This is a genomic window from Pseudomonas sp. Sample_10 (assembly GCF_004321495.1).
Taxonomy (GTDB): Bacteria; Pseudomonadota; Gammaproteobacteria; order Pseudomonadales; family Pseudomonadaceae; genus Aquipseudomonas.
This window is the reverse complement of record NZ_RCOE01000158.1, coordinates 57,672-98,928: the sequence shown is the minus strand read 5'-3', so window position 1 is coordinate 98,928 and position 41,257 is coordinate 57,672. Positions and strand designations below refer to the sequence as shown.

Here is a 41,257-nt window from a genome sequence, read left to right as displayed (position 1 = left end):
GTAACTGGCGCCGTTGAGGCTGCCCAGGTTCCAGAAGGTCAGGGTGCGCAGCGTGGCGTCGTCGGCCAGGTAAGTGAACAAACCGACACCTGCACCGGCCATGGCGGTCATCGCCACCCCCGCCAACAACATGGTGGCGACGTTGGTCTGGCCATTGCTGCGGCCGAAGCGATACACCACCGCCGTAACGATCAAGCCACCGGCGAAAGCGCATATCGACAGCAGATACGGTTCGATGGCCGGCGACAAACCACCCAGCATGCTGCCACCAACGATGGCGAAAGCCGCGCCGAGCGCCGCACCGCCAGACACTCCCACCAGGCCCGGGTCCGCCAATGGGTTGCGGAACAACCCCTGCATCGCCACGCCCGACAACGCCAGTACCGAACCGACCGCGATGCCGAGCAAGCTGCGTGGCAGGCGGATCTGACCGAGGATCAGCTGCGCCTGTTGCGTGTCATCGCCATTCACTGGCAGGCCAAGCAGACGCAGGCCGGCAAGCAAGGTATCGCCCAACGGCAGGCTGACCGGCCCGAGGGCCAGCGACAACCAGAACACCAGCAGCAATAACAGTCCCAGGGAAATCAGCATCGGCCTTGGCCGAACGATGGCCGTCATTGGGTGATTCCGGGCGGCTGGCACGGGCGCACATCGGCGCACGCCGGCATTGATTTGGAGTGCATCAGGACGCTTCCTCTGTCGATCTGACGGGGGATGATGCCATCAACGCTCCGTTTGCGTACACGCCGAAGCCCGGTCTCTGGGTCGATATCTTCAACTGTAGCGATAAACCTGCAGGAGCGAGCCTGCTCTCGATTGCCGTGTACCAGTCACCTTTAAAGTGACTGACACTCCGCAATCGCGAGCAGGCTCGCTCCTGCAGGGTCTGGGCTTTACCGGTCGAGTTCGGCCAATGCTCGGGAAACCCCGGCGCCATAAAACGGATCGGCCAGGGTGCAATGGGCGATATGCCGTTGCTGCACTTCCTGAGAGACGCCACTGAGCGAGCGCGCGGTGTTGTCGAACAGCGCTTGTTTCTCCGACTCGGACATCAGACGGAACAGGTTGCCGGGCTGTTCGAAGTGATCTTCGTCCACGCGATGATCCCAATGCCCGGCAGCGCCGGAAATCTTCAGCGGCGGTTCGCGCCAGTCCGGTTGATCGGCCCATTGACCATCGCTGTTGGGTACGTACGCCAATTGACCGCCGTAGTTACCGTCCACGCGCATGGCGCCGTCGCGATGAAAGCTGTGCACCGGGCAACGGGCGGCGTTGACCGGGATCTGGTGGTGATTGACCCCCAGGCGATAACGCGCGGCATCGCCGTAGGCAAACAACCGCGCTTGCAGCATCCGGTCGGGTGAGAAGCCGATGCCGGGTACGACGTTCGACGGCGAGAACGCGGCTTGTTCGACTTCGGCGAAGACGTTTTCCGGGTTGCGGTTGAGCTCGAAGTAACCCACCTCGATCAACGGGTAGTCTTTGTGCGGCCAGACCTTGGTCAGGTCGAACGGGTTGACGCCGTGATCATGGGCCTGGTCCTCGGTCATGACCTGGATGTAGAACGTCCAGCGTGGAAAGTCGCCCGCTTCGATGCTGTCGAACAGATCCCGGTGGTGGCTTTCGCGGTCGCGGCCGATCAGGTCCTGAGCCTGTTCGTCACTCAGATTGTCGATGCCTTGTTGGGATTTGAAGGTGAACTTGACCCAATGCCGTTCGTTGTTGGCGTTGATCAGGCTGAACGTATGGCTGCCGAAACCATGCATGTGCCGGTAGCTGCGCGGAATGCCACGCTGGCTCATGACGATGGTCACCTGATGCAAGGCTTCGGGCAATGACGTCCAGAAATCCCAGTTGCTTTGCGCATTGCGCATGCCGGTGCGCGGGTCGCGCTTGACCGCGTGGTTGAGGTCCGGGAAGCGCAATGGGTCGCGAAAGAAAAACACCGGGGTGTTGTTGCCGACCAAATCCCAGTTGCCTTGGTCGGTGTAGAACTTCAGGGCAAAACCACGAATGTCGCGTTCGGCATCCGCCGCGCCGCGCTCACCGGCAACCGTCGAGAAGCGGGTAAAGATCGGCGTTTGTTTGCCCACCTGCGAAAACAGGCGGGCCTTGGTGTAGCGCGTGATGTCGTGGGTTACGGTGAAGGTGCCGTAGGCGCCGGAACCTTTGGCGTGCATACGTCGCTCGGGAATGACTTCGCGGTCGAAGTGGGCGAGTTTTTCCAACAGCCAGACGTCCTGCAGCAACGCTGGGCCGCGAGGGCCGGCGGTCTGGATATTGAAGTTGTCGACGACGGGAGCGCCGTTGATCGAGGTCAGTTTGTTTTTTGGCATGTCACGGTTCTTCACGTTGAGGTTTTAGTTGGGCAGGAAGAATCAAAGTTTTAACTAAACAGAAACTGATAATGAAAATGTTATTTGTTTCGGTGTTGCAGCGCAGCTTTGCAAACGGCAAAAAAGTGCCTGCTTGAGTCTGAGTTTGTTATACCAAGGTGTTAAGAATTATTGGCCAGGCGGTCAGCATCGAACCTGGCGCTTAAGCACCCTGTCGATACACGCCAGCAATGCATCGGTATTGAAAGGCTTGGCAAAATATCCTTCGGGTTTTCGCACGCTGGCGCTGAACTGCGGTGGCAGGCCAGGCTTTCCGGTAATGAAAAGCGTTGGGATATGGGTGTTTCGGGCCGCCAGCGTTTCGTACAGCTGTACCCCGCACATACCGGGCATCTGAATGTCGGAGATCAGGCAGTCGGTCTGCTCGGGGCCGCTGGATTCAAGAAACGCGTAGGCGCTGTTGTAGGTGTTTACCGTGTAACCGTAAGAACGCAATAAACTGTCCAGCGAGATAAGAATTAGTTCGTCATCATCAACAACTGAAATAATAGCTGAGTTGAACATGTGGAAACCTTGCGTCATTGCGAGTGGCGCTAAGTGGCGCCCGCCATACTTGCAAGATACGCGCTCAAAAAAAGCGGAATAGTATACTTGGGTATGTTTGTTGGTTGATTTTAGATAAATAAAGCAGCGTTCTCAGTACGGCTGTTCCCGGGCCAGGTTGTCCTCGAGCAGCGACAGGAAACGCGCGTTGTGCCGTGCGCACTCTTCAAAGAATCGTTTGCTGGCGGTGTCCTTGTTTTCGATAGCGCTGTCGCAGCAGTCGCGCAGCAAGGCATCAAAGGCTCGCAGGCGGCGCGTACCCTGACAAATCCCGGTCAGGCAGTCGGCAAAACACTGTGATTCACGACAGTCATTCAGGCTGTAGAGCGCCGCGGTTTCAACGTATCCGCCGAGGTCGGTGATGCCGTCGGCAAGGAATTCGGCGTAATCGGCGTTGACGCGTACCAAGCGATGGAACAGCTGTTGCACCGGCAGGAAGCTGACGTTTCGTACTGTCTGCTGACCCCGTTTGAGCTGCGCAAGAATGCCCAGCGTGGTGTTGAGGGTTTGCGTCAACGCGTCGATGATCTCCACACGCTCGCAAGTGGACAGCGACGTATGCGCACCATAGCGACTGATGCGCAGCGGATGACTGACGATGTACAGCTTTTGCAGTGCGTTCATGACAACCGTCCCCGGGTCAGCGCGTCGGCGCGATGAGTTGATTCATTCAAGGTGCCCAGCGTAAATCGATACACGCCTGACAACACTCCTACCTCAAGACAGTGGCGTAGCACATGGGGCTACAGTCGTCATACCTGGGTATGGGCGTCAGCATTGGAATTGCGATTGCAGCAATGCGCCCCAGTGCTCCTGATTGTCTGGTCGGCGGTAATACACCACCATGTGTCGGGCGACCTGCATCGCGACTTCGCGCCCCCCGTCAGCCTCCACGAGCGCCAAGGCCAGATCGATCCCGGCACTGATGCCGGCGGAGGTCCACACCGACTGTTGCTGCACGAAGATCGCTTCCTGATCCAGTTCGACCTGGGGGAACAGGCGCTCGAACCATTCGGCCATCACCCAATGGGTCGCGGCCCGCCGGCCATCGAGCAAACCGGCCTGGGCCAGCAAGAATGTGCCGCTGCACACCGACGCCGTGCGCGTGGCCGTGGCTGAAGCCTGGCGCAGCCAGTCCACCAGCGCCGTACTTTCGGCAAGGATCTGGCGAATGCTCGGGGAGCCGGGGACGATCAGGGTATCGACCGGGTTATCGTCAAACTCGCTCAGCTTCCGGCTTTGCACCACCAGGCCTTCGGCCGACTGGATTTCGCCACCGGTGAGGCTGGCGGTATGCAGCGCATAGCCGGGGAGCCCGCGTTCAGTCATGGCTTTGTTGGCCACCCAGAACACGGTCTGGGCACCAGTCAGGTCCAGCAGACCCATTTGCGGGTAGGCCACGAACACGATGGTGCGCGGTTGGGCATGATCAGGATGCGAGCTTGTTTCATTGATAGACACAGCGAGTTCTCCAAAGCGCCGCATGGCGGCATGTGTGGATGAAGGTTATTCATCGTGATTCGGGGACGTCAGCGGAATCGCAAACAGAAACTGCGTGCCCACTCCCACTTCGCTGGACACCCAGATGCGCCCACCATGAAATTCAATGATCGAGCGGCAAATCGAGAGGCCCATCCCCAGGCCGGTGGGTTTGGTGGTGAAGAACGGATCGAACAGCGATGGCAGAATGTCTTCGGCAATGCCGGTGCCGGAATCGGCGATTTCAAGCAGCGCTTCGTTATCCTGGACCGACGTTTGAATCCGCAGCGTTCGTGCCCGGTCATGCACATTGGCCATGGCCTGGCAGGCATTGATGATCAGATTGATGATCACTTGCTGCAGTTGTATCCGGTCACCGTGGATGTGCGCGCCGGGGGCACCCAGCTGTGCGAGTGGACGAACCTGATGATTGCAGATGTCATGTTGCATGAGCGTCAGTGAGTCACTGACGATTTCGTCGAACACTTCGGTCTGGCGCTGCACTTCACTCTGGCGCGACAGCGCCCGAATGCAGGTGATGACATCGGACACCCTGGCTGAATTCTGAATGATCCGGTCCAGTGAGCGGCGAGCTTCTTCGAGGTTCGGCTCGGGGCGGTTGATCCAGCGCTTGCAGGATTCACCGCTGGTGATCACCGCCGCCAGCGGTTGGTTGATTTCATGGGCAATGGACGCGGCCAATTCACCCATGGAGGTCACCCGCGTCACGTGAGCGAGTTTGGCCTGGGTGTGCAACAGCGCTTCTTCGGAGTGTCTTGACCCGGTCACATCCATCAAGGCACCGACGTACTCAATGCGCCTGCCATGCTTGAACAGTGGGTTGGCGATCATCTGCACATGCTTGATCCGGCCATCGGGCATGACCAGCCGGTGCTCCACTTCAATCAGGCTTTTCTGGCGGGCAGCCTGTTCCAGGACACTGTCGAAAATCGCCAGGTCATCAGGATGTGTGCGCTCGCGGGCCATCGCCAGCGTTGGCGTTTCGCCCAGTGGGTACTCGAAAATGCGCGAGGCTTCGTCCGACCACGACACGATCACCTCGTCATCGATGGCAAAACCGACACTGCCGGTGTGACTGAGTTTTTCTGCACCCAGAAAGAACGCTTCTTTGCGACGCAACGTCTCGGTCGCGCGCTTGCTGCGCAGCGCCAGCAAGGTGATGGTGGTCAGTGCGATCAGGCAGCGCACGAACCCGGCGATCATCCGGTGATCGCGGTAGCCTTCTTCGACGACGAAGGTGGCGCTCAGGATGGCTACGCAACCGAAAGCGACGGCGAGGAAAACCGGAACAGGAAAGAAGTTCGCCGACATGAACACCAGCGTGATGTAGAACAGTGTCGGCGCAACATCCAGCTCAAGGTAAGAGTTGGTAATAAAGATCATGCTGCCGACCGCAATGGCAGCCAGCCAGGCCAAGGCATCTGAAAAAAAAAGTTTCTTGCAACGTTTAATGATAGACATTTGTTCTTCCGGGTTTTTGCTATCGAACGGCAACTCGCAGGGCATCGGTGATGCCGGGCAAACTCTTAGTGAGGGGCGTTGGTGTTGTTGTGCAAAAGCACTACTGAAATGGGCTGTTCAGTTGTCCTTTGGAGCAAATGTTCATCGGGAATTGCGGTAGAGCTGACGTGATAAAAAACGCCCGCCAGAAAAACCAGTGGCGGGCGCTTGGGAAATGTCCCGGTCCAGCAAGGAGTGGGCTGGCCGGGATACGGGCGTTTAACTTCACTTCACCCGGTGAAACCCTGCAGCGTTGTCAGCGGGTTTTGTCGCAGCCGATTGAAAGACAGCAAGCGCATGACATAACCCAGCTTGATGGCTGTCGGACCGAGTATCGTCAAGGCATGGGCCATCACCAGGCCGGGCAGTGACAGATACGCGTCATAGCCGTAAGCCAGAACGGCGCCGATGAGCAGCGCGAACAACCCACCGATCAGCAGTACATGGGACAGCCTCAGTACCCGATACGGATCTTCGAAAAAAGCATACATATCGATCACCTGCGGCTTGGTGTCAGGCCACTGGAATCAATGGATCAGCCGCGGCCAGCGCGGTGGCACGATCTGCCGCTGGCGGGTAGATCCACACGGAGTTGATCTGGGTCTTGAGTTCCTTGGCTTCCTGTTTCACCAATTTCACCTGGCGATCCCAGCCCTCGGTGAACACCGCACCCCAGGTGCCCAGGTCCAGGCAAGTGACGTACTTGGGTTGGCTGTAGGCCATCGGTTCCACGCCCAGCAGTTCGGCGGCGACGTTGTTTCCGGCGTAGCGACCCAAAGCAATCGCGTGCTGGCAGGACATGGCGGCGAAATTGCCCTGATCATCGGTGGCGGCATAGGCCACGTCACCACTGGCGAAGACATCGGCGTGCCCGCGCACTTTCAGGTTCTGATCCACATGCAGACGACCCTGATGATCGCGGGTGCCTTGCACTTGCTCGGTCAGCGAGTGGGCGCGGAAACCCACGGTCCAGATCACTGTGTTGGACTCGATGCGACGGCCATCGGTGAGGGTCACACCGTTTGCATCGACCGAGGCCGTGGTGGCGCCGACCAGCCATTCGATGCCCAGATGTTCCGACGCCTCGACGATGGATGGGCGAATGCCGTCGCCAAGAGCGGCACCGATTTGCGGGGCGCGTTCGAGAACGACCACACGGATGTCGGCGTCATCACCCAGCGCGGCACGCAGGCGCGCCGGCATTTCAGTGGCGGTTTCGATACCGGTGAAACCACCGCCGATCACCACTACGGTATTGCGCGCAGCACTGGCCGGCTGGTTTTTCAGCGCCTTGATGTGCGCTTCCAGTTCGGTGGCGGATTCGATTTCATCGACATCGAACGCATGCTCCAGGCCTTCGAGCGGCGGACGCATCAGCTTGCTGCCGGCAGCCAGCACCAGGCGGTCGTAGCTCAACTTGCCCTGGACACCGGCGACGTTGGTGTAGCCAACCTGTTTGTTTTTCTCGTCGATCACCTCGGCCGAACCCTGAACGAATTTCACGCCCACGGCATCGAACAGATCGTTCAGCGGTGCTTTCATGGTGTGTACATCGGGCTCGTAGAAGCGCGGGCGGATCCGCAGTTCAGCTTGAGGAGCCAGCACGGTGATTTCGATGTCATTTCGATCGTGCTTGTCCAGCAGACGGGCAGCGCTCAATGCGCTCCATACACCACCGAAACCTGCACCGATAATCAAAATTTGCTGTTTCATTGTTTTGCTCCTGAAGAACAATCGAGGGAGAAAGTTGTTGCGATGTAAGCACTACCGCTGTGGCCAATCATTCGCGTAGTGGTAAAAAAAACGCGGCGCAGACGGTTCGGCTTGATCTGCAGCAGATGGTATTCGAGCGGTTTGAATCTGACACTGCTACATTGGGTCAGCGCGAGTATGAGTAAGTATGAGTGGGCTATACCAAGGTATTAACCGGCTGAAGTTAGTTGCGTCGGTTGAGGACTGTTTCGATACAGGCGAGCAACTTGTCGGTGGAAAAAGGCTTGGGGAAAAAGGCAATCGGTTTCTTCGCGCCGAGGCCGGGAGGCCGCTGTGCATAAGGGTTTCCCGTTATGAAAATCACCGGTATATGGATGCCTCGGGCCGCCAGTTGCTCATACATGCTGATGCCGTCCATTTCCGGCATTTGTATGTCGGAGATCAAACAGAACGTCACTAAAAGATCCTCGGAAAAAAGAAACTCCTTTGCTCCCCCGTACGTACGAACCCGATAACCACTGGATCGCAATAAACTGTCTAATGCCATTCGAACGGATTCATCGTTATCGACAACGGCAATCATTGCCTCATTACACATAGTGGTGTCCTGCCTGGTAACGCAGAACACTGAAAAGGCTCTGCGCCATCACTGCAAGATACGCTGTCCCGAAAGGACGCACAGCATACGTGGGTATAGTCACCTGATTGCGGGCTGGGCCGAGATCACCTCGGACATGCGCACCAGATCGGCAAAGGACCGCGCACCCATTTTGCGCATGGCCTGGCCGCGATGGATCTTCACGGTGATTTCGCTCAAGCCGATTTCCCCGGCAATCTGTTTGTTCATCAAGCCCGAGGCGGCCAGCGCCATAACCGTTTGTTCCCGGGCGGTGAGGGTTTGGTGGCGCGCCCGTAGTTCATCGGCATGGCGCTCGGACTCGCGACGTTGTTTATCCCGGCTGTGTGCGGCGCACACGGCGTCGATCAGATCCTGCTCGCGAAACGGCTTGGTCAGAAAATCCACCGCGCCGGCTTTCATCGCGCGCACCGTCATGGCGATATCGCCATGGCCGGTGATGAACACAATGGGCACGTTGATGCCGGCAGTGGCCAGTTCGTTTTGAAAGTCCAGGCCACTGCTGCCTTGTAACCTTACGTCCAGCACCAGGCAACTGACCGTGTCCGGTCGCTGGTACTTCATGAACTCGGCAACCGAACCGAACAACGCGACCCGCAGGCCGATCGATCGCAACAGACTGCCGAGGGATTCGCGCAGCGGCGCATCGTCGTCAACGATGAAAACCATGGACTCGTTTGGGGTAATTTTGTTGAGTGGATGTTGTTCGTTCATTGCTGATTCCCAAGGGGTGGACGCGCAACCGCCGGGGCTGTGTTCCTGGCGAGGGACGCTACATTAATTGTCAGTCCGACAGACGGCACTCATACCTGTGTATTAAATGGCCGCAGCGAAACCCTGATCGTTGGCGACGCGTATCGGCAGGGCAAACAGGAACGAACTGCCCTGGCCGGTTGCGCTGGTGGCCCAGATTCGCCCTTCGTGGAAATCGATGATCGAACGGCAAATGGCAAGGCCCATGCCCAGGCCGTTTGCCTTGGTGGTGAAGAAGGGCGTGAACAACTGCGGCAAGATGTCGGCAGGTATGCCCGGGCCTTGATCGGCTACTTCCAGCAACACTTCGTTGTGTTTGACCCAGGTGCGGATGCAAAGCACCCGTTCGCAAGGACTGACTGCCTCCATGGCCTGGCAGGCGTTGATGATCAGGTTGATGATGACTTGCTGCAGCTGCACGCGGTCGGCACTGACCTGGCCGCCGAATGCGTTCAGTTCGATTTTCGGATTGATCTTGTGATGCGCCAGTTCGCAGCGCACCAGGCTCAGGGTTTCGCTGACGATGTCGTTGAGTGATTCGTTCTGCCGCAACGGGTCGCACTTGCGCGACAGCGCCCTGACCCGACGGGTGATTTCACTCGCGCGGCTCGAACTGGCGATGATGCGTTCGAGTGACTGACGCGCTTCGAGTACATCGGGGTGCGGCCGGCTCAGCCAATTGCGGCAGGCCTCGGCACTGCTGGTGATCGCCGCCAACGGCTGATTGACTTCATGGGCAATGGACGCCGCCAATTCGCCCAGGGTGGTCACGCGGGTGACGTGCGCCAATTCGGTCTGGGCGCGGCACAGCGCCTCTTCGGCTTGTTTGCTGGCAGTCACGTCCATCAGCGCGCCCAGATACTCGAAACAGCCTTTTCGGGTGAAGAGCGGGGTGGCGAACAAATGCAGATGCTTGATTCGACCATCGGGCATCAGCAGGCGGTGTTTGACCTCGATCAGGGTTTCATGACGCGCAGCCTTGTCGAAACCGGCCAGTACCAGCGGCAGGTCATCGGGGTGGGTTCGCTCCAGGAACAACGCCACCGAGGGCGGTGTGCCCGTTGGGTATTCGAGGATCCGGGCCGCCTGTTCCGACCAGCCCATTCTGCCGAGGTCGGCGCGAAAGCCAAAGCAAGCGGTCTGGGTCAGGCGCTGGGCACCGACCATATAGACTTCCTTGTGACGCAGGTTGTCGGAGACCCGTTTGCTGCGAAGCGCCAGATAGACAATGGCCGCCAGTACAGCCAGGCTGTGCAGCAAATCAGTGACGGTTTCCCAGTGTTGGAACCCGCCCTGATACAAGCACATCGTCGTCAGCACCAACATGCAAAACAACGCAACAACGATCACTGCGCTGATCGACAGCAGGTTGATCGCCATCAACAACAGCGCGATATACAGCGTGGTGGTGGTCAGGTCGGTGCGGGTTTCGGTGTTGATCAATATGCAGGACGCCACGATCAACCCCATCAGCCACACCAGGGGTGCTTCCAGCGGCTTGAGACTGAGACCGAGCAAGAGACGAGAGGTCCTTTGGCCTGTGTTGAACAGCATCTTGCTGCAGGTTCCTTTTGCAAAGGGCGGCGTGCGCTCAGGGGCAGGCTTTTGTGTGGGCGTTTCGATCATGCGCGCCTCGGTTTCTTGTTCGGGCTGGGGCGGAGAATCGGTTCAGTATCCTAGAAGCACGGGCGTGCCACACGTTAGGACAAAAAACCCGTGAAACCTGCCACGGCGTCATGTGGCGCTTATATTGGGCATAGGCAAGTCATTCATTTAAATGCGCTTTTTACAGGGCGCTATACCGAAGTATCAGCACACTCACCTAATGCATGATCGTTTTGTCCCCATGTACGACAGACGTTCCGCCACCACACTCATAACCTGTACAGGCACCTTCCCGAACTCAATGGCCGTGTGCCGGGTAGCGAACCTCATGAACAGAAATGACCTGCGTCGTGCCGACATCAACCTGCTGGTGGTTTTCGAAACGATGATGCATGAGCGAAATGTCAGTCGCGTCGGCGAAAAGCTTTTCCTTGGGCAACCCACCATCAGCGGTGCCCTGGGCCGTTTGCGCGTGTTGTTCGATGACCCGCTGTTCATTCGTTGCGGGCGGGTGATGGAGCCGACTGCGCGGGCCGAGGAAATCTTTGCCAACCTGGCGCCGGCGCTGGACGGCATCGCCGCTGCGTTGAGCCGTTGCCAGTCGTTCGATCCACGCACCAGCGATACGACGTTTCACATCGGACTGTCCGACGATGTCGAATATGCGTTGCTGCCACGGCTGTTGCGCCAGCTGCGTATCGAGGCACCGAACATCAAATTGATCATGCTTCGGGTCGATCAACAGCAGATGTCGCAGAGGCTGGTGAACGGCGACATCTCCATGGGCATCAGCCATACCCTCGACCTGCCGGCCAGTGCGCGACGCAAGGGGCTGCGGCAGATTCGCCCGACGCTGCTGCGTTTTGACACTCGGCCTGGACCGTTGGCCCTGGACGAGTTCTGTCGGCGCCCGCATGTCGTGGTGTCGTCCATGGGCAATGCCACGGATGATACCGACCACGCCCTGAGCCTGCTGGGCCGACAGCGCAAGGTGGTGTTGACCGTTGCACAGTTCAGTGCGTTGCCGGGGTTGCTGGCGCAAAGCGACATGCTGGCCATCGTGCCGGATTACGTGGCCAAGGCGATGGCATCGGTGGCGGGCATGCGGGCTGAGCCGGCACCGCTGCACCTGCCGGTACATGAGTTGTCGATGGTCTGGCGCGCAGCAGCGCACGCGGATTCAGGCCAGCGCTGGTTACGTTCGCGCTGCAGTGCGTTTCTCTGTGAGCCGGTCGAGTTGCAGGTGGTGCCCAAGGCCCGACCGGCGTTGCGCAGCGATCAGGCCTTGCTGGCGGCCAGATAGGCACCGAGGCGTCGGCCCATTTCTTCACCCAGTGCCTGCAAGCCGCTGAGCGGACGAACCATCACTTCGAAATCGACGATTTTCCCCTGCTCGTTGAAGCGGATCATGTCGATGCCCTTGAGCTGTTTCTCGCCGACCCTGGCGCTGAACTCGAGGATGACATTCAAGCCGTCGGCGGTCGCCAGTTCACGGTGATAGGTAAAGTCTTCGAACACCTGGGACACCGTGTTGAGGATCATCGATACCACCGGCGCGCCCGGATACGGTGTGTGCGCCATCGGTGAACGGAACACCGCTTGCGGATCCAGCAACGTCGGCAAGGACTTCAAATCGCCAGTGCGGATCATCGCGTGCCACAGGCTCAAGGACTCCGCGGCTTTGGGGTGCAGTTGCAGTTCAGACATATTCAACTCCTGTTTTTTTGTTGTTGTTCAAAGCTTGCCTGATGCGGGTTTACCCAGTTGGCGGGCAATGACCTGCGCGGCGTCATCTGCCCAGAGGCTGTAGATGGCCGGCCCCGGATGAAAACCGTCCCGCGCCATCGAACCGGCCACGGGGGCCAGGTCGGTTGTCAGCATCGTACAGTGATCTTCGCGGCTTGCCAGTTGCGCCAGGCGTGTATTGAAACGCGCCGCCCGATTGCCCAGATACCAGCGCAGCGGTTGCGGCAGCGCAGGAAACAGATGCATGGGCGGGACAGGGGACATCACGATCTGCCTGGCTGCGAATCGGCCGCGCAGCACAGCCAATAACTGTTGTTGCCGGGCGATCCACTGATCAACCGTCAGTGTACTGGTGACATCGTTGACCCCAATCGACAGCAGCACTACATCAAAGACCTGCGGTGGCTGCTGCTCAAGCATTTCAAGTAACGCCTGCGAGTCCAGACCCGAACGTGCCCAGAGGCTCCATCTCACCTGGTAATCCCTGGCCAAGCGACTGACCAGTTGCCCGCTCAAGGCCTCGGCCTGGGTCGACGCCCCGACACCCGCGGCGGCACTGTCGCCCAGTATCAACAGGCGCAGGATCTCTCCACTGCCCGCCATACCCTGGCGCTCCCCCTCGGCTTCGGGCAGTTTCGGCGTAACCCGCCGCGTGTACGCACCCTGCATCAGCAACACGGGGCCGAGCATGATTTTGGCCAGCGCTTCGGTCTTGCTCATGGGAGAGATCCGCAGAAAGGAGGCATAGGTTCGCTTAAAAACCGCCCACGAAAAAGCCCCGAATCAATCGAGGCTTGGTGTTTTTTGCTGGTGTTCGGCGTTATTTGAACAGTTCGGAGTGACTGCCGAGGTCGACAAATGTGAGCAGGTCGGGGCGTGTGTGCTGATAGATCAGCAAGAAGTCACCACCCATATGGCATTCTCGAAAACCGCTCCAATCTCCCGAGAACGCGTGATCAAGGTAGTTTGCTGGTAACGGCTCTCCCAAGAAAAGCATGACCATTACCTGACGAACCTCATTCATATTGCGTCGGCCGGCACGCTTGTAGCGTTCCCACGACTTCTTGAACTCCGAGGTCTGTGCACACTGCTTTGGCAGTTCAGCGCGTTTTTGTTTTTTCTCCGGTTTCGCCATCAACATCCCTCAGCATTTCGTCTATCGAGTCGAACCGCTGACGAATTTCGCGTGCTTCCATCATGGCGCGAGCCGTTTTCTCGGAAGGGACGCGAACTTCAAACGGTAGTCCCTGAGTCGCGACAACCTGACGAAGAAAAAGACGCATGGCGTCACTGATGCTCAAGCCGCACGCACTCAAAACTTCGGTAGCTCGTGCTTTCAAATCCTCATCAATACGGCAACGCACGTCAGTCGTTTTCAGTAATGCACCCATGGCAGTGACCTCATTATTAATTTGTAGCTACATCAGCGCTACCTCCGGCATTCTGGTTGAGCAGGGGGTTCAGGGTCAACTGCAGCATGATGGGTGGTTGAAAGCGTGTCTCCCGGCTGAGTTCCCAAACCGATATTTCAACGGTTACCGCTCGTTTTGAATATCAGCCTGATCCTTGTTTTGTATGGGATGGGGCTCGATCTCGTGCAGGAGATTGCCATGGGCGAAAGTCCCTTTTTCAACGTGCACGAAAAAGCCCGGCTGATCAGGCCGGGCTTTTTTGGCTGTTGCGGTGTAGCTATTTATTTAGGCGACGGTGTTGCCATTCAGGCGGTCGGAACCATCTGCAGCGACGGTGTTGCCTTGCAGGCGGTCGGAGCCATCGGCGGCGACGGTGTTGCCTTGCAGGCGGTCGGAGCCATCGGCGGCGACGGTGTTGCCTTGCAGGCGGTCGGAGCCATCGGCAGCGACGGTGTTGCCTTGCAGGCGATCGGAACCATCGGCGGCGACGCGGTTTTCGATCAGGCGATCGGAACCGCCTTCTGCGACACGATTCTGGATCAGACGATCCGAACCCCCTTCAGCCACACGATTTTCAATCAGTCGATCCGAGCCGCCTTCAGCGACTACAGGTTGAACAGAGGTCGCGGCAAATGCGTTGATTGCGAAAACCGAGAAAGCGATGCTGAGGATGGTTTGGCGTTTCATGATCGTGTGCTCCGGGGTGTTGTTGGTTGGTATGGAGCCAATCTTACGCCGCGCAGTTTTCAAGAGAACTTCATTGAATCAATGGTGACTATCGACGCAGTCAATGGATGCGGTCATTGATCCGTCACGCACAATTCACCGGTTGCGCGGATCAATGCCTGGCCATGCAGGGCATCCTTGATCAGGCTGGCGCGATGTTCGGCCAGCCAGTTAGGGCATTCCGGGTCGACGCGATAGGGCATGAAATCGGCGTATTGCTGCAACAGGCGGACTTGCAGCATATCCAGTTTTGGCCGGATTTGACTCAGGTCGGGCCGTGGCACGTCGGGTGCCTTGCGGGCGGCTTGCCAGACAGCGAGCAGCCCATACTGCACCAGTTTGTTGGCTTCGATCTGCGCCGCAACCAATTCGGCCGCTTCGTCCGGGTCAAGTTTTTGCTGAACCGCCTGCTTGCGGGCGTTGGCAATGACTTGCGCTTCGCGGGCTGTATCCTGGATTGGCTTGCCACTGTCCCACTTGGTCAGCGCCACCTGATCGGCAATATTCAGGCGCTCATTGATGGTTGCCAGTAACGGTTGCAGGGCATCGGGGGCAGGGGAAGGGGCAGCGTGAGCAGCTGCGGCGACCAAGCCGAGCAGGGCGCCGCTCAGCAGTTGCGGCAAGCGTGGGCAGTGGAACATAAGCAAACCTCTTGGGCATGGGATGCGCATCAGGTCTTATGTATCACAGCACAGACGTTGGTACGAAGCTCAATGGTGTAATCAATCTGTTACAGCCGCAGCCAATAACTGCTCGATCTGCGCCAGTTCCCAGGTGCTGAGCAAGCTCACCGGATCGGTGCCGAAACGTTGCCCTCCATCGAAAATCCGCCCGTCCGCACTCTGGCAGCCGAGGCAGTGGCGCAGGCGACCAGCGTCGATATCAAGGCGCAAACGCCAGCCATCGATATCGACCTGCACCATGCCAGGCTCAGATTGTTCATCAAGACGCTGGAGCGAGCGCAGGCCCAGGGCGGCGTCGCGCAATTGCTGGTAAACCTCGCGGGCAGTCAAGGGGGGCACAGGTGTCTCCGGGCAGTGGATGGAGCGACAGGATAAAGTGCACCCCCGCGACTGTCATTCTACGGCCTGTGCCTGTCGAGCCCGCGGTGCCTCTTCGTCCCGCAGATGCAGGCTCATGTCGTCGCTACTTTGTGACCACTCCGTCAGCCACGAAGGCATTTGCATCGACTGTTCCGACAACCCCAGTTCGCGGGCAAATTCGCCGGGTGGCACCGTACCTTTCGCTGCACGGAACAGGCCGCGCATCACCACCCAGTTGCTGGAATCCACCCGCATGATCCTGGACAGCATCACCTACGCCGTGGGCTACGAAGATGGAAACTCGTTCCGCAGGCTCTTGCGCCAGCACGTGGGCTTGTTGCCGGCGGCGTACCGCAAGAAGTTCCCATCGGTCGCATGATGCCGCACACGAAAAAGCCCGGCTGATCAGGCCGGGCTTTTTGCTGGGTACCGCGATGTTGCGATTGATTATGCAACGGTATTGCCTTGCAGGCGGTCGGAGCCATCAGCGGCTACTTCGTTACCTTTCAGGCGGTCGGAGCCATCGGCGGCTACTTCGTTACTTTTCAAACGATCCGAACCATCGGCAGCGACGCGGTTTTCGATCAGGCGATCAGAGCCGCCTTCAGCGACACGATTCTGGATCAAACGATCCGAACCCCCTTCAGCCACACGGCTTTCGATCAGTCGATCCGAGCCGCCTTCAGCGACGACGGGTTGAACAGAAGTCGCGGCAAATGCGTTAACTGCGAAAACCGAGAAAGCGATGCTGAGGATGGTTTGGCGTTTCATGATCGTGTGCTCCGGGGTGTTGTTGGTTGGTATGGAGCTGATGTTACGCCGCGCAGTTTTTAAGAGAACTTCATTGAAGTGATGGTGGACATCGACGGCATTGATAGAGCGAACGAGCTACCTCCCGTGGGCGTGATGATGCGGCCTGACCTGTCGTCGGCTGCACTGCCTGGGCACAAGCGTGGGGGTATCCTGTTTCTTCGCGGGTTTCACGCTCTGATCGGGAGGGTAAACCGATGCATGACTACTACGATTTGGGCACCTACAGCCGCCCGGTGACAACGAGTTCGCCACAAGCCCAGCTCTGGTTCGACCGCGGCCTGATGTGGTGCTACGGCTACAACCACGACGAGGCCATCCGCTGCTTTCACAAAGCCCTCGAACATGACCGCGAATGTGCGATGGCTTACTGGGGGATCGCCTATGCCTGCGGCCCCAACTACAACAAGCGTTGGGATGCTTTCATCGAGCAGGAACTCAAGGAGGCCGTGGCCCAGGCCCGGTTGGCGACGCAAATTGCATTGGTGCACCTGGACGGCGCAACGGCGGTGGAACAGGCGCTGATTCGCGCACTGCAGCAACGCTATCAGTCCGAGCAGGCCACGACCCTCGACGAACTCCTCACCTGGAACGATGCTTACGCCGCCGCCATGCGTGAGGTCTACCAAGCCTTTCCCGACGATCCGGATGTCACGGCACTGTTCGCTGAAGCGTTGATCGACCGCACGCCCTGGCAACTCTGGGATCTGAAAACCGGCACTCCGGCCCCCGGCGCCGACACGCTGGAAACTGTGGCCGTGCTGGAGCAGGCGCTGCAGCGCATGACTCCGAAGGGTGAGACACCGCACCCCGGCGTGCTGCATATGTATGTGCATACCATGGAAATGTCGCCGTACCCGGAACGGGCACTGCGCGCCGGCGACATGCTGCGGGACCTGGTGCCGGACGCCGGTCATTTGCGCCACATGCCGTCGCACATCGACGTGCTGTGCGGCGATTACCGTGGCGCGATGATCACCAACAGCCGCGCGATCGAGGTCGACAGCCAATACCTGGCGCAAGAAGGCCCGCTCAATTTCTACACCCTGTACCGATGCCACAACTACCACTTCAAACTCTATGCAGCGATGTTTCTCGGCCAGTATCAACCGGCGCTGGACGCTGCCGAACAGATGAGCGCGACGATCAAGGAAGAACTGCTGCGCGTTGAGCAACCGCCCATGGCCGACTGGCTGGAAGGCTTCGTTTCGATGAAGCTGCACGTGCAGATCCGCTTCGGCAAATGGCAGGACATTCTCGCAACGCCGTTACCCCACGATCCGGCGTTGTACTGCGTGACCACCGCCATGCTGCATTACGCCAAAGGCGTGGCGCACGCGGCGTGCGGGCAGGTCGCTGCCGCTGAAGCCGAACAGCAGCACTTCCTCGAAGCCTGGGCACGGGTGCCGGACACCCGCTACCTGTTCAACAACACCTGCAACGACATCCTGGCCGTGGCCGGGGGCATGTTGCGCGGGGAAATCGAGTACCGCAAAGGTCATGTGGACGAGGCCTTCGCCCACCTGCGCGAGGCACAAGCGCTGGACGATCACTTGCCGTACGACGAGCCTTGGGGCTGGATGCAACCGGTACGCCACGCGCTTGGCGCCCTGTTGCTTGAGCAAGGCAGGGTAGAAGAAGCCTTGCAGGCCTATCGCGCCGATCTGGGACTGGATAACACACTCAGCCGGGCAACCTGGCATCTGGACAATGTCTGGAGCCTGCATGGTTACGTCGAGTGCCTGACGCGGCTGGGCCGCGAAGCAGAAGCGGCGGCTGCAAAAATTCGCCTGGACCTGGCCATGGCCCGTGCCGATGTGGAGATATCGGCATCCTGTTTTTGCCGGGTCGGTCAGCGCTGCTGTCACTGAATTGTCCGATCGACAGGCAAAAAAAAGCCGCCTCGAAAGGCAGCAGAAAAAAAGCACGCGGTGTATGGCCAGAGTATGACCTTCACAAGGTTACAGAACGGTGACAGTTGCATGTCCGCCCGGCTCAAGCCTCGCTGATCTGGCTGACGCTGGTGATCTGGCCGTTCCAGACCATCTCGTAATGGGCAGTCTGGATGATCGACGACACAGGTTTGGGCGTCATCAATGCCCAGCAAAAACTGCCCGGCAGACGCACAGAGTGGTAGCGCAGCCCGGGGCAGCGAGCCTTCTTGATGTCCCGGCCCAGCACCCGGGAATGGCTGTAATCGTCCGGTGCATAGATCGGATCGTTGGTCGGCAGGGCGGCAGCGTCCTTCATCCCCGCATCGACAAAGGTGCAGGTCAGCCCGCGAAACACAAAGCGCTCATAGTTCAGACTTGGCACCTTCGACCAGTACAGGCTCTGGTGATGCCGCACCTCGGCCAGTGCGGTTTCCATCGAGTCTGCCAGGTACAGCACCCCGAAACTGCCATCGCTAAACCGCGAACCGGCGGGGTTGACGTGGGTAAAAGGCGCCGTCGCGTAGGAACATCCAGGGATGCCGAACGGAATTTCCCGTCGTGGAATCAACTCCAGCTGGCCCACTTCATTCTTCAGCCGTGGATTGGTCAGCGCCTGAATCTCGAACAGCACGTCGAACTCGTCTGCGTCAGCCACGTCTTCGAACAAGGCAATCGGCGGAAACTTCGAGTTGACCAGCCGATACGCCTGCAACGGCTTGCCGGCAAACACCGGCAGCTCAGCCACCTTCACCACTGCGCGCCACGCAGCACATCAATGCGCCGGAAGGTTTCGTACAACGAAATCATGTCGCCCTGGGCCATGATCTCCAGCGGGCTGCGGCCATTGAAAAACTCGTTGTCATTGGCCATCGACGGGAAACCGTAGACGTTCTCGGGGTTATCGAACACCAGGCGCAGGGTGGCGTGAATGTTCAGCACAAAACTGATGCGCTGCATCTGGTCTGCATCCAGCGCCACTGACCAGTCAGGGTCACGCTGCCGTGCGCGGGTGTAGGTGCTGCGGGAAATGCGCAGAATGTGACACGCCTGCTCGCTGCCGGCGTGCCATTTTTCCAAAATGCTCACGGCGGCACGCAGCCCGGTGACGCACTGGTTTTTGCTGAACGATTGCGCTTGCGCGGCGACGGCCATGTTCGTTACCTGTTTGAATCCATAGACACAAAACTAGGCATTATGAATCTATAGATCAAGTGGCATGCGACCAGCGGCCTAAGGGCTGTCTGTCACTCCGGCATGCCCGCCAACCGCAGTCCGTCGGCGAACAGCGCGAGATCCACAGGCCGCTGGATCGGCAGCCAGTCCTGGAGGTTGCACAGGCGCAACGTTGGGTCCTGCTCACGCAGGCGTTGCATCGCCAGTGTCGCCTTATCCATCCGGTCGCCGAAGGCATGGCTGGCCGCCAGCAACGCCGCGGCGGGAAGCAGGCTGGGCAGGTTGCCCAGTGCCTTTTCCGCCCAGTGGGCGGCGGCATCGAATTGACCGGCGAAGAAATTCGCGAGCGCCATCCCGACTTGCATTCTGAACATTTCCGGATCCAGCGGACTCAAGCGCACGGCATGGCTCAAATCCTTGATGGCCATGTCTGTTTCACCGTGCAATGCGCGCAGGATGCCGCCCAGGTACCAGGCGGGTGCCAGATTGGGATTGAGCAGCCTGGCCCTGTCCAGCAGGGCGATGCCGCTGTCCACTTCACCCGCGAGATGGGCCAGTGCATGGCCGCCACGGGTCAATGCAACCGCATCATCGCGGCCCAAAGCCACCGCCAGGCGCGCCAGGCGTATGCCCTCGGCGATCTCGCCAGGTCGATCGGCCATCCAGCCATTGAGCTTGCGCCAGAAGTGGCACCAGGCGGCCATGCCATAGGCCGAGGAAAATTCCGGGTCGAGCTCGATCGCTGTGTAGAACATCGGCAACGCCTGCTCGATGGCTTCGCGGCTGCCGCTGTGCAGATTGGCCATGGCGCGCAAATAGTAATCGTAGGCGCCCAGGCTTTCCGTCGGCTTGCGTTTGGCGCGCTCGATTTCTGCCTGTTCCAGTTGCGGCGCGATGGCGCCGACCACGCTTTCGGTGATGCGATCCTGCAACTCGAAGATGTCGTCGAGCAAACCTTCGAAGCGCTCCGCCCAGATATGCGTCCCGCTTGTCGCGTCGATCAGCTGTCCGGTGATGCGCACCTTGTTTGCGCATTTGCGCACGCTGCCTTCAAGCACATAACGCACTCCCAATTCCTGGCCTACACCCTGAGCGTCCACTGACCGGCCCTTGTAGGTGAAGCTGGAGTTGCGCGCGATGACGAACAGCCAGCGGATACGCGACAGCGCGGCGATGATGTCTTCCACGACGCCGTCAGCGAAGTATTCCTGCTCCGGATCGCCGCTCAGGTTATGGAAAGGCAGGACCGTAATCGAGGGTTTGTCCGGCAGGGCGAGAACAGCAGGGGATGCTTGCCTGGGGGGCACGGGCTGTCGATCAAGGTCGGCTGGTGGCGCTTGTCCGCTGTCGTCGACCCTGACCTGTCCGACGAAACGGTAACCCTTGCGGGCAATCGTGCGCACCAGACGCTGTTCTTCGCCGGTATCGCCGATAGCCTTGCGCACCGCGTTGATGTGGCTGGTGATCGTCGACTCCGAAACGATCCGCCCGCTCCACACCCCTTCGAGCAACTCGTCCTTGCTGACCACGCGATCGGGGTTGCTGACCAACAGCAGCAACAGGTCGAAGACCTGCGGGCCGACAGCGACGGCCTGCCCGCGCAAAGTCAGTTCCCGGCGATCCTGATTGAGCACGAAATCATCAAATGCGAACTGCAACGTGAGCTTCCCCTGGCGCAGCGCCTTCGACTCCGTGTCCCAGGCGATTGTCGATTGAACGTTAATGATACGGCAGCTCAAAAGCCGCTGCACCGTCTGCGATCCGGGCGGTTGGACAGCCGCTTTGGACATAAATCCAAGGATTCGCCAAGACAAAGCCAAGGCCGGCGCAAGGACTCGGTCCGGATGCCCAGGCATTCTTGTTCCACACCGACGCAACGGTTGCAGTCGACAAATGGAGAAAACCCATGAAGATCGTCGTCATCGGAGGCTCCGGCCTCATCGGATCGAAACTTGTGAACATCCTTCAGGAACGCGGGCATGACGTGCTCGCCGCCAGCCCGAGCACAGGCGTGAACAGCATCACCCGCGAAGGTCTGGCCGAAGCGATGGATGGTGCTGATGTCGTGGTGGACGTGGCGAACGCGCCGTCGTGGGAAGACCAGGCCGTTCTCGATTTCTTCGAGACCTCGAGCCGCAACCTGCTGGCCGCCGAAGCGGCTGCCGGGGTTCGCCATCATGTCGCGTTGTCGATTGTCGGCACTGATCGGTTGCCCGATAACGGTTACTTCCGGGCCAAGGTCGCGCAAGAAAAACTGATCAAGGCGTCCGGCATTCCTTACACGCTGCTGCGGGCCACGCAGTTCTTCGAGTTCATCGGCGGCATTGCCCAATCGTTCGCCGTCGGTGACGCGATTTACGCTTCGCCGGCGCTGATTCAGCCAATGGCGTCTGATGACGTCGTGGCGGCGCTGGCCGATGTAGTGCTGGCGGCACCGGTCAATGGCACGGTCGAAGTCGCAGGTCCCGAAGCCTTGCCGATCGACGAACTGGTCAGGCGCTTCCTGCGGGCCACCCAGGACAACCGCAAGGTCGTTGCGGACGTGAACGCACGTTACTTCGGCTCCGTGCTCGACGACCAATCGCTGACCGCCGGCAAGAACGCACGCCTGGGCGCCATCCGCTTCGAAGACTGGCTCGCTCAGTCCTCGACCCGATAACCCTGCGCATCATCACTTTCGCATCCACGAAGGAGCAATCACCATGGTTACTCGTCTGCTGTTAGCCGCTGTCTTTGCAACGCTGTCGATCGGTGCAGCGTCGGTTTCGGCCGCTGAGCCACCCCCCGGCAAGGTGACCGTCGTGTTCGACCGTCCCATTCCCAACATCCCCGGCAAGAGCATGAAAGGTGTGATGGTCGAGTATGGGCCAGGCGCCGCATCGCCAGCCCACACCCATCCGAAAACCGCATTCATCTATGCCACGGTCCTCGAGGGCTCGTTCCGCATCAAGATCAAAGGCGAGCCTGAAAAGATCTACCGTGTCGGCGAAAATTTCGTAGAAGAGCCGGGTTCCGTGCACGAAGTCAGCGCCAACGCCAGCGACACCGAACCTGCGCGCCTGTTGGCGGTGTTCGTGGTCGACAGCGGTGATATGCCGCTGGTGACACCGATCAAAAAGTGAGCCGGACACTCGACAACCGGGTGGCAGGTTACTGCCGCCCTTATCCGCTGCAGCGCTGGGTACTGAACAGGAACGCAAAATGAAATCGCTCCAGGACAAAGCCGCCATTGCCACCGGTGCTGGCGCCACAGGCCCGGTCGTGGCAATGCGACGCAGCAAACGCAAAACCCTTGGCCTGGTGCTGTGCGCGAGCGCGGTGGCGGTTGTCGCGGCCTGGGGCGCAATGGCTTTTTCCAGCGGCGTGACCTCCACCGATAACGCCTATGTCCGCGGCGACGTCACTTCGCTTGCCGCCAAGGTCGCGGGTTATGTCACGGCGCTGGAGGTCGAAGACAACCAGGCCGTCCGGGCCGGCGATGTGTTGTTCCGCATCGATGATCGCGACTATCGGGCCAAACTTGCCCAAGCCGTGGCCAATCTCAACGCTGCGCAGGCGCGCCTGAACCATGTCGATGCACAGATTCAGCTGCAAAATGCGCTGATCAGGCAGGCGCAAGCGCAAAAACGCTCGGCCTCTGCTGAGATGAACCTGGCCAATAAAACCCATGATCGCAGCCGCAAACTGATCGTCAGCAACGCGGTCAGCCAGGCTTTGGTCGATGAAACAGGCACCGCGCAATCCAGAGCCGCAGCCTCAGTCTCGGCTGCTTCGGCAACGGTCGAGGCGCAACAGCAACGGATTGCGGTTTTCGTGGCGCAAAGAGAGGCAGCCGTGGCCGCTGTTTCGCAAGCGCAAGCCGCCCGTGATCTCGCGCAGATCGATCTAGACCACACCGTGGTGCATGCACCCGTGGATGGTGTCGTCGGTAACCGCCAGGTGCGTGTCGGGCGGTTCGCTACACCGGGGGTTTCCTTGCTAGATATCGTACCGGTCAACGATGTGTGGGTCGTGGCCAACTTCAAGGAAACCCAACTCGCACACATCCAGCCTGGCCAGCCCGTACGGATCACGGTCGATGGCTATCGCGATACGGCGCTGGACGGCGTGGTTGATAGTTTTGCACCGGGCAGTGGTGCAGCGTTCAGCTTGCTGCCGCCAGACAACGCGACCGGCAACTTTGTGCGCGTAGTACAGCGCGTTCCGGTGAAGATCCGCCTGGCCAAGAATCCATTGCCGGGACGCATCGTGCCCGGACTGTCGGCGCGGGTGGAGGTGACGCAAGGGGCTGGCTCATGAACACGCCTGCCCGGTACAGAACCCGGACCGGTGCGTTGCTCATGTTGGGCATTGTGCTGGCAACATTGACCGAAGCGATTGCCAGTACCGTTCTGGCGTTGGGGCGCAGCGACATCATTGGCGACACCTATGCCACGCCTGATGAGTTCGCCTGGCTGGATGTCGGCTATGTGGCGCTCAAGCTCATCGGATTCATGACCGCCCCTTGGATGATGCAGCGTTTCACGGCGCGAAATGTGCTCATCGGCGCCACCCTGGCCATGGGAGTGGCGTGCTGCGTGGCTGCCATCACCGCACGGCTGGACCTGCTGATCGCGCTGCGCATCATCCAGGGCTTCGCGGGAGGTGCACTGTTGGTGGCGGGGCAGGTGATCATTTTCCGCGCGTATTCGCGCTCGCTGCAACCGTTCCTGCAAGCCTTGTTTGCGATGGGCGCAGTGGTTGCGTCCGCCACCCTCGCGCCAGCTCTGCAAGGGTGGTTGATCGACAGCCAGGCATGGACCTGGATTTTCTTCAGCGTTGTGCCGCTGGCGCTGGCCGCGACCGGACTATTGCTCCTCGCCGACCATCCCGTGCCCGCCAATACCCGATCACGGCCCTTCGACTGGCCTGGTGTGTTATTGGTCTCTGCCTCGTTGTTCTGTTTTACCTACGTGCTCAGTCAGGGCAGTCGCTGGGACTGGTTCGAAGAACCGCGCATTCTGCTGCTGACCATGCTCGGCACCACCGCTCTGCTGGCTTTTCTAGGTCAACAGATCCTGGCCGGGGAGCGTGGGCTGTTCGACTTCACGGTGTTCAAATCCAGTGATTTCAGCTTTGCCTTTATAGTCAGTTTCGTCGCCGGCGCCGCATTGTTCGGCAGCGCTTTCCTGATTCCGGCGTTCGCTTTATCGGTACTCGCTTTCACCCCCACCGATGCCGGTCTGCTGTTGCTGCCCAGCGGTGGTTTTTTCATCGGCTCGCTGTTGATTGCAGCCTGGCTCTTCACATTCCGCGACGTTCCACCCGTTGCGACCGTGCCCTTAGGCATCCTGCTGATCATGGCAAGCATGTGGATGCTTTCCGGTTCCACCAGCGAGAGCGGTGCCGACGACATGATGACGGCCATTCTGTTGCGTGGCCTGGGGTTGGGCTTTCTGTTCCTGTCGATCACGTTGATCGCCTTCAGCGACCTCAACAGTCGCAACCTTGCCTGTGGCATCGGCCTATTCAATACCGGGCGGCAATTGGGCGGCCTGATGGGCGTCGCCGGGCTGCAAACCTTGATCGAGCACCACGTCGCCAGTAACGGCGTCGTCCTTGGCGCCAACGTCACCCCGGGTGGGCACGCGCTCATTGAGCGGCTGACCAACACCACGGCGATGCTGGCCGGCAAGGGCATGGATCCAGCGGCCGCCGGGCGTGCGGCAACCAGCCTGCTGGAGAAGGTGGTGTCAAGGCAAGCCGCGGTGATTGCCTTTGATACGGCATTTTCCTACGTGGCACTGCTGTTTGTCGTGGCTGCGCCGATGCTGGTGGGTATCAAGATCATACTGGCGCGCTATGCCAAAGCGCACAGTCATTGATGCACGTGTTTCAGTGACGCTGGAGGAGGGCGGCTTCGATGCAGTTGAGTAACCTGTCGGCGTCGCAGGGTTTGGGCAGGCAGGCAATCAGCTCTGGGGAATGGGAGCCCAGGGGCGGAGCCGCTCCTGGGTAGGCAGTGATTAAAATTGTAGGGATGTGGTAACCCGTCGCGATGAGACGCTCAAGCATCTCCACGCCGCTCATCCCCGGCATCTGGATGTCGGAAACCAGGCAATCTGTTTCAGTGGTGGCGTTGGCGTCGAGGAACTCCACGGCGCTGCAATAGGTTCGGGTTTTGTAGCCACTGGATCGCACCAGGCTTTCCAGGGCACCGCGGACGGAATCGTCATCATCGACGATGGCAATGGTGGTTGCAGTGCGCATCGGGGTGTTTTGCGTCATGTGGTCTGGCTCGTGAATGCGCCTGTCGTTACTACACGATACGCGGTACTGAAAGGGGGAAAAGTATATCTATGTATAGGTCGCTAAGATCTAAGTGTTGATGTACCACCGACCATTCAATGACATCGTGGGCGGTGTTCAATTGCTCATATGGCGAGCATGCGTACTTGGCGCGTGCCAATAAACAGCTAATCTGAAGCGGCGCGACGCTTCCGGATGGCTGATCCGACGGCAAATGCCAGGCAAAACACGACTTTTGTTCCCTCTGCGATGGATAACAACATGCAAATTCTTTGGGACGATGGTGAGCGTATCTTCTGTCGGGAATTACGCTCCAGTGCCGGCGGTGAAAGCCACGTTCTGGTGGCGCGTCCCGCTGCCGAACAGCCGCTGCCGGCCTGTCTTGGCCGTCTCGCCCATGAATTTGCATTAAAGGATGAGCTGGAAGGCAGTTGGGCGGTACGGCCGCTTGAAATGCTGCGTGAAGCCGGGCAGATGCAACTGGTGCTCGAAGACCCCGGTGGCGAGCCGCTGGTTCGGTTGCTGGAGGCGCCCATGGACATCACCAGCTTTTTGTATCACGCCATTGGCATTGCAGTGGTCCTGGGCAAGCTTCATCAGCGTGGACTTGTGCATAAAGACATCAAGCCCAGTCATATCCTGGTGAACTGTGCCGACGGGCAGGCCCGGCTCACCGGATTCGGTCTTGCTTCACGGCTGCCCCGCGAGCGGCACGCGCCGGAGACCATCGCTGGTACGCTCGCCTACATGGCGCCTGAGCAGACCGGCCGGATGAATCGCTCGATCGATTCGCGCAGCGATCTCTATTCCTTCGGCGTCACCCTGTACCAGATGCTGACCGGCTCGCTGCCGTTCACCGCCACCGACCCTATCGAGTGGGTGCATTGCCACATCGCGAAGAAACCGCTGCCACCGAGCTCGCGCGTTGAAAGCGTTCCCGAAGCACTGTCCGACCTCGTCATGAAACTGCTCGCCAAAACCGCCGAGGATCGCTATCAGACGGCGGCGGGCGTTGAGCATGACCTGCGCAGATGCCTGGCCGACTGGCAGCAACAGCGCCAGATCAATGCATTTACCCTGAGCGAACACGGCACCTGCGACCGCTTGCTGATTCCCGAGAAACTGTACGGGCGCGAACAGGAGGTTGACAAGCTGGTTGCCGCGTTCGGCCGAATCGTTGAAAACGGTGCGCCGGAGCTGGTGCTGGTCACCGGCTATTCCGGCATCGGCAAGTCGTCGGTGGTCAACGAATTGCACAAAGTGCTGGTACCGCCGCGCGGGATCTTCGCCTCCGGCAAGTTCGATCAGTACCGGCGCGACGTCCCCTATTCGACGCTGGTGCAGGCGTTTCAAAGCCTGGTGCGCTCGCTGCTGGGCAAGAACGATACGGAGTTGGCGAACTGGCGTGAGGCCTTGCAACAGGCGCTGGATGCCAATGCGCGGCTCATGACCGACCTCATCCCGGAACTCAAGCTGATCCTCGGCGAGCCGCCACTGGTCCCGGCCCTGGACCCGCAACAGGCGCAGCGGCGTTTCCTCCTGGTGTTCCGGCGCTTTATCGGCGTTTTTGCCCGGGCCGAACACCCGCTCGCCCTGTTTCTCGACGATTTGCAGTGGCTCGATGCGGCGACACTCGATCTGCTGGAAGACCTGCTGACCAGTCCGGATGTGCGCCACCTGATGCTGGTAGGCGCCTATCGCAGCAACGAAGTGGATGGCACGCACCCGCTGTCGAGCAAACTCAGGGCCATTCGCAATGCGGGCGGTCGGGTCGATGAAATCACCCTGGCGCCCTTGGCCAAGTCGCACATCGAACAGTTGATCGCCGAGGCGCTGCATGCCGAGGTGGCGCGTATCGAGCCTCTGGCGCAGTTGGTATTGGACAAAACCGCCGGCAATCCCTTCTTCGTGATCCAGTTTTTGCAAGCGCTCGCCGAGGAGCAACTGCTGACGTTCGATCATGAGGCGCGGCGCTGGTGCTGGGATCCGGATCGTATCCATGCCAAGGGTTATACCGAGAACATCGTCGACCTTATGGTCGATAAACTGTCCCGCTTGAAGGCCGAGACACAGCAGGCGTTGCAGCAACTTGCCTGTCTGGGGCACGTTGCCGGCATCACCGCGCTTTCGACTGCCATGGGCGTACCCAAGGCGCAGGTTCGTACCGTGTTGTGGGAGGCGATTCGCCAGGAGCTGGTCGAACGGCTGGACGATGCCTATGGTTTTGTCCATGACCGCATCCATGAAGCCGCTTATTCACTGATCCCCAAGGATTCACGCGCCCAGGCCCACCTGAGAATCGGCCGGCTGCTGGCGTCGCAGACGCCTGCAGAGGATCTGGAAGCGTCAATCTTTGAAATCGTCGGCCAGCTTAATCTCGGCGCGTCGCTGCTCACTGAGCGGGGCGAGCGGGAGCAATTGGCCGAGTTCAACCTGATTGCCGGCCAGCGTGCCAAGGCTTCGACTGCATACGCTTCCGCGCTTAATTATCTGAGCATGGGTGTGCAATTATCGGGTGAAGACTGCTGGGGGCGCCGGCATGGGCTGATCTTTGCACTGGAGTTGAACAGGGCCGAATGCGAACTCCTGACCGGTCAACTCGCTATCGCGAACGAACGTCTGACGGCGCTTTCGGCGCGCGCCATAACGGTGACAGAGCGAGCCAGCGTTGCTTGTCTGCAAATGGACGTCTACCTGCTTCTGGACCGCAGCGATGCTGCGGTCGCTGTCTGTCTCGCTTACCTGCAGCATGTGGGTATCAAGTGGTCGGCACATCCGAGTGACGATGAAGTGCGGCGCGAGTATGACCACATCGGGTCGTTGCTGGGGGATCGGGCAATCGAGGAACTTATCGATCTGCCGTTGATGACTGATCCGACGTCCCTTGTGACAGTCAATGCATTGGGCAAACTCTTCGCGCCTGCCTTACAGACCGATGCGAACCTGACGGACCTGCTGATTTGCAAGGCGGTCAGCCTGAGCCTCGAGTGGGGTAACTGCGATGCGTCGTGCGTGCTCTACGCCAACGTGTTCAGGGTCGCCGGTCGGCGGTTCGGCGACTACCAGATAGGCTTTCGATTCGGTCAGTTGGGTTGCGACCTGGTTGAACAGCGCGGCCTGACTCGATTCGAGGCCAGTACCTATCTGTGCTTCTCGTGTTTCGCTGTGCGCTGGATGAAACCCGTAAAGCAATGCCGCGACCTGCTGCGCCGTTCGTTTGTGGCGGCGAACCGTATCGGTGATCTGCCCTATGGCGCCTATGCCGGCAACAATCTCACTGCCGACTTGCTCTTCGCCGGCGAGCCGTTGTCCGAGGTGCAAGGTGAGTCTGAACAGGGGCTGGCTTACGCCAGGAAGGTGCGCTTCGGTTTGGTGGTTGATTTTATCGTCACGCAATTGAAGCTGATCCGGATGTTGAGAGGCCTGACGCCTACCTTCGGTCGTCTTGATGAAGGCGAGTTGAATGAGCAAGGCACCGAAGCCCACTTGTCCAGTAGCCCGGATCTGGTATTGGCTGAGTGCTTGTACTGGGTCCGCAAATTGCAGGCTCGCTACCTCGCCGATGAACCTGAAGCGGCCATGAAAGCCGCCACCAAGGCGCAGCGGTTACTCTGGGTTTGTCAGGCGTTCTTCGAGGAAGCCGAGTTTTATTTCTATGATGCACTGGCCCGTGCAGCCTGCTGCGATGGCACCCCGGTGAGCGAGCAAGCGGAACATCTGCTCGCCATGGCGGCTGACTGTCGGCAACTGCAGACCTGGGCGGAACAGTGCCCGGAAAACTTTGCCAGCAGGGCAACTTTGGTCGGTGCTGAAATTGCCCGAATCGAGGGGCGTGTGGTTGATGCCGAATTGTTGTACGAGCAAGCGATTCACCAGGCACAGGAGACCGGCTTTGTCCATATAGAGGCGCTTGCCAGCGAACTTGCATCACGCTTCTACGCCAAGCGCGGTCTGGTCAGGATTGCCCATGCCTATCTGCAGGACGCCCGCTACGGCTATTTACGTTGGGGCGCCGATGGCAAGGTGCGGCAGCTGGACGCAAAGTATCCCTCGCTGAGATCCGAAGAACACAAGCTCGGCCCGACCACCACCATGGCCGCGGCGGTCGAACACCTGGACCTTGCCACGGTACTCAAGGTGTCCCAGGCCCTGTCGGGTGAAATCATGCTGGAAAAACTCATCGATACAGTCATGTTCACCGCCATCGAACAGGCCGGTGCCGAACGGGGGTTGTTGATCCTGACGGAAGGGGCAGAGCTGCGCATAGCAGCACAAGTCACCAGCGACAATACAACGCAATTGAGCGATTCACCGGTCAGCGCGCAGTTGTTGCCGGAGTCTGTTCTCTATCATGTGTTGCGCACCCGCGAGAGTCTTGTGCTCGACGATGCCGCGGCCGAGGCGATGTTTGCCACCGACCCCTACATTCGTCAGCAGTGCGCACGGTCGATTCTCTGCCTGCCCCTGATGATCCAGGCCAAGTTGGTGGGGGCGCTCTACCTCGAAAACAATCTGACCGCCAGGGTGTTCAGCCCCGACCGGATCGCCGTGCTCAAACTGGTGGCGTCGCAGGCGGCGATCTCGCTGGAAAATGCTCGTTTGTACCGCGAGGTCGCAGAGCGCGAGGCAAAAATCCGGCGTCTGGTGGACGCCAACATCATTGGCATTGTCGTATGGAACGCCGAAGGTGACATCGTCGAGGCCAATGATGCGTTCCTGCGCATGCTGGGCTTCACTCGCGAGGATCTTGTCTCGGGCCGCATGAGCTGGCGTGAGATGACGGTGCCGGAGTATCGCGAAGCCAGCGAGCGCTCCATGCTGGAGGCGGTACAAACCGGCCACGCCCAACCCTTCGAAAAGGAATACTTCAAAAAGGATGGCAGTCGACTGCCAGTCATTGTGGGGCTGGCCATGTTTGAAGCGGACAGCAAGGAAGGCGTGGCTTTCGTGCTGGACCTGAGCGAACGCAAGCAGGCGGAAGAAAAAATCCGCGAAAGCGAACGACGCTATCGTGAGGTGCAGACCGAGTTGTCCCACGCCAACCGCGTCGCGACCATGGGCCAGCTCGTGGCGTCGATCGCGCACGAAGTCAACCAGCCGATTGCTGCCGCCATCCTCAACGCCAATGCCGCGCAGCGCTGGTTGAATATCCAGCCACCCGAACTCGACGAAGTCCGTCATGTGCTCAGCCGCCTGATCGAGGATGCCAACCGGGCTGCGGATGTGCTGGGGCGGATCCGCGGGCACATCCGCAAGGCGCCGCCGCAGAAAGGGCCGGTGGACATCAACGCGGCCATTGGCGAAATGATCGGCTTTACCCGTAGCCAGATCATGAAAAGTGGCACTGTATTGCAGACCCAGCTCACCGATGGACTGCCACTGGTTGAAGGCGATCGTGTCGAGCTGCAACAAGTGCTGCTGAACCTGATCATGAATGCCCTGGAAGCCATGAGCAGTACCAAGGAAGGCGAGCGGCAATTGCAGATCAGCGTGGTGCCGGGCGATGCCGGCTATTTGCGGGTCAGCGTCAGTGATTCAGGCCCGGGATTTCCCGTGGACAACACCGACCAGGTATTCACCTCGTTCTACACCACCAAGCCGACTGGCCTGGGGTTGGGTTTGTCGATCTGTCGCTCGATCATCGAAGCCCATGGCGGGCGTTTATGGGCAGGTGCCAACCAGCCTTGCGGGGCCACTGTCCAGTTCACGCTGCCGGTGCTGCAGGGCTGACTTAATACTTAAGTTTAAGTTGGGCATATTAATGGTTCGAACGAACTAATCGCAGGTACAAATGAAGCTCCGCAACCCCGGCGATATATTGAGCCTCAAGGGTTGCGGAGAACTTTATCGTGAAAAGCTCAATAGCCAATGTCATCGAAAAGTGTTCATTTCTGCGTGCAAAAGCATTGCAAGCCGTGGCGCTGATAACCGCCGTTTTCAACCGGGTGTCAAATGCTCGCCTGTTACAGAACTACCTGTGCGCCGAACCGCTGATAAACATCGAACGGTCACTGAGCCAAGTGCCAGTGGGCTCGCATCTGATCAGTCCGCGCCGGTTTTACGTCCATCATGGGATCTACCTTGGAGGCGGCTGTGTCGCCCATTACGCCGGGTACAGCAGTTCAATCAAACCGGGGCCGATCGAGGTGACTGATCTGGACAGTTTCGCCAGCGGCAAACCCGTCTGGGTACTGCGGGAACATTGTGAATATTCCAGCGATGAAATCGTCAGTCGCGCGCGCTCGAGAGTCGGTGAACGCCATTACCGGATTTTCTCCAATAACTGCGAACACTTTTGCAGTTGGTGCACTCGCGGGAAAAGTTACAGTACCCAGGTCGACGCGCTACTGCGTTCGCCACGGGGTTTTTTCTCGTTGATTTCAGCGTTGCAGCCGCGTTTTATTGCATAGATTCAAGTGCCTGGCTGTGCTGCTGGCACTTGGCAGGAAAGGCATCCCAGACACCCAATCAGGCTGTGCTACACTTTTTTTTCCTCAATTTTCCGAAGAGTTCCATGCATGAGCGCACCCTCCAGTGAGCCGCAAAGCAATGGTTCTATTGTGTACGTGGTCGATGACGACGCCTCCATTCGCGATGCATTGAGCAATCTATTGCGCTCTGCCGGCATCCGTGTCGAAACCTTCGCTTCAACCACGGAATTTCTCCTTCATCCAAAGACCGCGAGCGCCAGTTGCCTGGTCCTCGATGTGCGCCTGCAAGGCAATAGTGGCCTGGATTTCCAGCGTCAACTGGTTGAGTCAAACACCGCGATCCCGATTATTTTCATCACGGGCCATGGCGATATCGAGATGTCGGTCAAGGCGATGAAAGCTGGGGCCGTGGATTTTCTGGCGAAACCGTTTCGTGAACAGGACCTGCTCGACGCGGTATCGTCTGCGCTGCAAACCGATATCAAGCGCCGGGAACTCGAACGGCAATCTTCGAACCTGCATGCCGATTACCAGTCACTGACGGTCCGTGAAAAAGAAGTCATGGCCCTTGCCGTAAGAGGCCTGATGAACAAGCAGATCGCTGGTGAGATGAATCTGAGCGAAATCACCATCAAGATTCACCGCTCCCATGCCATGAAAAAGATGCACGCGCGGTCCTTTGCCGACCTGGTTCGCATGGCGGAAGCGTTGGGGGTAGGGCATAGTTGTTGAGTTGCGTCGCACGGTTGTTCTGTTCAACAAATCGCGAATAACTGGCTGCCCGTCTCACGGTCGTCATTCAAACCAATAAAGTTGTTGAAAAAAAACACTGTAAGCTTTAAATGGGAAGATAACTGGCACTTTGCTAGTAGTTGGTCAGTATCGCCAGTTTTTGGCTCAGGGAGCGCTGATGAGTTTTGCCGGATTGACCGACTCCCCACGGCAATCGTTCGATTGCGAAACAGCTTCACCTCAATCAAACGACAATCCGGATCGGGTCGGTATGGCCGGCATTGGCCGTGACGACTCGCTTGAGCAGTTGCTCGGCCCGGCGTGTAACTGGAGCCACACCACCGCATGGGTGTTTTACCGCGCCGGTGAACAGCTGCATTGGGTCGGCCAAGGCAACCCGCAGCAGCAGTGGCCCTCAAACATCGAGCATCAAGCGTTTGAAGCCTTTTGCCAGGCCCGGCAGTTGCATTGCTGGCCGACCGGTAGAGGCGAAAGTGTGTTGGGCTGGCTACTTGCGCCGCAAACCGAGGCCGCGGATCCGGCACTCGCCGAGTTTGCCCTGCGTCTGGGCGTTCAGCTACAGACCAACACCCTTGCCCGTGCGCAGATTACTCAGCGTGTGTTGTATGAAATCACCTACCTGGCCAGTTCAACCCGCGACCGTTCCGTGTTTCTGGTGGGGGTGCACAAACTGCTGGCCAGTCTGATCGACGCCGAGAACTTCTATCTCGCGTTGTATGACCCGCACAGTGGCAAGATCGATTATCCGTATTACGTCGACATCATCGATGTTGATGCCGTGGAGTCTTCGCACTACGAATACCTTGATCCCGCGCGCCTGTCGTTGACCGGCCAAGTGTTGACCTCTGGCCAGCCATTGCTGATCGACGCCGCCGGGATCCTCGCGGCTCAGTCCGAAAAGCGTTTCTACTGTGTGGGTGATCGTCCCGAGTTCTGGATGGGCGCACCGTTGAAAAACGCCTCGGATGACGTGTTCGGCATGCTGGCGATGCAGGTCTACGATGTCTCCCGCATCTACAGCGCTGAAGATCGCGCGCTGTTTCTGGTGGTGGCGCGACACGTGGCGATGGCACTGGACCGGATTCTGCACCGCGAGGACCTGGAGCAGACGGTGATGCGCCGTACCCTGGAGCTTTCGGCGCTCAACGACGCCTTGCGCCAGGAAGTGGCGGAACGCGAGCGCGCCGAGCATCTACAGAGCGCATTGTTCCAGATCGCCGAACTGTCGAGCCAGCCAGGCGACATGGCCGAGTTGTTCCAAACCCTGCATGGCATCGTCGGTGACCTGCTGTTCGCGCAGAATTTCTATATTGCGCTGTTCGACGACGCCACCAGCGAAGTGACCTTTCCCTATTATGTGGATGAGCGGCAGACCATTTGCCCGGCGGCACGGCGAGGTCGCCGGGGCCTCACCGAGTATGTGATTCGCCAACGTCGGCCTTGCCTGATTGACGTTGGCGAGGCTGAACGACTGGCCGAAAACGGTGAAATCGAATTGGCCCGGGAGTCCGTCCGGTCCTATTCCTGGCTGGGCATTCCATTGTTCGATGGCGACGTCGTGCGCGGCGTGCTGGCGGTGCAAAGCTATACCTCGCAAGTGTGCTACACGCTGCGCGACCAGGAACTGCTGACGTTCGTGTCCCGCCACATCGACACGGCGTTGTCGCGCCGCACCGCCGCCGAAGCGATCCATGCCGCCAACCTCAAACTCGAAGCCCGGGTGCAGAACCGCACCCGCGAGCTCGATCATGCCAATGCCAAACTGCAACACGAAAACTCCCACGATGCGCTGACCGGGCTTCCGAATCGCACCTACCTGCAACAGCGCCTCAATCTGGCCTGGTCGCGGTTCGGCAGCGAAGGCGGACACCTGGCGGTGATGTTCATCGACCTCGACCGCTTCAAGATGGTCAACGACAGTCTCGGCCATCATTTTGGCGACTTGCTGTTGATGCAAGCCGCTCACCGTCTGCGCGGCTGCCTGCGCGAAACCGACATGCTGGCGCGTCTGGGCGGCGATGAGTTTTCGGTGCTCGCGCCCGAGGCGTCGCTGGACGCGGTGATTGAAATCGCCGAGCGGATTCTGCTGGCGTTTGACTTGCCGTTTTTCATCAATGGCCATGAAGTTTTTTCGTCCTGCAGTATCGGAATTGTCAGCGCCGACAAGCAGTACCACAACGAGCCAGCCGACTTGCTGCGCGATGCCGATGCGGCGATGTACCGGGTCAAGAGTGCCGGGCGTGACAGCTACGCGGTGTTCAACCAGGAAGTGCGCCGCGAAGTGTCGGACCAGATGGAGCGGGAAGGGGCCTTGCGCAACGCCCTCAAGCGTACCGACGAATTGCTCCCGTATTTCCAGCCGATTGTCAGCGTCGAAAGCGGCGAACTGCTGGCCCTTGAGGCGCTGATCCGCTGGCATCAGCCGGGCGGCCGGGTGATCGCACCGGGCGAGTTCTTGCCGGATGTAGAAGGGTTGCGCCTGATCGGCCGACTGGACCTGTACATGCTGGCCAGCATCGCCGCGATCCTTGCCCGGCCCGAGCATGCCAACTGGCCTGCGGTGCACGTCAATTGTTCCAGCTACAGCATGACGCGCCCGGATTTCGCCAATGATGTACTTGCCCTGTTAGCGCTGCACGGGGTCTCACCTTCACGGATCTGCCTGGAGTTGACCGAGGGGGCGTTGGTGGCTGAGCCGGCGATTGCCCAACAGACCATGCAGCAATTGGCCGACAACGGCATGTCGGTGGTGCTCGATGACTTCGGTGCAGGTTTTTCATCCCTGAGCTACGTGCATCAGTACCAATTCAGCGGCTTGAAAATCGACAAGTCGTTCATCCTCGAGCTGACCACCAGCCCCCGCAGTCGTGCAATCGTCCGGGCCATCGTGCGCATGGCCGAATCGCTGGGCCTGAGCGTGGTGGCCGAAGGCGTCGAGGATCAAGCCACGTTGGATCTGCTGCGCGAAATAGGCGCGGGGCAGGCCCAGGGGTATTACTTTGCCAGGCCGATGGGGCTGGAGACGTTGTTGTCGAGTGCTTTGATCGGTCGTTGATGACTACGCTGCCGTGTCGTTCCTTGTGGAAGCACGCGCGAAAAAGCCCGGCTGATCAGGCCGGGCTTTTCGAGGTGGTGCGGGGAAGCGATTCAACTTTCAGGCAACGGTGTTGCCTTGCAGGCGGTCGGAGCCATCGGCAGCGACTTCGTTGCCTTTCAGGCGGTCGGAGCCATCGGCAGCGACGGTGTTGCCTTGCAGGCGGTCGGAACCATCGGCAGCAACTTCATTGCCTTTCAGGCGGTCGGAGCCATCGGCAGCGACTTCGTTGCCTTTCAGGCGATCGGAGCCATCGGCAGCGACGGTGTTGCCTTGCAGGCGGTCGGAACCATCGGCGGCGACTTCATTACCTTTCAAACGATCCGAACCATCAGCCGCTACAGCATTGCGTTTTTCCAGCAGGCGATCAGCGCCACCTTCAGCCACACGGCTTTCGATCAGACGATCCGAGCCGCCTTCAGCGACGACGGGTTGAACAGAAGTCGCGGCAAAAGCGTTGATTGCGAAAACCGAGAAAGCGATGCTGAGGATGGTTTGGCGTTTCATGATCGTGTGCTCCGGGGGTGTATTTGGTTGGTATGGAGCCAATGTTACGCCGCGGATTTTTTAAGAGAACTTCATTGCCGTGATGGTGAACATCGACAGTATTGATAGGGTGTACGGCGTGACTACGCTGAGCATGATGATGAGGCACGCCCTGGCAAACGCGGTTTCGTCGGCACATTGATTACATCGTGGATCATCTGTATTGCGCGGCCGCGCCATTATCAGCAATGCCAATCACGAATAGAGTCAGCCCGTCGATATGTCCACTGCATCGCCAAGGTGTCTCTCATGATTCAGAGCATTCTCAAAACGGCTTCTCTGGCGGCACTTTTTGTCGCAAGCGCAGGCGCGCCTTTTATTCAGGCACAACCATTGCCACTCGATAAAGTGGCTGCGTTACACAATGAAGAGGTGGAATGGCGCAGTTTTCCCGCATTCCCGAAAGAAGTGAAACTCGCTGTCGTGGCTGGCGACCCCAGTAAGCCGGCACCTTACGTGGTGCGAGTCAAAGTGCCGAATGGCACCCGGTTGATGCCCCATACCCATCCTGAAGATCGTATCTATACCGTCATGTCCGGGGTGTTCTATATCGGCTTTGGCACTGTTTTTGATCCGGACAAACTGGTTGCTTATGGCCCCGGAAGCGTCGTGATTTTGCCGGCCAATACGCCGCACTTTCATTGGGCGAAGTCAGGAGAGTACATCTCGCAGGTTTACGGCACGGGGCCGCTGGGGCTTGAATACATCGATAGCCATGATGATCCACGCAAGGCAGAAAAATGAGCAAGCCCTGAGCACGACGAACCCTGAAGGAGCGAGCTCGCCGACGCAGGGCCGCGCTTCAAACCCTGCTCGGGGAGCCTGTACTTTTTCTGGCCTTCACCAACACGTTGAAGTCGTCGGCTTCAAGAGGCCGACTCAGAAAAAAGCCCTGGCCTTCATCGCACGATACCGCTTTGAGCAACTTCAAGTGCTCGGCGGTTTCTATCCCTTCTGCCGTCACGGTGAGCGATAAGGCGCGGCCCAATCCCACGATCGCCTGGATGATGGACTGATCATCTGTTTCTACCAGTTTGCTCAGAAAACTGCGGTCTATCTTCAGGCCGTCGAAGGGGAATGTGCGCAAATAACTCAGTGATGAATAACCCGTGCCGAAGTCGTCCATGGCTATTCGCACGCCCAGGCGCTTCAATGTACGCATGAGTTCCAGTGCGCCGGTGGCATCTTCGAGCATGACGTTTTCAGTGATCTCCAACTCCACCCGGGTAGGGTCGATTGCGGAGTCGTGCAGCGCTTTCTGCACGCGTTCCACCAAGTTGCCTCGCTTGAATTCGCTAGGTGAAAGGTTGACCGATACAAACAAATGTTCCGGCCACCCTGCGGCGCAACGGCAGGCCGTGTCGATGACCCAGTCGCTCAATGAAAGAATCAGCCCGGACTCTTCAGCAATGAGAATAAAAGTATCCGGCGCTATCAAACCGCGCTCAGGATGTTGCCACCGTACCAGCGCTTCGGCGCCGACCATCTCTCCGTCCGAGATCCGATAGCGCGGCTGGAAATGCAGTCGAAGTTCTCCATTCCTGATCGCGAAGCGCAGATCACTTTCCAGACGACGCCGCTCAATAATTCTGGCGTTCATGTCTCCCGCATAAAAACGCCAGGTGTTACGTCCCCCGGCCTTTGCTTCGTATAACGCGATATCGGCATAACGTAGCAACTCGCTCGCCTCGCATGCGTCGTTGGGTGCCATGGCAATGCCAATACTGGCGCTGACAAACACCTCTTGTTCACTGACCTCTATCGGTTGCTCGACGGACTCGATCAGACGGCGACAAAGCGTCTCGACTTCCTCCTGGGACCCGACATCGGTGAGTATCAGAACAAACTCGTCCCCACCAATTCGGGCGACAAGGTCTCCGTGGCGAACGCATTCTGCCAAACGGCTCGAGACCTGATTGAGCACCAGATCGCCTGCTGCATGTCCTAGCAGGTCATTGACCGGTTTGAATCGATCAAGGTCCAGGCTGAGCATGACCAAGGGTTGTTCCACCGTCGGCACAGCTTTGAGTTTGCCATCCAGAAACTCTTGGAGACGGGTCCTGTTGGGCAGGCCGGTCAGGGCGTCATGCTGTGAGAGGAATTCGATTCGACGGCGAGCTTTGACTTCCTCCGTAACGTCGGTTGCCGTTCCCCGGAATCCTCCTCCCGCCATTGCTCGCGCTGATAGACGGGTGATTCGTTCCTGGCCATTTGTATCCAGGTAACGACACTGCACGCTGATGTCCGGCCGACGATTCGGAATACTGAGCCACTGAGAGACTGTGCCTAGCTCAGTGCGCAACAGATCATCCATTGCCGCACCAATCCATGCCTCCCGGGAAAGGCCTGTGACCTCTTCAAACCGCTCTGACAGATAAGTGAAGTGCCAGCCACCGTCCATTTCCCAGACCCAGTCCGAGCTGGCCTCTACGACATCGCGAAAGCGCGCCTCACTGGTGGCGAGGTCGGCCTGACTGCATTGCAGCGATAAATAGCTGGCATCAAGTGCCTGCGCAGCGGCGGTGGTTCGACGCAAGATGACCCACGTCATCAGGCACACCAACAGCGCAGCGATCCCCACAAGGGGCAGCCCGAGTGCGAGCAATTGCAGACCTGGCCTGTGCGGGCTCCAGTGCAGACTGCCTGCGGCGCCGGTTTCACCCAAGGGGTACACAGATTGCGAGTGAATATCATCGGCAGTGGCCAAGTGCAGGCCTTCCACTCCGAAGTCCCGACCCATCGCTGCAAGTTTGGCGCTGTCCAACGGATCCACGAAAATCAGCACCGACGCCGATCTGTCATCAGTTTTAACCGTCGGATCGGTTCCCGGGGTAATCGCTGCTGCAGCGATCAGGGCGGGTATCCCTCCGATATTGACGAACGTAGTGGTAGGCGTTTCGGATTCGGCTCCCTCGCGGGCCTTGTCGAGAATCGCGTCGATGGACTGCTCGAGCCATTGTTCTGCTTCAACTGACACCTTCTCCCCGTCGACCACGGAATAAACGGTGCGATTGAGATCATTGACGACAAACAAGCCGCGAAATCCGAAGTCCGTGTAAAGAGTGGTGCCGATATTTTGTCGTACATATGCCCAGTCGGTGTCTACTTCAGTGTGCAAGTGCTTGTAAGCATCGCCCCAGAATGCGTAATCCTTGACGGTAGAGCGCAGCGAATTTTCCAACGATTGCACGGCCTTCCTGGTGTAGAACGCACTCTTGACTTCCTCCGCTCCATCCAGTTTTTGCGCAAGATAAACAAGCGAGCCGCACGCGAGCAAAAACACGCCTGCCAAAAGACCAACAAACTTGAACAGCGAAGCGCGGGTCAGGGCCACGCTTGAACGATTGGTTGGGGAACAAGAAATAGTGGGGAGATCGTTAGGCATAAATTCCCGGCAGTCGGTGAGAACAACTCATTTGCACACCAACTTATCGGCAGTGGACGCTAAAAGGTGAGTTGCCGTACGTCGCCAAACGACCGGCCGAGTATGCCGAAGCGACGCAGGTTCCTGGTTATCGACGCTCACAGCGATGCAGCGCCAGGGCGTAAACCAGAGGCGCGAATTGTCCGCACGCCGCGCTTCGCTGGCCCATCTCCCGACTCAGCAGCGGCCGCTGAAGGCTCGATCTGCGTGTCTTGCTGGAGACCGCCCAAGGGTCAGCTGAAGTCAGCAGCTTGGGTCAAAACCACATCGACACCAACAGCCGGCTGCGATAGTGGCGGTTTTTTCTTCAGGCATCCGTTTCTCCCTTGATGGCCAAAACGCTGCAAGGCACCTGATACAGAACATGCTCCGTGGTACTGCCAACCAGCTTGTCCACGCCTTTGTGATGGGTATTTCCCATCACGAAGACATCCGCTCGAGTATGCGTGGCAAAGTCGGCCATTGCTTTGGTTGGCGGTCCTGCAATGAAGTGTTGTCGCTCAGGTGGCACGCCGTGGCGCGCCGCCAAGGCAATGAAGCATTTTTCGAGTGACCGGCGCACGTCGTTGCTGAAGCCTGGCATCGTCACGGCGCCAGCACCTGCATCAGAGAAATGTGTGTGTGTCAGTTCATAGGCATACAGCAGGTGCAATTCAGCATCACACTGCGTCGCCAATTCGTTCGCCGCCTGAATGACACTGTCGTTGATTCCGCTGATCTGACCCTCTGGATGCGATGGGTCAACCGCTGCCACAATCACCCGAGGAAGCGGACACCTGACTTGGCTGACCAGATGTATGGGCGTGGGACATTCGCGCAACAACTGCCAATCCAAAGGCGTGACGAATACGCGTTTGAGCGCTGATTCATGATGTACGTCCTTGATAGTCAGGTCCGGCTGCATTTCAGCCACATGCTCAAGGATCTGTTGCAGCGGGTCACGGGTCAATGCAACTTCGGTGGTCACATTGATGCCCTTCCTGCGCATGAGTCCGGCTTCATCCTCCAACCACTGCAGGTTCTCCTGCCGGCAACTCTCGCGAAGTTGTTCACTGTTGCTCATTAACCGCATAAGGTCGAAGTCTTCGATGAACACCGCGATGTGCAGCGCTGCGCCTGTGGCGTCGGCCAGTGCGATTGCCCGCTCCATCGCCGGCGAGTGACGCATGGTCGGACCTGCGATCAGAAAGAGTCGTTGATATTGCCTCATGTGACACCTCCAAACGTTCT

General features: G+C 58.9%; 36 protein-coding genes and 3 pseudogenes. 12 read left to right on the top strand and 27 right to left on the bottom strand.

Annotation, left to right across the window (positions count from 1 at the left end):
• From D8U18_RS16010 to D8U18_RS15960, 11 genes and pseudogenes are all read right to left on the bottom strand, one after another.
• Window positions 1-564, bottom strand: a 564-nt coding sequence (locus D8U18_RS16010; protein ID WP_177435029.1) for an iron chelate uptake ABC transporter family permease subunit, incomplete at its 3' end; no start/stop codon positions are given.
• A 329-nt stretch (window positions 565-893) separates the two neighbouring features.
• Window positions 894-2,336: a catalase gene (locus tag D8U18_RS16005; protein WP_056856830.1), complete on the bottom strand. Its 1,443-nt coding sequence runs from the start codon at window positions 2,334-2,336 to the stop codon at window positions 894-896.
• 183 nt (window positions 2,337-2,519) lie between these two features.
• A complete protein-coding gene (locus D8U18_RS16000) occupies window positions 2,520-2,900 on the bottom strand; it encodes a response regulator (RefSeq protein ID WP_056856920.1) in 381 nt (126 codons plus the stop codon).
• 132 nt (window positions 2,901-3,032) lie between these two features.
• Window positions 3,033-3,563, bottom strand: coding sequence for a hypothetical protein (locus D8U18_RS15995; RefSeq protein ID WP_131107978.1), 531 nt, complete (start codon window positions 3,561-3,563; stop codon window positions 3,033-3,035).
• A 159-nt stretch (window positions 3,564-3,722) separates the two neighbouring features.
• A pseudogene (locus D8U18_RS15990) lies at window positions 3,723-4,424 on the bottom strand (AraC family transcriptional regulator); the annotation flags it as partial.
• Window positions 4,425-4,445: 21 nt separating this feature from the next.
• Window positions 4,446-5,900 (bottom strand): ATP-binding protein, encoded by a 1,455-nt coding sequence (locus D8U18_RS15985; RefSeq protein ID WP_056856918.1) that lies wholly within the window; start codon window positions 5,898-5,900, stop codon window positions 4,446-4,448.
• A gap of 269 nt (window positions 5,901-6,169) precedes the next feature.
• Complete coding sequence (locus D8U18_RS15980; RefSeq protein ID WP_056856828.1) at window positions 6,170-6,430, bottom strand: hypothetical protein; 261 nt, start codon at window positions 6,428-6,430, stop codon at window positions 6,170-6,172.
• A gap of 22 nt (window positions 6,431-6,452) precedes the next feature.
• A complete protein-coding gene (locus D8U18_RS15975; RefSeq protein ID WP_130932000.1) occupies window positions 6,453-7,652 on the bottom strand; it encodes an NAD(P)/FAD-dependent oxidoreductase in 1,200 nt (399 codons plus the stop codon).
• A 223-nt stretch (window positions 7,653-7,875) separates the two neighbouring features.
• Window positions 7,876-8,250: a response regulator gene (locus D8U18_RS15970; protein ID WP_056856826.1), complete on the bottom strand. Its 375-nt coding sequence runs from the start codon at window positions 8,248-8,250 to the stop codon at window positions 7,876-7,878.
• A 99-nt stretch (window positions 8,251-8,349) separates the two neighbouring features.
• On the bottom strand, window positions 8,350-9,003 hold the full coding sequence (locus D8U18_RS15965) for a response regulator (RefSeq protein WP_056856825.1): 654 nt from the start codon (window positions 9,001-9,003) through the stop codon (window positions 8,350-8,352).
• Window positions 9,004-9,105: 102 nt separating this feature from the next.
• The gene (locus tag D8U18_RS15960; RefSeq protein ID WP_347237904.1) at window positions 9,106-10,560 is read right to left on the bottom strand and encodes an ATP-binding protein; all 1,455 of its coding nucleotides are present in this window, start codon (window positions 10,558-10,560) and stop codon (window positions 9,106-9,108) included.
• A 415-nt stretch (window positions 10,561-10,975) separates the two neighbouring features.
• On the opposite strand from D8U18_RS15960, the gene D8U18_RS15955 reads away from it, so the two are divergent.
• Window positions 10,976-11,950 (top strand): LysR family transcriptional regulator, encoded by a 975-nt coding sequence (locus tag D8U18_RS15955; RefSeq protein ID WP_130905085.1) that lies wholly within the window; start codon window positions 10,976-10,978, stop codon window positions 11,948-11,950.
• Here the strand turns inward: D8U18_RS15955 and D8U18_RS15950 are convergent.
• The 8 genes and pseudogenes from D8U18_RS15950 to D8U18_RS15915 form a co-directional block, all read right to left on the bottom strand.
• The gene (locus D8U18_RS15950; protein WP_056856822.1) at window positions 11,926-12,354 is read right to left on the bottom strand and encodes a nuclear transport factor 2 family protein; all 429 of its coding nucleotides are present in this window, start codon (window positions 12,352-12,354) and stop codon (window positions 11,926-11,928) included. The genes D8U18_RS15955 and D8U18_RS15950 overlap by 25 nt on opposite strands.
• A 27-nt stretch (window positions 12,355-12,381) precedes the next feature.
• Window positions 12,382-13,113: an SGNH/GDSL hydrolase family protein gene (locus tag D8U18_RS15945; RefSeq protein WP_131107977.1), complete on the bottom strand. Its 732-nt coding sequence runs from the start codon at window positions 13,111-13,113 to the stop codon at window positions 12,382-12,384.
• A 100-nt stretch (window positions 13,114-13,213) separates the two neighbouring features.
• Window positions 13,214-13,528 (bottom strand): type II toxin-antitoxin system YafQ family toxin, encoded by a 315-nt coding sequence (locus D8U18_RS15940; protein WP_131107976.1) that lies wholly within the window; start codon window positions 13,526-13,528, stop codon window positions 13,214-13,216.
• Complete coding sequence (locus D8U18_RS15935) at window positions 13,494-13,784, bottom strand: type II toxin-antitoxin system RelB/DinJ family antitoxin (protein WP_056856819.1); 291 nt, start codon at window positions 13,782-13,784, stop codon at window positions 13,494-13,496. The genes D8U18_RS15940 and D8U18_RS15935 overlap by 35 nt, the downstream gene beginning before the upstream one ends.
• A gap of 306 nt (window positions 13,785-14,090) precedes the next feature.
• On the bottom strand, window positions 14,091-14,492 hold the full coding sequence (locus D8U18_RS29045; protein WP_131107975.1) for a hypothetical protein: 402 nt from the start codon (window positions 14,490-14,492) through the stop codon (window positions 14,091-14,093).
• A 113-nt stretch (window positions 14,493-14,605) separates the two neighbouring features.
• Entirely contained in the window at window positions 14,606-15,172 is a 567-nt protein-coding gene (locus tag D8U18_RS15925) for a chorismate mutase (RefSeq protein WP_130906478.1), read from the bottom strand.
• A gap of 81 nt (window positions 15,173-15,253) precedes the next feature.
• Window positions 15,254-15,553 carry a hypothetical protein gene (locus tag D8U18_RS15920; RefSeq protein ID WP_056856816.1) on the bottom strand — a complete coding sequence of 100 codons (300 nt, stop codon included), beginning with the start codon at window positions 15,551-15,553 and terminating at the stop codon, window positions 15,254-15,256.
• Between the two features lie 54 nt (window positions 15,554-15,607).
• Window positions 15,608-15,805 (bottom strand): annotated as a pseudogene (locus D8U18_RS15915) (thioesterase); the annotation flags it as partial.
• Between the two features lies 1 nt (window position 15,806).
• Here D8U18_RS15915 and D8U18_RS15910 point away from each other — a divergent pair.
• Window positions 15,807-15,953: pseudogene (locus tag D8U18_RS15910) on the top strand (helix-turn-helix domain-containing protein); the annotation flags it as partial.
• Window positions 15,954-16,021: 68 nt separating this feature from the next.
• Here D8U18_RS15910 and D8U18_RS15905 read toward each other — a convergent pair.
• Window positions 16,022-16,345, bottom strand: coding sequence for a hypothetical protein (locus tag D8U18_RS15905; RefSeq protein ID WP_131107974.1), 324 nt, complete (start codon window positions 16,343-16,345; stop codon window positions 16,022-16,024).
• Window positions 16,346-16,581: 236 nt separating this feature from the next.
• Here D8U18_RS15905 and D8U18_RS15900 point away from each other — a divergent pair, with 236 nt between their 5' ends.
• On the top strand, window positions 16,582-18,255 hold the full coding sequence (locus D8U18_RS15900; protein WP_131107973.1) for a tetratricopeptide repeat protein: 1,674 nt from the start codon (window positions 16,582-16,584) through the stop codon (window positions 18,253-18,255).
• Between the two features lie 124 nt (window positions 18,256-18,379).
• Here D8U18_RS15900 and D8U18_RS15895 read toward each other — a convergent pair whose 3' ends face one another.
• The 3 genes from D8U18_RS15895 to D8U18_RS15885 all read right to left on the bottom strand — a co-directional run bounded on the left by D8U18_RS15895 (window position 18,380) and on the right by D8U18_RS15885 (window position 21,149).
• A complete protein-coding gene (locus tag D8U18_RS15895; RefSeq protein WP_131107972.1) occupies window positions 18,380-19,072 on the bottom strand; it encodes an RES family NAD+ phosphorylase in 693 nt (230 codons plus the stop codon).
• Window positions 19,066-19,470, bottom strand: a complete 405-nt coding sequence (locus D8U18_RS15890; protein ID WP_131107971.1) for an antitoxin Xre-like helix-turn-helix domain-containing protein — start codon at window positions 19,468-19,470, stop codon at window positions 19,066-19,068. The genes D8U18_RS15895 and D8U18_RS15890 overlap by 7 nt, the downstream gene beginning before the upstream one ends.
• Before the next feature lie 92 nt (window positions 19,471-19,562).
• Complete coding sequence (locus D8U18_RS15885; protein ID WP_131107970.1) at window positions 19,563-21,149, bottom strand: winged helix-turn-helix domain-containing protein; 1,587 nt, start codon at window positions 21,147-21,149, stop codon at window positions 19,563-19,565.
• Between the two features lie 248 nt (window positions 21,150-21,397).
• On the opposite strand from D8U18_RS15885, the gene D8U18_RS15880 reads away from it, so the two are divergent.
• The 4 genes from D8U18_RS15880 to D8U18_RS15865 all read left to right on the top strand — a co-directional run bounded on the left by D8U18_RS15880 (window position 21,398) and on the right by D8U18_RS15865 (window position 25,355).
• Window positions 21,398-22,150 carry an SDR family oxidoreductase gene (locus tag D8U18_RS15880; protein WP_131107969.1) on the top strand — a complete coding sequence of 251 codons (753 nt, stop codon included), beginning with the start codon at window positions 21,398-21,400 and terminating at the stop codon, window positions 22,148-22,150.
• Window positions 22,151-22,193: 43 nt separating this feature from the next.
• Complete coding sequence (locus tag D8U18_RS15875; protein ID WP_056856810.1) at window positions 22,194-22,613, top strand: cupin domain-containing protein; 420 nt, start codon at window positions 22,194-22,196, stop codon at window positions 22,611-22,613.
• 79 nt (window positions 22,614-22,692) lie between these two features.
• Window positions 22,693-23,790 carry an HlyD family secretion protein gene (locus D8U18_RS15870; RefSeq protein WP_056856809.1) on the top strand — a complete coding sequence of 366 codons (1,098 nt, stop codon included), beginning with the start codon at window positions 22,693-22,695 and terminating at the stop codon, window positions 23,788-23,790.
• The gene (locus D8U18_RS15865) at window positions 23,787-25,355 is read left to right on the top strand and encodes an MFS transporter (protein WP_131107968.1); all 1,569 of its coding nucleotides are present in this window, start codon (window positions 23,787-23,789) and stop codon (window positions 25,353-25,355) included. The genes D8U18_RS15870 and D8U18_RS15865 overlap by 4 nt, the downstream gene beginning before the upstream one ends.
• 10 nt (window positions 25,356-25,365) lie before the next feature.
• On the opposite strand, the gene D8U18_RS15860 is transcribed toward D8U18_RS15865, so the two are convergent.
• Window positions 25,366-25,758, bottom strand: a complete 393-nt coding sequence (locus D8U18_RS15860) for a response regulator (RefSeq protein ID WP_130905076.1) — start codon at window positions 25,756-25,758, stop codon at window positions 25,366-25,368.
• A 282-nt stretch (window positions 25,759-26,040) separates the two neighbouring features.
• Here D8U18_RS15860 and D8U18_RS15855 point away from each other — a divergent pair, with 282 nt between their 5' ends.
• From D8U18_RS15855 to D8U18_RS15840, 4 genes are all read left to right on the top strand, one after another.
• A complete protein-coding gene (locus D8U18_RS15855) occupies window positions 26,041-31,509 on the top strand; it encodes a trifunctional serine/threonine-protein kinase/ATP-binding protein/sensor histidine kinase (protein WP_131107967.1) in 5,469 nt (1,822 codons plus the stop codon).
• 119 nt (window positions 31,510-31,628) lie between these two features.
• Complete coding sequence (locus D8U18_RS15850) at window positions 31,629-32,189, top strand: lecithin retinol acyltransferase family protein (RefSeq protein WP_131107966.1); 561 nt, start codon at window positions 31,629-31,631, stop codon at window positions 32,187-32,189.
• 108 nt (window positions 32,190-32,297) lie between these two features.
• A complete protein-coding gene (locus tag D8U18_RS15845; RefSeq protein WP_130932152.1) occupies window positions 32,298-32,942 on the top strand; it encodes a response regulator transcription factor in 645 nt (214 codons plus the stop codon).
• A gap of 178 nt (window positions 32,943-33,120) precedes the next feature.
• On the top strand, window positions 33,121-36,018 hold the full coding sequence (locus D8U18_RS15840; RefSeq protein WP_130906475.1) for an EAL domain-containing protein: 2,898 nt from the start codon (window positions 33,121-33,123) through the stop codon (window positions 36,016-36,018).
• Window positions 36,019-36,117: 99 nt separating this feature from the next.
• On the opposite strand, the gene D8U18_RS15835 is transcribed toward D8U18_RS15840, so the two are convergent.
• Window positions 36,118-36,564, bottom strand: coding sequence for a hypothetical protein (locus D8U18_RS15835; protein ID WP_131107965.1), 447 nt, complete (start codon window positions 36,562-36,564; stop codon window positions 36,118-36,120).
• Between the two features lie 288 nt (window positions 36,565-36,852).
• Between D8U18_RS15835 and D8U18_RS15830 the strand changes: the two genes are divergently transcribed.
• Window positions 36,853-37,347 carry a cupin domain-containing protein gene (locus D8U18_RS15830; protein WP_056856802.1) on the top strand — a complete coding sequence of 165 codons (495 nt, stop codon included), beginning with the start codon at window positions 36,853-36,855 and terminating at the stop codon, window positions 37,345-37,347.
• A gap of 58 nt (window positions 37,348-37,405) precedes the next feature.
• On the opposite strand, the gene D8U18_RS15825 is transcribed toward D8U18_RS15830, so the two are convergent.
• Both D8U18_RS15825 and D8U18_RS15820 read right to left on the bottom strand, forming a co-directional pair.
• Window positions 37,406-39,988 carry an EAL domain-containing protein gene (locus D8U18_RS15825; protein WP_130906473.1) on the bottom strand — a complete coding sequence of 861 codons (2,583 nt, stop codon included), beginning with the start codon at window positions 39,986-39,988 and terminating at the stop codon, window positions 37,406-37,408.
• Window positions 39,989-40,334: 346 nt separating this feature from the next.
• A complete protein-coding gene (locus D8U18_RS15820) occupies window positions 40,335-41,237 on the bottom strand; it encodes a universal stress protein (RefSeq protein WP_131107964.1) in 903 nt (300 codons plus the stop codon).
• Between the last annotated feature and the right edge of the window lie 20 nt (window positions 41,238-41,257).

Excerpts from the sequence above, each read along its gene's own strand:
- D8U18_RS16005 (WP_056856830.1), bottom strand. The coding sequence starts at position 2,336 with ATGCCAAAAAACAAACTGACCTCGATCAACGGCGCTCCCGTCGTCGAC.
- D8U18_RS15820 (WP_131107964.1), bottom strand. The coding sequence starts at position 41,237 with ATGAGGCAATATCAACGACTCTTTCTGATCGCAGGTCCGACCATGCGT.
- D8U18_RS15935 (WP_056856819.1), bottom strand. The coding sequence starts at position 13,784 with ATGGGTGCATTACTGAAAACGACTGACGTGCGTTGCCGTATTGATGAG.
- D8U18_RS15970 (WP_056856826.1), bottom strand. The coding sequence starts at position 8,250 with ATGTGTAATGAGGCAATGATTGCCGTTGTCGATAACGATGAATCCGTT.
- D8U18_RS15875 (WP_056856810.1), top strand. The coding sequence starts at position 22,194 with ATGGTTACTCGTCTGCTGTTAGCCGCTGTCTTTGCAACGCTGTCGATC.
- D8U18_RS15865 (WP_131107968.1), top strand. The coding sequence starts at position 23,787 with ATGAACACGCCTGCCCGGTACAGAACCCGGACCGGTGCGTTGCTCATG.
- D8U18_RS15825 (WP_130906473.1), bottom strand. The coding sequence starts at position 39,988 with ATGCCTAACGATCTCCCCACTATTTCTTGTTCCCCAACCAATCGTTCA.
- D8U18_RS15995 (WP_131107978.1), bottom strand. The coding sequence starts at position 3,563 with ATGAACGCACTGCAAAAGCTGTACATCGTCAGTCATCCGCTGCGCATC.
- D8U18_RS15855 (WP_131107967.1), top strand. The coding sequence starts at position 26,041 with ATGCAAATTCTTTGGGACGATGGTGAGCGTATCTTCTGTCGGGAATTA.
- D8U18_RS15980 (WP_056856828.1), bottom strand. The coding sequence starts at position 6,430 with ATGTATGCTTTTTTCGAAGATCCGTATCGGGTACTGAGGCTGTCCCAT.
- D8U18_RS15870 (WP_056856809.1), top strand. The coding sequence starts at position 22,693 with ATGAAATCGCTCCAGGACAAAGCCGCCATTGCCACCGGTGCTGGCGCC.
- D8U18_RS15975 (WP_130932000.1), bottom strand. The coding sequence starts at position 7,652 with ATGAAACAGCAAATTTTGATTATCGGTGCAGGTTTCGGTGGTGTATGG.
- D8U18_RS15950 (WP_056856822.1), bottom strand. The coding sequence starts at position 12,354 with ATGTCTGAACTGCAACTGCACCCCAAAGCCGCGGAGTCCTTGAGCCTG.
- D8U18_RS15945 (WP_131107977.1), bottom strand. The coding sequence starts at position 13,113 with ATGAGCAAGACCGAAGCGCTGGCCAAAATCATGCTCGGCCCCGTGTTG.
- D8U18_RS15830 (WP_056856802.1), top strand. The coding sequence starts at position 36,853 with ATGATTCAGAGCATTCTCAAAACGGCTTCTCTGGCGGCACTTTTTGTC.
- D8U18_RS15985 (WP_056856918.1), bottom strand. The coding sequence starts at position 5,900 with ATGTCTATCATTAAACGTTGCAAGAAACTTTTTTTTTCAGATGCCTTG.
- D8U18_RS15860 (WP_130905076.1), bottom strand. The coding sequence starts at position 25,758 with ATGACGCAAAACACCCCGATGCGCACTGCAACCACCATTGCCATCGTC.
- D8U18_RS15840 (WP_130906475.1), top strand. The coding sequence starts at position 33,121 with ATGAGTTTTGCCGGATTGACCGACTCCCCACGGCAATCGTTCGATTGC.
- D8U18_RS15965 (WP_056856825.1), bottom strand. The coding sequence starts at position 9,003 with ATGAACGAACAACATCCACTCAACAAAATTACCCCAAACGAGTCCATG.
- D8U18_RS16000 (WP_056856920.1), bottom strand. The coding sequence starts at position 2,900 with ATGTTCAACTCAGCTATTATTTCAGTTGTTGATGATGACGAACTAATT.
- D8U18_RS15890 (WP_131107971.1), bottom strand. The coding sequence starts at position 19,470 with ATGGCCGTCGCCGCGCAAGCGCAATCGTTCAGCAAAAACCAGTGCGTC.
- D8U18_RS15835 (WP_131107965.1), bottom strand. The coding sequence starts at position 36,564 with ATGAAACGCCAAACCATCCTCAGCATCGCTTTCTCGGTTTTCGCAATC.
- D8U18_RS15900 (WP_131107973.1), top strand. The coding sequence starts at position 16,582 with ATGCATGACTACTACGATTTGGGCACCTACAGCCGCCCGGTGACAACG.
- D8U18_RS15925 (WP_130906478.1), bottom strand. The coding sequence starts at position 15,172 with ATGTTCCACTGCCCACGCTTGCCGCAACTGCTGAGCGGCGCCCTGCTC.
- D8U18_RS29045 (WP_131107975.1), bottom strand. The coding sequence starts at position 14,492 with ATGAAACGCCAAACCATCCTCAGCATCGCTTTCTCGGTTTTCGCAATC.
- D8U18_RS15905 (WP_131107974.1), bottom strand. The coding sequence starts at position 16,345 with ATGAAACGCCAAACCATCCTCAGCATCGCTTTCTCGGTTTTCGCAGTT.
- D8U18_RS15880 (WP_131107969.1), top strand. The coding sequence starts at position 21,398 with ATGAAGATCGTCGTCATCGGAGGCTCCGGCCTCATCGGATCGAAACTT.
- D8U18_RS15955 (WP_130905085.1), top strand. The coding sequence starts at position 10,976 with ATGAACAGAAATGACCTGCGTCGTGCCGACATCAACCTGCTGGTGGTT.
- D8U18_RS15845 (WP_130932152.1), top strand. The coding sequence starts at position 32,298 with ATGAGCGCACCCTCCAGTGAGCCGCAAAGCAATGGTTCTATTGTGTAC.
- D8U18_RS15940 (WP_131107976.1), bottom strand. The coding sequence starts at position 13,528 with ATGGCGAAACCGGAGAAAAAACAAAAACGCGCTGAACTGCCAAAGCAG.